General features: G+C 50.2%; 49 protein-coding genes, 4 tRNA genes and 3 pseudogenes. 27 read left to right on the forward strand and 29 right to left on the reverse strand.

Annotation, left to right across the window (positions count from 1 at the left end; genetic code table 11):
- Nucleotides 1-186 precede the first annotated feature (186 nt).
- Nucleotides 187-330: pseudogene (locus OGX91_RS24185) on the forward strand (DinI-like family protein); the annotation flags it as partial.
- 34 nt (nt 331-364) lie between these two features.
- Here the strand turns inward: OGX91_RS24185 and OGX91_RS07210 are convergent.
- Entirely contained in the window at nt 365-919 is a 555-nt protein-coding gene (locus OGX91_RS07210; protein WP_040232470.1) for a recombinase family protein, read from the reverse strand.
- A gap of 197 nt (nt 920-1,116) precedes the next feature.
- Between OGX91_RS07210 and OGX91_RS07215 the strand changes: the two genes are divergently transcribed.
- Together OGX91_RS07215 and OGX91_RS07220 are read left to right on the forward strand one after the other, a co-directional pair.
- Nucleotides 1,117-2,676 (forward strand): EAL domain-containing protein, encoded by a 1,560-nt coding sequence (locus OGX91_RS07215; RefSeq protein WP_286625829.1) that lies wholly within the window; start codon nt 1,117-1,119, stop codon nt 2,674-2,676.
- 301 nt (nt 2,677-2,977) lie between these two features.
- Nucleotides 2,978-3,105: transfer RNA gene (locus OGX91_RS07220), tRNA-OTHER, on the forward strand.
- 170 nt (nt 3,106-3,275) lie between these two features.
- Here the strand turns inward: OGX91_RS07220 and ompC are convergent.
- Entirely contained in the window at nt 3,276-4,457 is a 1,182-nt protein-coding gene (gene ompC / locus OGX91_RS07225) for a porin OmpC (protein WP_005127778.1), read from the reverse strand.
- Between the two features lie 439 nt (nt 4,458-4,896).
- Between ompC and OGX91_RS07230 the strand changes: the two genes are divergently transcribed.
- The 3 genes from OGX91_RS07230 to OGX91_RS07240 all read left to right on the forward strand — a co-directional run bounded on the left by OGX91_RS07230 (nt 4,897) and on the right by OGX91_RS07240 (nt 7,544).
- Nucleotides 4,897-5,592: a phosphohydrolase gene (locus OGX91_RS07230; protein WP_155021274.1), complete on the forward strand. Its 696-nt coding sequence runs from the start codon at nt 4,897-4,899 to the stop codon at nt 5,590-5,592.
- A gap of 73 nt (nt 5,593-5,665) precedes the next feature.
- On the forward strand, nt 5,666-7,096 hold the full coding sequence (locus OGX91_RS07235; RefSeq protein ID WP_417027105.1) for a DNA cytosine methyltransferase: 1,431 nt from the start codon (nt 5,666-5,668) through the stop codon (nt 7,094-7,096).
- Nucleotides 7,077-7,544: a very short patch repair endonuclease gene (locus OGX91_RS07240; protein WP_040232462.1), complete on the forward strand. Its 468-nt coding sequence runs from the start codon at nt 7,077-7,079 to the stop codon at nt 7,542-7,544. Before OGX91_RS07235 ends, OGX91_RS07240 begins: the two co-directional genes overlap by 20 nt.
- Here OGX91_RS07240 and yedA read toward each other — a convergent pair.
- Nucleotides 7,536-8,456 carry a drug/metabolite exporter YedA gene (gene yedA, locus OGX91_RS07245; protein ID WP_040232460.1) on the reverse strand — a complete coding sequence of 307 codons (921 nt, stop codon included), beginning with the start codon at nt 8,454-8,456 and terminating at the stop codon, nt 7,536-7,538. The two genes, OGX91_RS07240 and yedA, sit on opposite strands and share 9 nt — an antisense overlap.
- A 175-nt stretch (nt 8,457-8,631) precedes the next feature.
- Here yedA and OGX91_RS07250 point away from each other — a divergent pair, with 175 nt between their 5' ends.
- Nucleotides 8,632-9,546 carry a DUF808 domain-containing protein gene (locus OGX91_RS07250; protein WP_182291132.1) on the forward strand — a complete coding sequence of 305 codons (915 nt, stop codon included), beginning with the start codon at nt 8,632-8,634 and terminating at the stop codon, nt 9,544-9,546.
- A 77-nt stretch (nt 9,547-9,623) separates the two neighbouring features.
- A complete protein-coding gene (locus OGX91_RS07255) occupies nt 9,624-9,824 on the forward strand; it encodes a YodC family protein (RefSeq protein ID WP_286625834.1) in 201 nt (66 codons plus the stop codon).
- A gap of 187 nt (nt 9,825-10,011) precedes the next feature.
- On the opposite strand, the gene yodD is transcribed toward OGX91_RS07255, so the two are convergent.
- The gene (gene yodD / locus OGX91_RS07260) at nt 10,012-10,239 is read right to left on the reverse strand and encodes a YodD family peroxide/acid resistance protein (protein ID WP_005127769.1); all 228 of its coding nucleotides are present in this window, start codon (nt 10,237-10,239) and stop codon (nt 10,012-10,014) included.
- 162 nt (nt 10,240-10,401) lie between these two features.
- On the opposite strand from yodD, the gene dsrB reads away from it, so the two are divergent.
- The gene (gene dsrB, locus OGX91_RS07265) at nt 10,402-10,590 is read left to right on the forward strand and encodes a protein DsrB (protein WP_005127768.1); all 189 of its coding nucleotides are present in this window, start codon (nt 10,402-10,404) and stop codon (nt 10,588-10,590) included.
- 47 nt (nt 10,591-10,637) lie between these two features.
- Here the strand turns inward: dsrB and rcsA are convergent, their stop codons facing one another.
- The 14 genes and pseudogenes from rcsA to fliF all read right to left on the reverse strand — a co-directional run bounded on the left by rcsA (nt 10,638) and on the right by fliF (nt 22,143).
- Complete coding sequence (rcsA, locus tag OGX91_RS07270; protein ID WP_040232455.1) at nt 10,638-11,261, reverse strand: transcriptional regulator RcsA; 624 nt, start codon at nt 11,259-11,261, stop codon at nt 10,638-10,640.
- 280 nt (nt 11,262-11,541) lie between these two features.
- Nucleotides 11,542-12,334 (reverse strand): annotated as a pseudogene (gene fliR / locus OGX91_RS07275) (flagellar biosynthetic protein FliR); the annotation flags it as partial.
- An 8-nt stretch (nt 12,335-12,342) separates the two neighbouring features.
- Entirely contained in the window at nt 12,343-12,612 is a 270-nt protein-coding gene (gene fliQ / locus OGX91_RS07280) for a flagellar biosynthesis protein FliQ (protein ID WP_003030425.1), read from the reverse strand.
- Between the two features lie 9 nt (nt 12,613-12,621).
- On the reverse strand, nt 12,622-13,359 hold the full coding sequence (gene fliP, locus OGX91_RS07285) for a flagellar type III secretion system pore protein FliP (protein ID WP_005127763.1): 738 nt from the start codon (nt 13,357-13,359) through the stop codon (nt 12,622-12,624).
- A complete protein-coding gene (gene fliO / locus OGX91_RS07290; protein ID WP_040232452.1) occupies nt 13,359-13,733 on the reverse strand; it encodes a flagellar biosynthetic protein FliO in 375 nt (124 codons plus the stop codon). The genes fliP and fliO overlap by 1 nt, the downstream gene beginning before the upstream one ends.
- Nucleotides 13,734-13,735: 2 nt before the next feature.
- Nucleotides 13,736-14,149: a flagellar motor switch protein FliN gene (gene fliN / locus OGX91_RS07295; RefSeq protein WP_005127761.1), complete on the reverse strand. Its 414-nt coding sequence runs from the start codon at nt 14,147-14,149 to the stop codon at nt 13,736-13,738.
- On the reverse strand, nt 14,146-15,150 hold the full coding sequence (gene fliM / locus OGX91_RS07300) for a flagellar motor switch protein FliM (RefSeq protein ID WP_005127760.1): 1,005 nt from the start codon (nt 15,148-15,150) through the stop codon (nt 14,146-14,148). The genes fliN and fliM overlap by 4 nt, the downstream gene beginning before the upstream one ends.
- Nucleotides 15,151-15,154: 4 nt before the next feature.
- Nucleotides 15,155-15,622 (reverse strand): flagellar basal body-associated protein FliL, encoded by a 468-nt coding sequence (gene fliL, locus OGX91_RS07305; protein WP_005127759.1) that lies wholly within the window; start codon nt 15,620-15,622, stop codon nt 15,155-15,157.
- 104 nt (nt 15,623-15,726) lie between these two features.
- Nucleotides 15,727-16,944, reverse strand: coding sequence for a flagellar hook length control protein FliK (gene fliK / locus OGX91_RS07310; RefSeq protein ID WP_286625839.1), 1,218 nt, complete (start codon nt 16,942-16,944; stop codon nt 15,727-15,729).
- Nucleotides 16,941-17,384, reverse strand: a complete 444-nt coding sequence (gene fliJ / locus OGX91_RS07315) for a flagellar export protein FliJ (protein ID WP_005127756.1) — start codon at nt 17,382-17,384, stop codon at nt 16,941-16,943. Before fliJ ends, fliK begins: the two co-directional genes overlap by 4 nt.
- Nucleotides 17,385-17,405: 21 nt before the next feature.
- Nucleotides 17,406-18,776, reverse strand: coding sequence for a flagellar protein export ATPase FliI (fliI, locus tag OGX91_RS07320; RefSeq protein ID WP_005127755.1), 1,371 nt, complete (start codon nt 18,774-18,776; stop codon nt 17,406-17,408).
- Nucleotides 18,776-19,483 carry a flagellar assembly protein FliH gene (gene fliH, locus OGX91_RS07325; protein WP_005127753.1) on the reverse strand — a complete coding sequence of 236 codons (708 nt, stop codon included), beginning with the start codon at nt 19,481-19,483 and terminating at the stop codon, nt 18,776-18,778. Before fliH ends, fliI begins: the two co-directional genes overlap by 1 nt.
- The gene (gene fliG / locus OGX91_RS07330) at nt 19,476-20,471 is read right to left on the reverse strand and encodes a flagellar motor switch protein FliG (RefSeq protein WP_005127752.1); all 996 of its coding nucleotides are present in this window, start codon (nt 20,469-20,471) and stop codon (nt 19,476-19,478) included. The genes fliH and fliG overlap by 8 nt, the downstream gene beginning before the upstream one ends.
- Nucleotides 20,464-22,143, reverse strand: coding sequence for a flagellar basal-body MS-ring/collar protein FliF (gene fliF, locus OGX91_RS07335; RefSeq protein WP_149691532.1), 1,680 nt, complete (start codon nt 22,141-22,143; stop codon nt 20,464-20,466). The genes fliG and fliF overlap by 8 nt, the downstream gene beginning before the upstream one ends.
- A 216-nt stretch (nt 22,144-22,359) precedes the next feature.
- Between fliF and fliE the strand changes: the two genes are divergently transcribed.
- Complete coding sequence (gene fliE, locus OGX91_RS07340) at nt 22,360-22,674, forward strand: flagellar hook-basal body complex protein FliE (RefSeq protein ID WP_005127749.1); 315 nt, start codon at nt 22,360-22,362, stop codon at nt 22,672-22,674.
- 57 nt (nt 22,675-22,731) lie between these two features.
- Here fliE and yedF read toward each other — a convergent pair whose 3' ends face one another.
- Together yedF and yedE are read right to left on the reverse strand one after the other, a co-directional pair.
- The gene (gene yedF / locus OGX91_RS07345; protein WP_000790504.1) at nt 22,732-22,965 is read right to left on the reverse strand and encodes a sulfurtransferase-like selenium metabolism protein YedF; all 234 of its coding nucleotides are present in this window, start codon (nt 22,963-22,965) and stop codon (nt 22,732-22,734) included.
- Nucleotides 22,962-24,167, reverse strand: a complete 1,206-nt coding sequence (gene yedE / locus OGX91_RS07350) for a selenium metabolism membrane protein YedE/FdhT (protein ID WP_005127748.1) — start codon at nt 24,165-24,167, stop codon at nt 22,962-22,964. Before yedE ends, yedF begins: the two co-directional genes overlap by 4 nt.
- Before the next feature lie 185 nt (nt 24,168-24,352).
- Between yedE and yedD the strand changes: the two genes are divergently transcribed.
- Nucleotides 24,353-24,766 carry a lipoprotein YedD gene (yedD, locus tag OGX91_RS07355; protein ID WP_005127747.1) on the forward strand — a complete coding sequence of 138 codons (414 nt, stop codon included), beginning with the start codon at nt 24,353-24,355 and terminating at the stop codon, nt 24,764-24,766.
- Nucleotides 24,767-24,806: 40 nt separating this feature from the next.
- Here yedD and amyA read toward each other — a convergent pair whose 3' ends face one another.
- The 4 genes from amyA to fliD all read right to left on the reverse strand — a co-directional run bounded on the left by amyA (nt 24,807) and on the right by fliD (nt 28,560).
- Nucleotides 24,807-26,294, reverse strand: coding sequence for an alpha-amylase (gene amyA / locus OGX91_RS07360; protein WP_005127746.1), 1,488 nt, complete (start codon nt 26,292-26,294; stop codon nt 24,807-24,809).
- Nucleotides 26,295-26,362: 68 nt separating this feature from the next.
- Entirely contained in the window at nt 26,363-26,734 is a 372-nt protein-coding gene (fliT, locus tag OGX91_RS07365; protein WP_005127745.1) for a flagella biosynthesis regulatory protein FliT, read from the reverse strand.
- Entirely contained in the window at nt 26,734-27,141 is a 408-nt protein-coding gene (fliS, locus tag OGX91_RS07370; RefSeq protein WP_005127744.1) for a flagellar export chaperone FliS, read from the reverse strand. The genes fliT and fliS overlap by 1 nt, the downstream gene beginning before the upstream one ends.
- 15 nt (nt 27,142-27,156) lie before the next feature.
- On the reverse strand, nt 27,157-28,560 hold the full coding sequence (gene fliD, locus OGX91_RS07375; RefSeq protein WP_040232447.1) for a flagellar filament capping protein FliD: 1,404 nt from the start codon (nt 28,558-28,560) through the stop codon (nt 27,157-27,159).
- Between the two features lie 255 nt (nt 28,561-28,815).
- On the opposite strand from fliD, the gene OGX91_RS07380 reads away from it, so the two are divergent.
- The 8 genes from OGX91_RS07380 (at nt 28,816) to sdiA (ending at nt 36,350) form a co-directional block, all read left to right on the forward strand.
- Nucleotides 28,816-30,309, forward strand: coding sequence for a FliC/FljB family flagellin (locus tag OGX91_RS07380; RefSeq protein WP_286625843.1), 1,494 nt, complete (start codon nt 28,816-28,818; stop codon nt 30,307-30,309).
- A 162-nt stretch (nt 30,310-30,471) separates the two neighbouring features.
- On the forward strand, nt 30,472-31,191 hold the full coding sequence (gene fliA, locus OGX91_RS07385) for an RNA polymerase sigma factor FliA (RefSeq protein ID WP_005127740.1): 720 nt from the start codon (nt 30,472-30,474) through the stop codon (nt 31,189-31,191).
- A gap of 57 nt (nt 31,192-31,248) precedes the next feature.
- Nucleotides 31,249-31,800 carry a flagella biosynthesis regulatory protein FliZ gene (fliZ, locus tag OGX91_RS07390; RefSeq protein ID WP_005127739.1) on the forward strand — a complete coding sequence of 184 codons (552 nt, stop codon included), beginning with the start codon at nt 31,249-31,251 and terminating at the stop codon, nt 31,798-31,800.
- Nucleotides 31,801-32,014: 214 nt separating this feature from the next.
- On the forward strand, nt 32,015-32,815 hold the full coding sequence (tcyJ, locus tag OGX91_RS07395) for a cystine ABC transporter substrate-binding protein (RefSeq protein WP_005127738.1): 801 nt from the start codon (nt 32,015-32,017) through the stop codon (nt 32,813-32,815).
- Between the two features lie 155 nt (nt 32,816-32,970).
- Nucleotides 32,971-33,957, forward strand: coding sequence for a D-cysteine desulfhydrase (gene dcyD / locus OGX91_RS07400; protein ID WP_115643231.1), 987 nt, complete (start codon nt 32,971-32,973; stop codon nt 33,955-33,957).
- 21 nt (nt 33,958-33,978) lie between these two features.
- On the forward strand, nt 33,979-34,647 hold the full coding sequence (tcyL, locus tag OGX91_RS07405) for a cystine ABC transporter permease (protein WP_005127736.1): 669 nt from the start codon (nt 33,979-33,981) through the stop codon (nt 34,645-34,647).
- Nucleotides 34,644-35,396 (forward strand): L-cystine ABC transporter ATP-binding protein TcyN, encoded by a 753-nt coding sequence (tcyN, locus tag OGX91_RS07410; RefSeq protein ID WP_149691535.1) that lies wholly within the window; start codon nt 34,644-34,646, stop codon nt 35,394-35,396. Before tcyL ends, tcyN begins: the two co-directional genes overlap by 4 nt.
- 231 nt (nt 35,397-35,627) lie before the next feature.
- Nucleotides 35,628-36,350 (forward strand): quorum-sensing transcriptional regulator SdiA, encoded by a 723-nt coding sequence (sdiA, locus tag OGX91_RS07415; RefSeq protein WP_149691536.1) that lies wholly within the window; start codon nt 35,628-35,630, stop codon nt 36,348-36,350.
- Nucleotides 36,351-36,416: 66 nt separating this feature from the next.
- Here the strand turns inward: sdiA and OGX91_RS07420 are convergent, their stop codons facing one another.
- The 3 genes and pseudogenes from OGX91_RS07420 to OGX91_RS24190 all read right to left on the reverse strand — a co-directional run.
- Nucleotides 36,417-36,641, reverse strand: a complete 225-nt coding sequence (locus OGX91_RS07420) for a DUF2594 family protein (RefSeq protein WP_005127733.1) — start codon at nt 36,639-36,641, stop codon at nt 36,417-36,419.
- Complete coding sequence (locus OGX91_RS07425; protein ID WP_286625845.1) at nt 36,638-36,751, reverse strand: hypothetical protein; 114 nt, start codon at nt 36,749-36,751, stop codon at nt 36,638-36,640. The genes OGX91_RS07420 and OGX91_RS07425 overlap by 4 nt, the downstream gene beginning before the upstream one ends.
- Nucleotides 36,718-36,804 (reverse strand): annotated as a pseudogene (locus tag OGX91_RS24190) (hypothetical protein); the annotation flags it as partial. The pseudogene OGX91_RS24190 and the gene OGX91_RS07425, both read right to left, overlap by 34 nt.
- A 297-nt stretch (nt 36,805-37,101) precedes the next feature.
- Here OGX91_RS24190 and uvrY point away from each other — a divergent pair.
- The 6 genes from uvrY (at nt 37,102) to OGX91_RS07455 (ending at nt 40,643) form a co-directional block, all read left to right on the forward strand.
- Nucleotides 37,102-37,758: a UvrY/SirA/GacA family response regulator transcription factor gene (gene uvrY, locus OGX91_RS07430; RefSeq protein ID WP_040232437.1), complete on the forward strand. Its 657-nt coding sequence runs from the start codon at nt 37,102-37,104 to the stop codon at nt 37,756-37,758.
- Nucleotides 37,755-39,587, forward strand: a complete 1,833-nt coding sequence (gene uvrC, locus OGX91_RS07435; RefSeq protein WP_040232435.1) for an excinuclease ABC subunit UvrC — start codon at nt 37,755-37,757, stop codon at nt 39,585-39,587. Before uvrY ends, uvrC begins: the two co-directional genes overlap by 4 nt.
- Nucleotides 39,588-39,642: 55 nt before the next feature.
- Nucleotides 39,643-40,191 (forward strand): CDP-diacylglycerol--glycerol-3-phosphate 3-phosphatidyltransferase, encoded by a 549-nt coding sequence (gene pgsA, locus OGX91_RS07440; RefSeq protein ID WP_003030490.1) that lies wholly within the window; start codon nt 39,643-39,645, stop codon nt 40,189-40,191.
- Between the two features lie 151 nt (nt 40,192-40,342).
- A tRNA-Gly gene (locus OGX91_RS07445) sits at nt 40,343-40,418 on the forward strand.
- 52 nt (nt 40,419-40,470) lie between these two features.
- Nucleotides 40,471-40,544 (forward strand) — tRNA-Cys (locus OGX91_RS07450).
- Nucleotides 40,545-40,556: 12 nt separating this feature from the next.
- Nucleotides 40,557-40,643: transfer RNA gene (locus tag OGX91_RS07455), tRNA-Leu, on the forward strand.
- Nucleotides 40,644-40,811: 168 nt separating this feature from the next.
- On the opposite strand, the gene OGX91_RS07460 is transcribed toward OGX91_RS07455, so the two are convergent.
- Nucleotides 40,812-41,150 (reverse strand): hypothetical protein, encoded by a 339-nt coding sequence (locus OGX91_RS07460; protein WP_155021225.1) that lies wholly within the window; start codon nt 41,148-41,150, stop codon nt 40,812-40,814.
- A gap of 217 nt (nt 41,151-41,367) precedes the next feature.
- On the opposite strand from OGX91_RS07460, the gene OGX91_RS07465 reads away from it, so the two are divergent.
- Entirely contained in the window at nt 41,368-41,838 is a 471-nt protein-coding gene (locus tag OGX91_RS07465) for an SRPBCC family protein (protein ID WP_040232433.1), read from the forward strand.
- A gap of 120 nt (nt 41,839-41,958) precedes the next feature.
- Here the strand turns inward: OGX91_RS07465 and OGX91_RS07470 are convergent, their stop codons facing one another.
- Nucleotides 41,959-42,918 carry a patatin-like phospholipase family protein gene (locus OGX91_RS07470; RefSeq protein ID WP_286625848.1) on the reverse strand — a complete coding sequence of 320 codons (960 nt, stop codon included), beginning with the start codon at nt 42,916-42,918 and terminating at the stop codon, nt 41,959-41,961.
- Nucleotides 42,919-42,967: 49 nt separating this feature from the next.
- Here OGX91_RS07470 and OGX91_RS07475 point away from each other — a divergent pair.
- A protein-coding gene (locus OGX91_RS07475; protein WP_103215986.1) for an IS1-like element IS1A family transposase occupies nt 42,968-43,665 on the forward strand; the annotation gives its coding sequence in 2 pieces (ribosomal slippage) (nt 42,968-43,217 and nt 43,217-43,665; 699 coding nt in all).
- Nucleotides 43,666-43,680 lie beyond the last annotated feature (15 nt).

Genomic DNA, 43,680 nt, shown 5'->3' on the forward strand with positions numbered 1-43,680 from the left:
ATTTTTGCACTGCGGCAGCTGCACGATTTATCGTTTCTACCAAACCAACGTTATAAAATAACGCAAAACCACATCCAAGTTAGATTTGTGTTTGCATTTTAGCCAAATAAGTGGCACTTCATCTTGCATTCATAGGTCTAATGTAAAGGATGTAATTCTAAGGGAAATAAGTGTGAAACCGCGCCTTTTCCCGATACTGGTACTTGGGTAAAACCGATGATGACGCTGCCGGCTATCAACACTGACGCCAGCAAGCATGAGAAAGAACAGATAAGCCGGACTGTTCAGGAAATGTTTGAAGAGGCTGAGTTCTGGTTAGTCAGTGAATAAGATTCTGCCCGCTACAGCACTAGCTGTAGCGGGGTCATGAACCACCTACAGGGAATTTCTTATACAGCGTTGAAACACCAACATCGTATATGATCGCTACCTGCTTTCTGTCCATGCCACTTTTTATCAATCTCCCCATCTGGGCCCACTCATCATCACTAAACTTTGGCCTCCTTCCACCTATCCTCCCTTCTGTGCGTGCGGCTGCTAAACCAGCTCGGGTGCGTTCGACAATAAGCTCCCTTTCCATTTCGGCCAGTGCACCCATAACATGAAAGAAGAATCTCCCCATAGGCGTACTCGTATCGATGCTATCGGTCAGGCTCCGGAAGTTAACTCCTTTCTCCCGCAATTCCTCCACCAACCCAACAAGATGTCGCATGCTTCGCCCGAGCCGATCCAGCTTCCATACTACCAGCGTATCGCCCTCAGATAGCGTCCGTAGCACCTTTTTTAATCCAGGTCTGTCGGACACCTTACCGCTGATCTTGTCTTCGAAAATCAGCTCACATCCTGCACTTTCGAGCGCGTTTCGCTGGAGTGCTGTGTTCTGGTCATTTGTTGATACTCTCACGTAACCAATAAGCATGTATTTCCTTCCTACAAAAGGCCGGAATCATGCCACCTGAGCGATAATTGATCATTATTAAAAATGTTCTTTTCTAATAAAAAACATAAAGAAATATTTGTTTTAGCCGATAATCTGTTTTAACTGTATGTATTTGATTCACGACAGATAGTAGAATGTATGTTGTTACATAGGGTCAGGCATATAAAGAGGTCGGTGTGAAGAATAACCACAATTTAAAACGAATTAAGCCTTATGTGATATCAATCACGTTTTCATTTTTTATTTTTTTCTCATTGTCTGAGATTTCAATGTATTATATATACAAGGAGAGGATTGCATCATATACAGAACGAGTTTTGAATAGAAGCGTTAGTCTCATTCAACAGATTGATAAAATAAATAATAGTTATGAAATATTTAATGCTTATAGTCCTTGTAGTGAACTACAACTTCATGCTCTAAGAGTGGCCTTATGGCCCTATGCTCTTATAAAAGATATATCATTTATTTCAAATGGTGCAGTCATATGTAGTGCTTTATGGGGGGTGTTGCCAGCACCATTGCTTCTCAATATCTATGATAGAAAAGTTGAAAAGGACAATGTAACTTGGTTTTTTGGTGTGTTACTGGAAAATAATGTAAAAGCTGATTTGCTAAGCAATCAAAAATTAGCCATAACGATTTCACCATTTGCATTTAATAGATTTGTTACAGACCATGAAGAGAAGGGGTTTTCTGCAATTGTAGGTGACAGAGATCATTCGCTTCATTTGTTCAAACTTGGTGAGCAGGTCGATCTTCTTGAAGAGGCTCAGCATGATAAATCCTACCAACTAGGACTTATTACCACGCAAAGCTGTAATAAAAATAATAATGTCTGTGTCATGGGGGGAGTTAAATTTCCGTGGATGAGTTTCGATAGTTGGTTAACGATGTTGTTGATTTCCTTTACATCTATTGTAACCGGTGTTCTTCTGGGTGGTTTTTATAATCAAAGAGTTGCACGTAAGCAATCATTAGTTTCAAGATTAAAAAATGCGATAAGAAGCGAATCATTATATCTTGTGTATCAACCTATTTATAAAATAAAAACCGGAAAAATTATTGGTGTGGAAGCACTAATTAGATGGGATGATCATGATATTGGTAGCATTCCTCCTGATATTTTTATCCCTATCGCAGAGAAGCATGGTTTAATCCAGGGAATAAGTGATTTTGTATTTCGAATGGCAGTAAAGCAAACCATGTCTCTTTCTGAGGAATTTGATATTTTTATAAGCATTAATGTTAGTTCTCAAGACCTTCTGTCGGAATCATTTCAAGAAAAAGTGTTTCAGATGATTGATGAATCAAATATAAAACCTGGTATGATAATGATGGAGCTAACAGAAAGGCAGAGCGCGGAAATAAATTCCCTCCAAAAGGTTATTTCTTTATTTAATAATAAAGGTATATCAATAGCTATTGATGATTTCGGGACTGGTCATTCAAATTTAAACTGGCTATCAAATTTACAAATAGATGAAATTAAAATTGATAAGTCAATTACAGATTCTATTGGTAAACCCTCTGTAAATAATAATATCGTATCAGGATTGGTGGAGATATTTAAAGATATAACTAACAAAGTCGTTTTCGAAGGTGTCGAGACATCAACTCAGGTGAAATATTTAACTGAAATGTTCCCTGAGTGCGGTGTCCAAGGATGGTATTACTCACAGCCACTATCTATAGATAAATTGACAAAGTTAGTAAATAATATTAATGGGGTTTAATATGTATTGCATTGTTTTTATTGTTTAATTTTATATAAGATACGTGTAACCGTGTACCATATAAATTTAACAGCTGAACTTTAATATCTCGTGCCGAATATAGTTGACTAGTTGGTTCGAGATTGAGTGAAATGTCGCGTACAGCTTCTTCAGATTGCAGGCGAGATAGTCTTCACGCGTCATTGACTGGGAAAATTTTCCACACATTTTCACCTGCAGGTTGTACTTTGAAGTATAGGTTTTAGCTCAGAAAGTGTTGGTATATTAACTATGGATAAACGCGTATATAGTTGAATTTTATGGAGTGGAAATATTGTTGATATACCAGCATGAAAAGTTAAGTTATTGAAAATATTGCCAATAAAATCGGTCTCGAAAACCGGAGTAGGGGCAACTCTACCGGGGGTTCAAATCCCCCTCTCTCCGCCACTATTCAAACACTTGCACGCCTTGCTTTCAACGACAGCAGTCACGGATGTTTTTTTCTTTGAGTATCCTCACAAGTTTGTCGTTCTATTGCCTTCGCGACATAAAAATCCGCTTCAAAATAAACAAAAGCCCGCTTCATATGAAGCAGGCCTGATACGTATTGTGCAAAATTAGAACTGGTAGACTAAACCAACGGCAACGATGTCGTCAGTCGCGATACCATTGCTTTCATAGAAGCTGTCGTCTTCGTCCAGCAGGTTGATTTTGTAATCAACGTAGGTGGACATGTTTTTGTTGAAGTAGTAAGTCATACCCACATCAACATATTTGACCAGGTCTTTGTCAACGTAACGCCAGTTACCATGGCTCACTTCCTGACCACCTAAATCACTGCCCTTGGACTGCAGGTAAGCGATGGACGGACGCAGACCGTAATCGAACTGGTATTGAGCCACAACTTCAAAGTTTTGCGTTTTGTTTGCGATACCGCCATTGCTTTCGCCATTACCGCCGCCGTAGTAGGTCATGTTGCGGGTTTCCGCATACATCGCTGCCAGATAAATATCATTGGCATCATATTTCGCACCAATGGTCCAGGCATCAGCTTTGTCACCGCCAGCATAGTTGTTACGGCTATTAATGCCATCGTTGTAACCGCGAGCAACCTGGTCATTAGTGCGATCAGAACTGGAGTACGCCGCACCGAGGCTTAAACCGAAGTCAAAGTCATAAGAGGTGGACATACCGAAACCGTCGCCGTTTTCTTTCGCCAGTTTGCGGTTTTCACTATTACCAGAACCTTCCTGACCTACGCTGCTACCTTCATTATTACCCTGATACTGCAGGGCGAAGTTCAGGCCATCAGCCAGACCAAAGAAGCCGTGGTTACGATAAGTAGCAACGCCGTTGGTACGACCCAGCATATACACGTCGGTCTGAGTGTAAGTATCACCACCGAATTCTGGCAGCATATCGGTCCAGGCTTCAACGTCGTACACGACGCCATAGTTACGACCGTAATCGAAGGTGCCGTTTTCAGCAAAGCCCAGGCCTGCGAAAGCCAAACGAGTCCAGGAATCGCCTTTGTCACCTTCGGTGCCGTTAGCCTGAACGTTATATTCCCACTGACCGTAGCCAGTCAGCATATCGTTGATCTGCGTTTCGCCCTTAAAGCCCAGACGCGCATAAGTTTGATCGCCGTCGCTGCCTGCATCGTCAGAGAAATAACGCAGGCCATCGACTTTTCCGTACAGATCCAGTTTATTGCCGTTTTTATTATAAATTTCAGCCGCATTTGCTGCGCCTGCAGTTAATAAAGCTGGGAGAAGCAGTGCCAGTACTTTTCTTTTCATTATGTATTCCCTTTATTTAATAATTAAAATGAATATGTAGTGATGTCCTGAAAACTACATTTCGATACTATCTATGAAGTTCATTTAATTTAAAATATAACATGTAACAATTATATTTTAAATATTTCAAAATGTTTCCATTTGAATATTTTAAATTATTTTTATATGTTTTTGTTGTTTTTATTCAACACGCAAATGTATATTTATCAATTGGTTTATGCTTATGGTTTTAGTATTTGTTATGTGTATTTTATGTGCTTTTATTATTATTGCTCGTGCTTTCTGGGTAATTTTTTATCAATGCTGCATGCAGAAATTATAAATTGATATTCGTTATAAATATTATTTAATAATTGAATTTTGCTATAAAAGAGGGCAGACAGTGGTTCGGAGTAAAAATTATTGCTAAGGTGGTTTTCTTTATGTAAAGGGAGAGAGCATGGAACTCCACGACTGGCAGTCGCGATTTGAAGCCTGGTTACGTGAAAATCATTCAGAGCACGACGCTGCCCACGACATCTTTCACTTTCGCCGCGTGTGGAAGACGGCTCAAAAGCTGAGCACGGATGCGAACGTAGACTGGCTGGTGGTGCTGACGGCGTGCTACTTCCATGATCTCGTCAGTTTGCCGAAGAATCATCCCGATCGCCATCGTTCGTCGGTACTGGCAGCCCAGGAAACCCGTCGCGTTTTGATGCACGATTTCCCTGATTTTCCACAACAAAGAATACCTGCCGTGTGCCATGCCATTGAGGCGCACAGCTTCAGCGCCAAAATCATACCAGAAACCCCGGAAGCCAAAATCGTGCAGGATGCTGACCGGCTTGAGGCGCTGGGGGCTATCGGTCTGGCGCGCGTGTTCGCCGTTTCTGGCTCGCTGGGTGTGGCATTGTTTGATGCGGAGGATCCGTTTGCCCGGCAGCGCAACCTGGATGATAAACAGTACGCGCTTGATCATTTCCAGACCAAACTGCTGACGCTGCCACTGACAATGCAAACTGAACAAGGGCGGCATTTGGCACAGCATAATGCTGACTTTTTATTGACGTATATGGCAAAACTCAGCGCAGAATTAAAAGGAGAATATGAAATGTTGGATCTTGCGGCGATTCAACCCCTTAAAGCATATCAGTAGTCGTCATTGCTGAAACGTCAATTGCACCAATTTATGTTAACCTGTCGACTATCCATTTCGGCCGGTTAAACGTATGCAGGATAATTTTTCAGTAGCAGGCTCCATGAAACCGATGACAGATGATACCGGAGTTACCGTTCAGGTGATTTTGGCTAAGTTGCTTGAAATATACGATGTGAAAACGCTGGTTGCTCATCTTAATGGCGTCGGCGAAAACCACTGGAGTCCGGCCATCTTTAAGCGTGTGGTCGCCAATCAAACATGGCATCGCCTCAGCGATCGTGAGTTTGCTCACCTGTATTCTTTACTCCCGACGCCGCCTGCGCATCATCCACATTATGCTTTTCGCTTTATCGATCTTTTTGCTGGTATTGGCGGGATTCGTCGCGGTTTTGAAGCGATTGGCGGGCAGTGCGTGTTTACCAGCGAGTGGAACAAGCATGCGGTGCGCACCTACAAGGCGAATCACTACTGCGATCCTCTGCAGCACCACTTTAATGAAGATATTCGTGATATCACCCTCAGCCATCATGAGGGGGTGAGTGACGAGCAGGCTGCAGAACATATTTGTCAACATGTTCCCGAGCATGATGTCCTGCTGGCCGGCTTCCCTTGCCAGCCATTTTCTCTGGCGGGTGTATCAAAGAAAAACGCGTTAGGGCGTGCCCACGGTTTTGCCTGTGATACGCAAGGCACGCTTTTTTTTGACGTGGTGCGAATTATCGACGCGCGGCGACCGGCTATATTTGTGCTCGAAAACGTTAAAAATCTGAAGAGTCATGACCAGGGAAAAACCTTTCGCATCATTATGCAAACGCTGGATGAACTGGGCTATGACGTGGCGGATGCAGCAGATAATGGCCCGGATGATCCGAAGATTATCGATGGGCAACATTTTTTACCCCAGCATCGCGAACGTATCGTGCTCGTCGGCTTCCGACGTGATCTGAGCCTGAAGTCAGACTTTACGTTGCGCGATATTGTCAGCCGCTACCCTCAGCGTCGAACGACGCTCGCAGAGCTGCTTGAACCGACCGTTGATGCGAAATATGTGCTGACACCGGTCCTGTGGAAATACCTGTATCGCTATGCGAAAAAACATCAGGCACGGGGCAATGGGTTTGGCTACGGTATGGTCTATCCCGGTAACCCCGATAGCGTAACGCGTACATTATCCGCACGTTACTATAAGGATGGGGCTGAAATTTTGATAGACCGTGGCTGGGATATGGCGCTGGGTGAACAGGATTTCGATGATCCCGCCAATCAGCGACATCGTCCTCGTCGATTAACGCCAAGAGAGTGCGCTCGCCTGATGGGGTTTGAGTCTCCTCAGGGTTACCAGTTTCGCATTCCGGTATCAGATACCCAGGCTTACCGCCAGTTCGGTAATTCGGTGGTCGTTCCGGCATTTGCGGCGGTAGCCAAACTGCTGGAGCCGAAGATCAAACAGGCTGTTGCACTCCGTGAGAAAGAACAGCAGCATGGCAGACGTTCACGATAAGGCGACACGCAGTAAAAATATGCGGGCGATAGGAACCCGCGATACGGCGATCGAAAAACGTCTGGCCGACATCCTGACGGAGCAGGGGGTAACGTTTCGCGTGCAGGATGCGACGTTGCCCGGCCGCCCCGATTTCGTGGTGGATGATTATCGTTGTGTTCTCTTTACCCACGGCTGTTTTTGGCATCAGCACAACTGCTATCTCTTTAAAGTCCCGGCAACCCGCACGGCGTTCTGGCTGGAGAAGATAGGAAAAAACGTGGTACGTGATAAGCGGGACTGCGAAAAATTGCAGTCGTTGGGATGGCGGGTCTTGATTGTCTGGGAGTGCGCCCTGCGTGGGCGTGAGAAACTGGATAACGAGGCGCTGTCTGAACGGGTTATCGAGTGGATCTGCGGCGGCGGTGCCACTGCGCAGATCGACACTCAGGGCATTCATTTACTGTAACGACTTTTCCGATGGGGCTGCGACCGCGTCAGCTTTGACCGGGAATAAGTATTTCCCCAGCGTCACCAATACCACGGCAAAAACAATGACTCCGAGCGCCAGCCACTCGATCAACGCCAGGCTTTCACCTCCCAGTCCCGTACCTAACAGAACCGCCACTACCGGGTTGACATAGGCATAGCTGGTGGCTAACGCCGGGCTTACATTACGGATAAGGAACATATAAGCGTTAATCGCAATAATTGAGCCGAACAGGGCGAGGTATGCCACCGCCATAAAACCGGAGAAGGTTGGCATCGTGGTCAGCTTTTCTCCACTGAGCAGCGATGCGCACATCAGCACAATACCCGCGGCTAACATTTCAATAGCTCCGGCCATCATGCCAACGGGCAAGGTTATGCGTGAGCCGTACACGGAGCCAAACGCCCAGCTCATTGAACCAATCAGGATTAATACCGCCCCCCAGGGATTACCATTCAAGTTACCACCGCTGTTCAGCATGATGATCCCGGCGAGTCCAATTGCGATCCCCATCCATTCCAGTTTGCGCGTTTTGATGCCAAAAAAGTGACTAAAGCACAACGTAAACAGCGGGACGGTGGCAACCACTACGGCGGCTATACCGGAAGGAACATTTTGATGTTCTGCAACGGTAACCAGCCCATTACCCACGGCCAGCAGCAGGATACCAATTAACGCGGCGTTCAGGAGCTGGCGCAGAGGCGGTAGCTTGTGTCCGCGAAGAAGTAAAAAAAATGTTAATAACACTCCAGCAGAGAGAAAACGTACGCCAGCCATCATCAACGGCGGCCAGCTTTCTACGCCAATGCGAATAACGAAGTACGTGGAACCCCAAATGATGTACAGCGCGAATAGCGCACTGAAAAGCGGTAACAATTGCCTGAAACGCATAATCCCTCACGGTGGAAATAAAAAGGTGCAACATAGTAAACGTCAAAACTATCATGCTGGCGAGACTTATAATTGCCTGCCGTTGTTAAATATTTGTTGACCAGAAAGGTCTGTTTCAGCATGGCGTGTTTTACTTCATACTTATGGCTGCAAAAAAATAATATTGAGGGTTAAAATTTTGGCAGGAAGTAGCTTACTCACCTTGCTTGATGACATCGCCACGCTCCTGGACGATATCTCAGTGATGGGAAAACTGGCCGCGAAAAAAACGGCGGGTGTGCTGGGAGACGATTTGTCGCTTAACGCGCAACAGGTGTCGGGCGTGCGGGCGAACCGCGAGCTTCCGGTGGTCTGGAGTGTAGCCAAAGGATCTTTCGTCAACAAAGTTATCCTGGTGCCGCTGGCGCTATTGATCAGCGCCTTCATTCCATGGGCGATCACGCCCTTATTGATGATTGGCGGGGCGTTCCTCTGTTTTGAGGGCGTGGAAAAAGTGCTTCACACCCTGGAAGCGCGAAAACACCAGGAAACACCGGAAGAACGCCAGCAACGTCTGACGTCTCTTGCCGCACAGGACCCGCTGACGTTTGAGAAAGATAAAATCAAAGGGGCGGTACGTACCGACTTTATTTTATCTGCAGAGATAGTGGCCATCACGTTGGGTATTGTGGCGGATGCGCCATTGTTGAATCAGGTCCTGGTTTTGTCGGGTATTGCTTTGGTGGTGACCGTTGGCGTGTATGGTCTGGTCGGTATTATTGTGAAGCTCGATGATATTGGCTACTGGCTGGCAGAAAAGCGCAGCGCACTTGCTCAGGCTCTGGGTAAAGGATTGCTGGTGGTTGCTCCCTGGCTCATGAAATCACTTTCCGTGGTTGGCACGCTGGCGATGTTTTTAGTCGGCGGCGGCATTGTGGTACACGGTATTGCGCCGCTGCATCATGCGATTGAGCAATTTGCCCAACAGCAGAGTTCATTCATTGCTCTGATGCTTCCGACTCTGCTGAACCTGGTGCTCGGCTTTATTATCGGTGGGTTCGTGGTACTGCTGGTAAATATGGTAGCCAGGTTACGCGGAGTTTCGCACTAATTGTCGCGTACCGAATTACGCAAAACGTCTCTTTGTCGTCTAAGGTGAAAAGGTTTCTCTTGATACAGGAGGCGGGTATGGTCTTTTCTGTCAGTGAGGAAGTCACCGCGAAAGAAGGTGGCCCACGCATGATCGTTACCGGGTATGCCTGCGGAATGGTGGAGTGCCGCTGGTATGACGGTTTTGGCGTCAAACGGGAGGCATTTCGTGAAGATGAACTGGTTCCTGGCGAACGCAGTCCACTACGCAGGATGCCTGAATACCGCAGGCTGGCGTAACCTGGTGATCTCTCAACCATTAGTTATATTTATCATTTTGGTGAGAATTATTTACTTGTCAGGCAAAAAAATTGCAGATAAGGTTGGTTTCGCATCAGATTTCCTGGTGTAACGAATTTTCAAGTGCTTCTTGCATAAGCAAGTTTGATCCCGACCCGATAAGGGCCGGGATTTTTTTCGCCCAAAGTCAGCGATTGATCTCCGTCACGCTAAAATCATGGATATCAAGCTCGAACGCGTCGGCCAGTTCATGCCATGTATGATAATCCCGGCCATCAATGCTGACGCGATCGGGGTCATCATGGCTGCGGTGAATTTCGCTCTCGCAGATTTCGTTGATAGCTTTCAATAGCGCGTCCACATCGACGCTGACTTCACGTTTGGCCGTATCGCTGTACTCTTTCGCGGTTTTCATCCTCATACCTCTCAACCGTTAAGGATGCCGGGGCACGTATCAGAATCTCTGATGCGTACAAGTTAAGTATAGACCGTCGAGAAAACCCGCAATCACGCGAGCATGGCGCTGCCAGGAAAAGGAATTTGTTCTACACTGGCACAAAGCCACAGGAGGAAAATGATGAAGGTGAATGATCGGGTTACAGTCAAAACGGACGGCGGGCCGCGTCGGCCAGGCCGGGTACTGGCGATTGAAGAGTTTAGTGAAGGCACCATGTACCTGGTTTCTCTGGAAGACTACCCGCTCGGTATCTGGTTCTTTAATGAGTCAGGCCATCAGGATGGGATCTTTGTGGAAAAAGTGGAGTAATCCAGACGCTGATTCTGACTGGTGGCAAACCCACCAGTCAGAACATCCTAACGCATATTCACAAAGATACCATTGGTGACGTTATCTGTGAGTCGTACAACGTGATAGATAACTTGTTTATTATGTGTCTTGATCTTTCGTTTTATATTCCCCTTATGGGATGAGACTGTCTTCGCCTTGATATTCATTTGATCGGATATCTGTATTGTTCCCTGACCGGCCATCCACATACGTAGCATGCTGGATTCGGTACGGCTTAATGATAGTGTTGGCAGGTTCACATCAATGACAATATCCACTTCCTTTTTCAGAATATCGCCAAGAAGTTCATCCAGTGAATCTGGTTTAATCGACTTAGAACTGATTAATAAATTTTTTCTTACTAAGAGATACTCATCAAAATGGACATTGGCAATCGCCATAAATACAATAAATAAAGTGCTGGGATGTTGATTAATGATTTGCTTAATTCTCTGGCTGTTATCTGGATCGTGAATAAAGCAGTCTTCATTAATAAACACCACAGACGGCTGCAGTGAGACACAGGCGATGCTGAGTTCATCAACGCTTGAAATATCGTTGATTTCCCTTTTCTTCACCCCCCGACTTACCAGATATCCGGTCAACCCTAACCGGGTGTAACTGCATAAATCCATAATAATCGTTGACATGGCATACCCTCACTCAATGCGTAACGATAATTCCCCTTACCTGATTATTTCATCACAACTAAACGGAATAATAACGACCCAATATGACGCTTTCGCTGTTTTCAGGCGAATTTACTATCCCGTAAAGTTGCGTATAATTTGCCAGGAAACATCTTAAAGTAAAGTAAATGTTGCGTTATGTGAGGGAGGCAAAAACAAATAAACAGCGACAGCGTTATCCTGGTGGATGTTGTCTGTATTTGAATTTAGGACAATCCTTAGTAAGACAGGATAAAAAATAAGGGTTATTATTTTGAAGGCATTTCACTGATGATGTCAGCCAGCAAATTAAAAATCTCACTGAATAAGCGCTCACAGAAGGGGGCAATTAATGGCATGAGCGCAGCCATTAATGAAATACCCACGGTCAGGGTGAGAGGGAAACCAATGACAAATATCGATAGCTGCGGCGCCATACGGTTTAACAAACCGAGTGCGAGGTTGAGTGTGAGCAGCAGCGTCATCACCGGCAGAGCCAGCATCAGACCATTGAGGAAGATGAGCCCCCCCGCCCGCGCCAGCGCGAGAAAGGCATTGCTATTAACCGGATGGCCACCGATAGGCAGAGTATGGAAGGTATCCACTAACAGCGAGATAAGCCACAAGTGACCATTAAAGGTGAGGAACAGCAGCATCGCCAGCAAATCTATCAGACGTGCCAGAACGGGCATATTCAGGCGGCTGCCCGGGTCGAAGAAGGTTGCGAAGGAGAGACCCATTTGCAGACCGATGATTTCCCCGGCGGTACGCACCGCGGCAAACGCAAATTGCATGGTGAACCCTAACGCGATGCCGATCAGGATTTGCTGCATCGCCAGCCATATCGCGCCGACAGAAAAGATAGGCACGTTTGCGGGGGGAAGCAGCGGAGCGATAACCATGGTAATCATCAACCCCAGCCCCAGTTTTACCCGTTTGGGGATGGCGCGTTCGCTGAGTATTGGAGCCGTTGAAATGAGCGCCAGTATGCGCAGCAGGGGCCAGAAGTAAAGATTCAGCCAGTGGAGCCACTCAACGCTGGTCACCTGCAACATAGCGTCGTTTACCCGATGATGTAGGGAATATTGCTGAACAGCGTACGCACGTAGTCGAGCAGCAAGTTAAGCATCCACGGACCGGCAACGATGATGGCAATAAAGACCGCGACAATTTTCGGAATGAAGGACAGCGTCATTTCGTTAATCTGGGTTGCCGCCTGCAGGATACTGATGATAAGACCCGTAACGAGGGCAACCAGCAACAAAGGTGCGGCAAGGGCAAGGGCAACTTTCATCGCCTCAGTGCCCATCATCATGACCGATTCAGGAGTCATTTCGCGCCTCTAACTGTAAAAGCTTTGTGCAAGCGAGCCGACAAGCAGCTGCCAGCCGTCAACCAGCACAAACAGCATGAGCTTGAATGGAAGTGCAATGGTGGCAGGAGGCACCATCATCATCCCGAGCGCCATCAGGACGCTGGCGATAACCAGATCGATTATCAGAAATGGAATGAAAATGGTAAAACCTATCTGGAATGCCGTTTTCAACTCACTGGTGACATAAGCCGGCAGCAAAATGCGCATCGGCACTGCTTCAGGCCCCTGTAACGGGCCGCTGTTTGCCAGGCGGGCGAACAGAGCCAGATCGGCTTCGCGGGTCTGACGTAACATAAACTCACGCAACGGCTGTGCGCCTTTCTCCATGGCTTCCTGCATGGAGATCTTCTCTTCGCTGAAGGGTTGATACGCATCAACGTAGATTTTGTCGATCACCGGCGACATGATGAAAAAGGTCAAAAACAGCGCCAGTCCAAGTAAAACCTGGTTCGGTGGTGCTGACGGTGTTCCCAGCGCATTACGTAACAGGCCAAAAACGATGATGATGCGGGTGAAGCTGGTCATCATCAGCAAAATAGCGGGCAGGAACGTCAGCGAGGTGATAAACACCAGCGTTTGGACGGGCAACGTCCAGCTTTGTCCGCCGCCGGGCAGCGGTTGGCTAACCAGACCCGGTAGTTGGGCCAGGGCTGCTGGGCTGAAAAGCCACAAACCCGTCAGCGTGAGGGATAACAAACGGCGCATCAGGATCTCCCAGGACGCTTCAGCAAACTCTTCATCATGGCCTGGAAATCCGCAGGGGAGGCCGCTTTTTCTTCTGCACTGGCAGGTGCCGGGGGGAGGGTATGCAGAACGTTAATCTGCGATGCTGTAACGCCCAACACCAGACGCGCGTCTTCGACCTCAACAATTACCACTCGCTCACGTGGGCCTAATGAGGTACTGGCCGAAACTTTCAGCCCACGCGTACTGACGCTTTTGGGGGCAAATCCCAGGCGCTTAACCAGCCAGGCGGCTCCCAGGATCAACACAATGATCCCCAGCAGCGCGCCGCTGACCTGCACTAACGGTGATCCGGGTACAGCAGCGGGCTGAGCGACGGTGGCCTGGGTATTCATCGTTAACGGCTCAGACGACGCATACGTTCAGATGGGGTAATAATGTCAGTAATACGTACACCGTATTTATCTGCGACTACCACAACTTCACCCTGAGCAATCAAATAACCGTTGATCAGAATATCCAGCGGCTCGCCCGCCAGACCGTCCAGCGCGACGACCGAACCTTGCGTCAGGCGCAGTAGTTCTTTGATGGTCATGCGGGTGCGGCCCAATTCAACGGTCAGCTTGACCGGAATATCCATGATCAGGTCGATATCCTGCAGCGCACCGCTGACGTCGCCGCCACCTAACTGCTGGAATACCGCATCGGCCGCACTTTTGGTGGTCGTTGTTTTTTGCTCGTTTAACGCGTCAGCCCACAGATCGTCCAATGCACCAGTGTTCTCATCGGACGGATTATTCATGTCACTCATTTGGGCTGTTCCTCATTCAGCGAATTCAAAATCGGGTTTATCAAATGTTCTACGCGTAACGCATACTGACCATTTACGGTGCCATATTGGCTGGTCAGCACAGGTACGCCGTCCACATGAGCAATAATGCGGTCGGGTTTTTCAATCGGCAGTACATCGCCGGGTTTCAGCTTCAAAATCTGGGACAGGCGCAGCGGAATGTCAGCAAAGTTTGCTACCAGTTCCAGCTCGGAATGCTGAACCTGACGCACCAGATTATTGCGCCAGTTCTGATCTTCATTACGCGAGTTTTCCAGCGGTGGGTTTACCAGCAGTTCGCGCAACGGTTCAATCATGCTGAATGGCAGACAGATGTTAAATTCACCGGTCAGGTTGCCGATTTCAACGTGGAACGGGGTGTTCACCACGATGTCGTTCGGGGAGGTGGTGATATTTGTAAACTTCACCTGCATCTCGGAACGGACATATTCCACTTCCAGTGGGTTGATAGCCTTCCACGCGTCGCTGTAGCTTTCCAGCGCCAGTTTCAGCATGCGGTTGATTACGCGTTGTTCAGTGTGCGTAAATTCACGGCCTTCGACTTTCGTCGGGAAACGACCATCACCGCCGAACAGGTTATCTACGGCGATAAACACCAGACTCGGTGAGAACACCACCAGACCTGTCCCGCGTAACGGTTTCAGGTGGATTAAGTTCAGGTTGGTCGGAACCGGTAAGTTACGTGCAAACTCGTGGTAGGGCTGGATACGGATCGCGCCCACTGTAATATCCGGGCTGCGGCGTAGCAGGTTAAATAACCCCATACGGAACTGGCGCGCAAAGCGTTCGTTAATGATCTCCAGCGCCTGCAAACGCTCACGAACGACGCGGCGCTGAGTGTTGGGATCATAAGGACGAATATCGCTTTCATTTGCGATACCGGAAATGGGTTCGTCTTTAGTTTCGCTATCGCCGTTAAGCAATGCGTCGATTTCAGCCTGAGAAAGAATACTGTCGCCCATGTCTTTACCGCAGAATAAAAGCTGTATAAAGAACGTCGGTGACAACCTGTTTCGGCTGCCCGACAACGAGCGGAGTCGCGAGCGTCTCTTTGATAGCGGCAATCAGCTGCTGTTTGCCTTCTTCTGTTGCGAGCGTGGCGGCGTTCTGGCGAGAGAACAATAACAGCAGACGGCTGCGCACTTCTGGCAGATATTCGTTAAAACGCGAGCGTGTCGCCTCGTCTTTCATGCGCAGTGTGATACCGATATACAGCACGCGATCTGCATCACCTAAATTGACGGTAAACGTATCCAGTGCAAAGAACACTGGGGCAGGCGGTGGAGCCGGTTCCGCTTTTACGCTGGCGGACGGCTGCTGCTGCATGCGCCAGTAGCTATAGCCCGCAGTAGCGAGGGCGGCGAGCGTAATTAACACCAGCAGAGGGATCCAAATAGCGCGTTTACTCTTTTTGTTAATCGCGGAGTCAGTCATCAGATACGGGCTTCCTGTTTCGGTACAGCTTATAGGCTGATTATCCCGTGTCCTGACCACGACAAAGCGTGGAAAAGACACGGATAATCATGCTACCTCTGGCGTTAGGCGAAGATGTCTACTGCACCATCACCGCGAGCCGCGGCTTGCAGTGCGGCAGGTGTGGCCAGAACAGCATCATCTTCGGGAGCAAAAATATCTTGTCCATGCGCACGCCCAGCCTGTTGTTGCTGCGAAGGCGACTGTTGCTGACCGGCAAAGCTTTCGCTGCTGATACTGCTTTGCCCCAGTTGGATCCCGTTTTCAGCCAGTTGAGTACGCAGCATCGGTAATGCTGCTTCCAGCGCCGCGCGCACGTGGCTATGAGGCGAGACCATTTGTAGTTGCGCCATGTTGTCATCGAGCTTGAGGGAAATCTGCACTTGCCCCAGATCCTGCGGATGTAAGCGCAATTCCGCACTTTGCTGGCCCTGGCGGGTGAACAGCGTGACGTGCTGACTCAGTGATTGCTGCCATTCATGGCTTCCCAGCGGGGCACTCAATACCGGTGCCGCGGCAGTCGGTAATGGCTGCGCATGTGTCTGTGTGCCAGCCAGCGGAGCTATTGTTGCGCCAACGCTGGTTGGTGACGGTGAACTTTCAATCTCCGCGCGCGTAGCTGCCGCTACCGTTAATGGCGTTAAACCAACATTATTGGTCTGATCCGCGCCACTGGTATGCATCGCTGTATCTGCTTTACCTTTTTTCCCTTCACCGGTCAGTAATTCACTGGCGCTATCGGTAGTCGTGTTGGGGGTATTACCACGTAACAGCACCGACAGCGTCGTATCCGCCGGGGCTGGGGTGGCATCAACAGCCGGAGTGGTCACCTGTTGCCCCGGCAGCATAGCGAACAGCGCACTCAGGTTGGCGAGATCGTCATCGCTCAGACGGACTGTTTTTTCATCCTGCTGTGCGGTTTTACCCAGTGTTGTCAGGGCATTAACCTTCAGTGACGGCGTGAGCGCAGACAACAGCTGTTGTGCATCAGTCAGGTCGGTCAGCGACGCCTCGGTTTGGACCTCTTTTTGTGCCAGCAGATCGGCTAATTTTACCGTCTGCGCGGTATCACCATTCTTTTGCAATAACCCTTTTTGCAGTTTGCTGCCTGCGGCCTGTAAATTGGCCAGCGACAGCGGGGCATCTTTACCCTGTGCATCGCCTGCACCTAATGCACCTGCCAGCAACGCTAAAAAATCCTCGGGGGAATCTACCGCTTTGCCTGACTGAAGACCTGCGGCTACGTCGGTGTCGGTGGTAATCAGTTGGGGTAAAGTAATCATTCGGGTTTCCTCATAGCTGCACGCTGAGCAAATTCATCCATTTTTTTCTGATCCAGGCGGTTTTCAGCCAGTAACGCGGCTGTGGTTTGCCTGTCCTGCAGAGTCTGCCATGCCTGCAGTCGCTGCTTTTTATCGCGCCAACTGCTCAGCGCCTGGTCTACTTTCTGCGTCCATTGGTTGAGTTGTTGGCGATGTTGCTCAATCGCTTTTTCCAGCGTCTGAATAAATTGTTGATAGTTAATCCAGCGATTACTGGTGATACCCTGACCCATATCGCTATTAAGATTGTTGCGATATTCATGCTGATAATCGATCAGCATCTTCAACTGCTCTTCCGCCTGCTGACATCCGCGGCGCATCTCGCCTAATAAGATAGCTGCGTCATCGACTTCTTTTTCAGCCAGGTCTTTAAGTGTTGCCAGCGCACCATGTTGTGCCATGACCTATGCTCTCCTGCTTAATCACACACCAGGGAAAATCAGATCCAAAGCCTGCAGGGAGTCTTCCCAGTCGGCTCGTTCAAAGATGCCTTGCTGTAAAAATGCTTCCAGTTGTGGCCATAAGGCAATGGCTTTATCCAACATGGGATCGCTGCCTTTGGCGTAGGCGCCTACGCTGACCAGATCGCGGTTACGCTGGAAACTGGACAGTAGCTGCTTAAAGTTGCGTACCCGCGCATAATGTTTCTCGCTGATCAATGCGGTCATTGCGCGGCTGATTGAGGCTTCAATATCAATGGCCGGATAGTGACCCGCCTCTGCCAGATGACGGGACAGGACAATGTGGCCGTCGAGAATGGCACGGGCGGAATCAGCAATAGGGTCCTGTTGGTCATCGCCTTCGGTCAGTACGGTATAAAATGCGGTCACGGAACCGCCGCCATGAATACCGTTACCAGCCCGTTCAACCAGTGCGGGTAATTTAGCAAACACCGAGGGCGGATAGCCTTTCGTTGCCGGAGGTTCGCCGATCGCCAGTGCGATTTCACGCTGTGCCATTGCATAACGGGTGAGGGAGTCCATAATCAGCAGCACGTGCTGGCCGCGATCGCGAAAATCTTCGGCGATGCGCGTGGCGTAGGCTGCACCCTGCATACGCAACAGCGGGGAAACGTCCGCCGGAGCAGCGATCACCACCGAGCGTGCACGTCCCTCGGCGCCAAGAATATTTTCAATAAAATCTTTAACTTCGCGTCCACGCTCGCCAATCAGACCGACAACAATGACGTCAGCCTGGGTATAGCGTGCCATCATGCCGAGCAGAACACTTTTCCCCACACCTGAACCGGCGAAAAGCCCCATTCGCTGACCGCGCCCGACGGTTAACAGCGCATTGATAGGTCGTACGCCAGTATCCAGCACGTGTTCAATCGGGGTACGTTGCAGGGGGTTAAATGGCGGGGTGATTAGCGCCCCTGTTTCCGTGGTGTCGGGGGCAGGCAGCCCATCAAGCGGCTTCCCACTGCCATCGAGAACACGCCCCAGCAGGGCAGGGCCCAGCGGTAATTGTTTTCCGCTTTGCAGCCCTTCGCCGGCGATGTTTTTCGCGTAAACGCGCGCGCCCGGCAGAACGCCTTCGACCTCTTCGAGCGGCATCAGAAACAGGCGTTGACCATTAAAGCCAACTACTTCGCTTTCGACTTCCTGGGTTTCGTTGCCATCCTGACGCTCAATAACGCAGGTGGCACCCAGCGGTAACTGCAGACCTGTGGCTTCCAGTACCAGTCCGGTGGCGCGGGTCAGACGCCCGTAACGACGCACCGCAGGCAGCAGCGACATTTTCTCTTCGAAGTTGTCCAGCGTGTTGAGCCAGCGAGTCAGGCGAGTGGTCATTACACGACTCCCGGCGCTGCCAGACGGCAGAGCTCTTGCCAGCGGGTTGCAACACTGGCGTCCAGATCGCCTTCGTCAGCAGAGACTTTACAGCCACCGTGATGCAACGTTGGATCGCCACGCAGTCGCCAGCCGTGCAGACTGAGGGTCGCCCCCAGCATCTCTTCTACCCGCTGCAGATCGTCCGGATGGACGCGCAACTGCGGTTTACCGCTAAACAGCGGCTCCTGTTGCAACAGCTGTTGGATTTGCTTAATCAGCGCGGCGTTATCCACGATGGGTGTCTGGCCGATAACCTGGCGCGCGGCTTCCAGTGCCATTTGCATCAGGCGCGATGCAATGACGCTGTCCAGGGCATCCAGTGTATTCTGAAACTCACTGACCAGTTGCTGCATGCGGGCATGAATCGGCGCATGTTGGGCGCGAGCCTGGTTCTGACCTTGTTCCAGCCCCTGGGCCAGTCCGTCCTGATAACCTTGTTCGTGCCCTTTTTGCCGACCTTCAGCCAGGCCGGCGTTATATCCTTGCTCATGGGCCTGGAGCTGCATTTGAGCCAACTGCTGCTCAAGCTGTTGTTCCGCAGATAGCTGTGGCTCTTCTGTCTCGTCGGACGGCTGATCGTCGGTATGATCGGCCAGTACGAACTCCGCCATTGGCGGGGCGAGGTCGTCAGGCGTCCAGACTTTCCATGGCAGATCGTTAGACATAGGTATCCTCGCCGCTGCCGATCACCATCTCGCCGGTCTCGGCCAGACGACGTACGATGAGCAGAATCGCTTTCTGTTCGTTTTCCACCTGCGACAAACGTACCGGACCTCGGTTGGCAAGATCGTCGCGCAGGATATCGGCGGCACGCTGCGACATGTTGCGCAGGAACTTCTCGCGCAATGGTTGCTCGGCACCTTTCAGGGCTATCAGCAGCGATTCGGAATCCACTTCCTGCAACAGACGCTGGATGCTGCGATCGTCGACATCCACCAGATTTTCGAACAGGAACATCTCGTCGATAATTTTCTGCGCCAGCTCGCCGTCGAATTCGCGCACCGCGGTAATAACTGCTTCTTCCTGCTGCGTCTTCATCAGGTTGATAATTTCTGCTGCTGTCCTCACGCCGCCCATTTTGCTGCGTTTGAGGTTCTGGCCATCGAGCAGGCCGTTCAGCACTTCGGTCAGTTCTGCCAGTGCGGCAGGCTGTACGCCGCCGAAAGTCGCGATACGCAGCATGACATCGTGGCGTAAGCGCTCGTCGAACAGCGCCAGAATATCGGCGGCCTGGGCCCGTTTGAGGTGAACCAGAATGGTGGCGATAATCTGCGGGTGCTCGTCGCGAATAAGATCGGCGGCGCTTTGTGGCTCCATAAAGTTGAGCGTTTCAATGCCGCTGGTGGTATCGCGAGTTTCCAGAATGTCTTCCAGCAGGCTGGAGGCACGTTCTTCGCCCAACGCTTTTACCAGCACGGAGCGCAGGTATTCGTTGGCGTTGATGTTCAGTGCGGCAAACTGCTCGGCTTCTTGTTCAAATTCGGCCAGAACTTCCGTCAACTGTTTGTTGGAGATCTGACGCACGTTGGCCATTGCCGTACTGAGGGCCTGTACTTCGCGCGTGGAAAGGTGCTTAAAGACCTCCGCCGCGCGATCTTCGCCAATGGTCATCAATAAGATGACGCTTTTATCGGTGCCGCTAAGATTACTCATGTTCGTTATTTATCCACTGGCGAATGACCAGCGCCACGACGCGCGGATCGTTATCTGACATTTCACGAATACGCTGGCTCATGACTTCAGCACCCAGCCGCTGGTTGTTACGGCGTTGCTGGGTCTGCTCGTCTTTGCTGAGGCGAACTTCAACCGCTTCTTCCGTTTCCTGGCGAATACGTGTTTGTTCTTGTGCGGCTTTGACCTCTTCGCTGCGACGCATCAACTGCGGACGAACCGCTTTACGCCACAGGATCCAGGCCACCAGCAGAACCAGTAACCAACGACCGGCTACCATCAGCTGTTCAATAAAGGACTGCTGTTGCCAGAATGGAAGCTCTCCGCCCGTGTCATCACTCGCGGTGAAGGGGGAATTCACGACATTCAGGGTATCGCCGCGTTTTTCAGAGAAGCCCATGGCCTCGCGGGTCAGGTCCTCAATTTGTTTCATTTGGTCGGCGGTTAATGGCAGCGGTTTGCCATCCGGTAACGTTTTATAGTTGACCACTACCGCCACCGACAGGCGCTGCACATCACCCACATTCATCTTGGTGTGACGAATGGTACGGTCAACTTCATAGTTGCTGGTTTCGTTACGCTGCGTGCTGCGCGGGCCGGCATTGGCGTTATTTGCCGTTTGCGCATTCTGTGCATTCTGCGCATTTTGCTGATTTGCCGGTGGCGTATTAATCGGGGCCGTATTCGCCGGCGCGGGCTGGTTAGACAGTGCGCCCGGTACGCCGCCAGGCGCTCCGCTTCCTATCTGCTCGCTGACGTTAAGCTGGCGTGAGCGCAGAACAGCCTGTGAGTCGTCGCCATTTGGGCTGTACTTCTCTTCGGTTTGCTCTTTGTTGGCAAAATCCAGCTGTGCGGTAACCTGTGCATGTACGTTGCCGTTACCGACAATTGGCGACAGAATTGATTCAATACGACGCTGTACGCGACCTTCAACATCGCTGGCATATTTCAGCTGCGCATCGTTCAGGTCGCGGCTGCTGGTGTTCGACTGCGTTAACAGATGTCCTGCCTGATCGACCAGCGTCACGTTGCCCGGCGGTAAGCCTGCGACAGCGCTGGAGACCAGATGCGTTACCGCGCTAATCTGGCCTTCGTCCAGTGCTCGACCCGGCTCCAGGTTTACCGTGACGGAGGCAGAAGGAGCCTTTTGTTCACGTACGAACAGTGACGGTTTGGGCATCGCAAGATGGACACGGGCGCGTTTTACCGGCCCCAGTGTTTCAATGGTTCTGGCTAATTCGCCTTCCAGAGCTCGCTGGTAATTGACCTGCTCGCTAAACTGGCTGATACCAAACTTTTCCTGGTCCAGTAACTCAAAGCCCACCGCGCCGCCTTTCGGCAGCCCTTGCTGTGCCAGACGTAAACGCAGTTCGTGAACTTTATCAGCAGGGACTTCAATGGCACCGCTTCCCTCAGTGAAACGATAAGGAACGTTCATCTGCGTCAGCTGCGTGACAATCGCGCCACCGTCCTGATCGGATAGGTTGCTGAACAGTGTGCGGTAGTCAGGTGTTTTGGCCCACAGGACCATTGCAACGATGATAGCGACGGCAGCGGCACCCGCCACAATCAGAGGGATTTTGGGATTCGCGCGCAGGCGATTTAACCACTCGAGAGGTTTCAGTTGGGTTGCAGTCGATGCTGTCGCACTCATCTCGCACCTCGTGGCTTATCGTGGACGGCGTTTTTTGCAAAGTGGAACAAGACTCACTCCCGGGTCAGCAAACTCGAAAAATTGACGGTCTCATTATTTGCGGTTTCGAATTTTTCTATGCGTTAAAAACCGAGGTTTTTTATCGTTATTTAGCGCCTTTATCTTATTGACGAACTGGTAATCTCTGCTACGTAAAAAATCATCCAGGGGATCAGAATGTCGGCAATACAGGGGATTGAAGGGGTTATCAGTCAGCTACAGGCCACGGCAATGTCAGCGAAAATGCAGGATGTGCAGCCACAATCGACCGTGAGTTTTGCCGGTCAACTGCACGCGGCATTGGACAGAATCAGTGATGTGCAAACCGCCTCTCGCGTTCAGGCTGAAAAATTTACCCTGGGTGAACCAGGCATTGCGCTGAATGATGTGATGACCGATATGCAGAAAGCGTCGGTTTCGATGCAGATGGGCATTCAGGTGCGTAACAAACTGGTATCAGCCTACCAGGAAGTGATGTCGATGCAGGTGTAGGTGCAACAAGCTGAGAATGTAGGCCGGATACGCACAGCGCTATCCGGCAAACACTTATTATTTTTGAATCAGATAGCGAATCGTTGGCCCATCCTGCTGAATATCCAGCACCGTATACCCATGGTTACGCGCATCCAGCGGAATATTGTTGATTGACTGCGGGCAATCGCTGACCACTTCCAGAATTTCACCTTTCTTCAACTGCGGCATGGCTTCCAGCGTGGCGACCGCCGGGTAAGGACACGGTTCACCGACCATGTCGAGGCGATAATCAGGTACGATATTTTTCATGCGGATTCCTTAGCAGGCGTCAGCCCGGCGCGGCGGAAGAAACGTTTTTCCCAACCGATGATGAGCATCAATGCGATAAACAACAGCAGATAAGTCACCAGTAGCCCGCCGAGCGGCCCAAAGGTGTCAAGCAGATTCACTTTATCCCAGCGAGTGGCAAGGGCAGGGGCAAAGTCATCCCAGTAGTAAGCCAGAATGGTCGAGCCGATAACGTTACCCAGTCCCACCCACCAGTAATGCACCTGGCCCTCAACCGCGCGGTACATCCAGCCGGTCTCACACCCGCCCGCCAGCACGATACCGAAACCAAACAGTAAGCCGCCGATCACCGCATTTGGACCGGCCCACATAATCTTCGGCTCAACGCCCAGCTGCACATAGCTAAAGATACCAATGGCGCTCACCGCCATGCCGAAGATAATGGCTTTTGCCATATGGGTGCGCCCGGAAATCCACAGATCGCGGAAGGCCGAGGTAAAGCAGATTTGCGCCCGTTCAATCAGCAGGCCGAACCCAACGCCAAACAACATGGCCAGACCCAGCTTCGGCTTGTCCATTGCGGTCAGCAGCGCCCAGCCGATCATGCCGATAAATACCAGCATACCGAGGCGGAAACGACGACGCGCTTGTTCAGGTTTTTGCGTCAGCGGCGAGGCGGCGGAAACTTTCTGCATTTTAACCGGAATACGAAACATCGGTAGCAGGGTAAAGCGGGCGCCAAACCATGAACCCATTGCCGTCGCCAGCGCGAAGAACCAGGCATGCAGCGAGAACTGTGGAATACCGGTAAAAAACGCGGCCAGGTTACAGCCCATTGCCAGACGGGCGCCGAAACCGGCGATCATCCCGCCGACCACCGCCTGCAGAATACGGATCCGACTGCGCGGCATGCGTAATTTGACGTTGTTGGCCCACAGCGCGGCGGCAAAACAGCCGCCGAACATACCGAGGATCATCATCCCGTCGATACGGGTCAGGGGCGAGCCTTCGAGGTGGATCAGTTTATAGTATCCCCACTCTTCGGCGTGCACGCCAAACAGTTGCAGGATTTGCCCACCCCAGCGGGTAAATTCGCCGGTAACGGCCCAGAAGGTTCCCGTAATGCCGAAATAGTAAGTGGAGAGAATACCCGCTGCGATAACCGCAGGGGCAGGGGCCCAAAATTTAATTAACCAGGCCTGTTTGAAGTGTTGCCATGACATGCGTTTTGACCCTGAACTCAGAAGGTATATAACAAGAAGCGTGGATATTACACCGATCAGAATTTTTGACTATGAGTAATAAGAGGTAACACCGTCGGGATCAATCTTTCTCCGGGCTGCCGAAAGGCTGGCGACATCAGGGCTTTAATGCCACAATCCCTTTTTCTTCGCATGCAGGATGAATGATGAAAAAATTAGCAATTGTGGGTGTATTGTTGGTGCTTGCCGGCTGCGCCGAAGTACAAAATTATAATGACGTGGTGAAAACACCAGCCCCTGCCGGTCTGGCAGGTTACTGGCAGTCTAAAGGTCCGCAGCGCGCGCTGGTGAGCCCGGAAGCGATTGCCAGTCTGATTGTCACGAAAGAGGGGGATACGCTGGATTGCCGTCAGTGGCAGCGAGTGATTGCCGTCCCCGGGAAATTGACCATGCTTTCCGGTGACCTCACCAACGTGACGGTGAAACGCGAGCTGTATGAGATCGATCGCGATGGCAATACGCTGGATTATGACGGTATGACGCTGCAACGGGTGGATCGCCCGACGCAGGAGTGCGCCGATGCGTTAAATAAAACGCCGTTGCCTACGCCACTGCCATAAGCCGTACGCCCCGGTAGCCAATGGCCACCGGGGTTAAGTTTTAAATTACTTCTTCAATCACCCACACGCTGACGCTCCCGCCGTTGCAATAAAACGTTGCTTCGCCGTTTTCATCGGTGACCACGCTTTCCTCGCGATTTCCCAGATAATCACGCCAGGTTTTATTGCCGTAATTCGCGCCGAGATTGATGGTCTTTTCTCCGTCATCGCCGTTAGACAGAACAACCACGCAGCCGGGATCGTCGTCCGTTCCGCTGCGGCTAAAGGCGATACAGTTAGGATGATCGAAAAAGAGCGTCTGTACCCCGTGCGCGAAGCGCTGACGTGCGAGGATCAATTCATCAAGTTGTTCAATAATCGGCATATCGATGGTGTAGGTTTCGCCATCACCGCCAGTATCTTCATAGTGTGCGCCATAGAGATCGGGGTAGAACACTGATGGCACGCCGTTTTCGCGCAGCAGGATCAGCGCGTAGGCCAGCGGCTTAAACCACGGCTCGACCGGGGCTTCCAGCGCCTGTAACGGCTGGGTGTCATGGTTCGCAACCAGCGTCACCGCATGAAAGGGATCGGCCTCCACCAGCGTATCGGTGAAAATCTGGCTCATGTCATAATCGCGCCCCTGGCGGGACGCTTCGTGAAACTTCATCTGCAAAGGGGCATCAAACAGCATGGTTTTCCCCTCGACCTGGTTAATATAGGTTTGCAGTTTATCGACCTCATGGGACCAGTATTCCGCGACGATAAACAGCGGTTTGGGAGCGACTTCCTGGACGTGCTCGATCCACTCTTTATAGAACCATGCCGGGATGTGTTTGACGGCATCCAGGCGAAAACCATCGCAATGGGTTTGATCCATCACCCACCGTGCCCAGTATTTGAGCTCTTCGGTCACGGCATGATTGCGAAAATCGATATTTTCGCCCATCAGATAGTCAAAGTTGCCCAGTTCGTCATCGACCTGATCGTTCCAGCCTTCGCCGGTATAATCATTAACGATTTTAAAAATGCCGTCCTCGGTGGGATTTTCAATATGATCGATGCCGTTAAAGCATTTGTAGTCCCAAATGAATTGAGAGTACTGACCCGCACGGGCAGGGAAGGTGTACCGCGTCCAGGCCTCGCATTCGACAATCTCGTCATCTATCTGTGTACGGTCATCGGCGTTTACGCGCTGAACCTGAATGTGTTCTTTCTCATCGGCCCCCATTTTGTGGTTGACCACCACATCCAGCAGTACCGCGATATCGTTGTGCTTTAACGCGTCGATTGCCGCCAGTAACTGATTTTTATCGCCGTATTTGGTGGCAATAGTGCCTTTCTGGTCGAATTCGCCTAAATCAAACAGATCGTAGGAGTCATAGCCAACGGAGTATCCGCCGGACGCGCCTTTATAGGCTGGGGGCAGCCATACCATATTGATGCCGATATCGTTAAGTCCACCCGCGCGTGCGGCGAGTTCCGACCAGAGCTGGCCGCCATCAGGGTAATACCAGTGGAAGTACTGCAATAAGGTGGGATTTTTCATCTTCCGTGCTCCAGAAGCCGTTTGGCCGACTTCTGGAGTATGGAGGATTTTTCAGACGTAACGGGAAATTATTGTGGGGCAGTTGGGGCATCAGGAACCAGCAACATACCGGAAAGCCGACCGTAGGCGTTATTTAGCGTCTTCTGGCGGGTTGACTGACCGATCAGCGTACTGAGTTCATCCAGACGCTGCTGCAGTAATGCTTTAAGCAACTGTTCGTTATCCAGCGTCTGTTTAATATACCCGGCAATCAAATCCTGAACGCTTCGCGTAATGCCTGATGGAGTTTGTTCTTCCATGACCACTTCAATACTTTGCAGATAGGTAACTTCCTGTTCCAGTAAAAGGTCCCATTCACCTCGCTGTGCCAGTTCCAGCAGCGAGTGACTGAGCAGCGCAATGCGCTGCCAACGGTTGATAAACTCCACGGCTGAGGTCATTAACGGGACTCCTGGGACGACGCGTTTGGTGAGATCTGTTTCCAGGCATCCGCGATGTTTCCGAGCAACCCTTCGACTTCTTCAATCGCCTGACAATCATTATTTAGATTTGCGTGTAATAAACGGCGAACCATATAGTCGTACAACGAAGAAAGATGGGTGGCGATCTCTCCTCCTTTTTCGTGGTCCAGACCCGCCTTCAAACCATTATCGATGATATTGATTGCCTTGCTTAATGCTTCACCTTTGGCAACGATATCGCCTTGCTGCATAAACAGACGAGCGCGCACCAGGGCGCTATGTGCGCCATCAAACAACATTTCGATCAACTGATGCGGGTTGGCGCTCATCACGGCGCTTTCCACGCTGACCTGTGCATAGGCTTTGGTACCGCTCGCGGTATACATGCTTACCTCGTGTTATCAGGAATTATTCATCGCTGAAAATTGTTGGCCCAGATAGGTACTGGTGCTGTTCAGCTTACTCATCATGGAATCGAGTTGGGTAAACTGTGCTTTATAGCGAGCCACGACTTCATCAATGCTGTTACTCACGGTCAGATACTGCTTTGTCAGCAGTTTCAGGTTGGCGTTAATATTGTCTTGCGCATTGTCGATAATACCGTCATCGGCCAGATAGCTTTTTACTTCGGTGGCAATCTTGGTGGTAATACCGGTTTCTTTGCCGTCACCCACCAACAGTTCACGGGTCGCTGCTGTGTTATCTTTCAGTGCCTTAGCCAGTTTTTCTTCATCAATTTTTAACTTGCCAGTGCCGCCATCCTGAGTAATGCCAATCTCAGACATGGTTTTAAACGGGGACTCGCTGCCGCTGTTAGCAAATGGCGCACGAATACCGTTTTGAATGGTACGGAGAACACTGTCGCCCAGTAACGCGCCGTTATCTGTACTGGCCGCTTCACCCGGTTCAACTTCTTTATATTTAGTCAGCGTACCAAAGGTATCCACCAGTGAGTTATAGGCTTCCACCCAGGCTTTAATTGCCGTTGTGGCCTTTTCATCACTTTTTGTTACCGTGATAGAGGCATCTTTGACTTCTTTGGTCAGTTGCAGCGTGATGCCCTGCGGTGCGTCAGTTACGGTATTGCTTTGACGTTCAATATCAATGCCGTTGACGGTCAGCTGCGCATTTTGCGCACCGACCAGTTGCTTCATTTTGCCGCTGCCCGCTTTGCTGTCATAGGACAGTAAATCGCTCAGTTTCGAATCATTCGAGACGGAGATGGTCATTTCGCTTTCAGTGCCGCTTTCCGCGGTTAACACCAACTGATAATCGTCTTCCTTAACCTTTACCAGACTTGCCGAAATACCGCTGTCCGCATCGTTAATGGCATCACGAATATCCTCCAGAGAGGTTTCGCCTTTGCCTAATTTGATTTCCAGGGGTTCTTTACGACCCGGTTGTGAAATCGTTATGGTGCGTTCATCAACACTGGTATCGCCCAACTGTTCTTTGGTAGAGGTAATTTTGGACGTGGTTGATAGCGACTGTGCTTGTGCCAGTTTGGACACGCTGACGGTATATTTACCGGGAGCAGCACCGGCGGTCGTACTGACCTTTAAGTCTTCTGTGCTGCTGGTTGCCGTGGTGCTTTTAAACAGGTCGGCATTGTTCAGTGCGGTATTCGCCGTTTGAAATTTTTCTAATGCACTTTTCAGCGTACCGTACGCGGTCAGACGCGAGGTGTTAGCGCTCTGCTGCTGGGTAATGGGCGTTAAGCGCTTTTTCTCAGCAGTGGTTAAGTTTGTCAGCAATGTGTCCAGTGGTAAGTTCGAGCCAACGCCCAGTGATGTAAATGAAGGCATGCCTAATTCCTTGTGATTGCAAACAGTAGTTAACCGCTATATCGGCAATCTGCGCGCAAAGTTTAATAATAGTTTTGCAAAAATAATGCGCGGAATAGTGGTAATTAAAGCGGGTATTTCCGGGGCTAAGAAAAAAATGGGCGGAAAGTAAAAATTTTCTAAAGTTCGAATTTAAGGTGCCGATACATGGGTTACGGTCAGAAACCGTGGGCAACAGCCCAATAACATCAAGTTGTAATTGATAAGGAAAAGATCATGGCACAAGTCATCAATACAAACAGCCTGTCGCTGTTGACCCAGAACAACCTGAACAAATCTCAGTCTTCTCTGAGCTCCGCTATTGAGCGTCTGTCTTCCGGTCTGCGTATCAACAGCGCGAAAGACGATGCTGCAGGTCAGGCGATTGCTAACCGTTTCACCTCTAACATCAAAGGTCTGACTCAGGCGTCCCGTAACGCCAACGATGGTATCTCCATCGCACAGACCACTGAAGGTTCTCTGTCTGAAATCAACAACAACCTGCAGCGTGTTCGTGAGCTGGCGGTTCAGTCTTCTACTGGTACCAACTCCCAGTCTGACCTCGACTCCATCCAGGCTGAAATCACTCAGCGTCTGAACGAAATCGACCGCGTATCCGGTCAGACCCAGTTCAACGGCGTGAAAGTACTGGCGAAAGACAACACCCTGACCATCCAGGTCGGTGCGAACGATGGCGAAACCATCGATATCAACCTGCAGGAAATCAACTCCAAAACTCTGGGGCTGGATTCATTGAACGTGCAGAAAAAATATGATGTTTCTGACGTTGCAGCAGATTTGGGGTATAAGGCTACAACTCAGGCGTTTGTTGATACAGGTTTTGCCGCTGCTTCAGAAGCTAAACTTGGTACGGGCATAGACGATGCGACTGTTAGCAATTATAAATTTGATGCTGCTAACAATAAATACTATGCGGATGTGGCATCAGTTAAAGATAGCTCTAAAAATGGTACATATGAAGTTGATGTTACCGGAGCTGGCGTAGTAACTTTGAAAGATGGTGTTAAAGATACGGTTCCTACTGGAGCCCAGGCTGTTACTATGGTGCAAGAAAAAGTAACGCCTGACCTCACTGCGGCAAAAGCGGCTCTGGAAAAAGGAGGGGTTAGCTCTGCTGAAGCAGGTTCTGCAACATTGGTTAAAGTATCGTTTACTGATAAAAATGATAAAGCAATTGATGGTGGATACGCACTGAAAACAGCTAGCGGCAAATATTATGCTGCCACTGTCGATGAATCCTCTAAAGAAGTATCAATTAAAGAAGTAGCATATACTGATAAAGATGGTAAACCTCAGACAGCTGCAGTTCAACTCGGTGGTGTCAACGGCAAAACTGAAATTGCTAACGTCGGTGGTAAGGACTATCTTGCAGAGAAAGTGAAAAATCACAATTTCAAAACTGAACCTAAAGTGAATGAAATTGCGACTGCTACTACTGAAAGCCCGCTGGCTAAAATCGACGCGGCTCTGGCGAAAGTTGCTGACCTGCGTTCCGACCTGGGTGCGGTACAGAACCGTTTCAACTCTACCATCACTAACCTGGGTAACACCGTAAACAACCTGTCTGAAGCCCGTAGCCGTATCGAAGATGCTGATTACGCGACCGAAGTGTCCAACATGTCTCGTGCAAACATTCTGCAACAGGCGGGTACTTCTGTTCTGGCGCAGGCAAACCAGACCACGCAGAACGTCCTGTCTCTGCTGCGTTAATTTACACTTATCGCGCAAACCCCGCTCCGGCGGGGTTTTTTACATTCCGCTTTACCCGTAACCCCCAAATAACCCCCCATTTCACCCACTATTCACCCGATTAAAACCCCTGCAGAAACGGATAATCATGCCGATAACTCATTTAACGCAGGGCTGTTTATCGTGAATTCACTGTATACCGCTGAAGGTGTAATGGATAAACACTCGCTGTGGCAGCGTTATGTACCGTTGGTGCGTCACGAAGCATTGCGCCTTCAGGTGCGCTTGCCGGCGAGCGTGGAACTGGATGACCTGCTACAAGCGGGCGGCATCGGGTTATTGAATGCAGTTGACCGATATGACGCTTTGCAAGGAACGGCATTTACCACTTACGCAGTGCAGCGTATTCGTGGGGCTATGCTGGATGAACTACGCAGCCGGGACTGGGTGCCGCGTAGCGTTCGGCGCAATGCCCGCGAAGTGGCACAGGCGATGGGGCAACTGGAGCAGGAATTAGGGCGTAACGCGACGGAAACTGAAGTGGCGGAGCGTCTGGGGATCCCTGTACAAGAGTATCGTCAGATGTTGCTTGATACCAATAATAGCCAACTCTTCTCCTACGACGAGTGGCGGGAAGAGCATGGCGATAGTATTGAGCTGGTGACAGAAGAACATCAGCAAGAAAACCCGTTACAACAGCTTCTTGAGGGGAACCTCCGTCAGCGCGTGATGGATGCGATTGATGCATTGCCGGAGCGCGAGAAGCTGGTATTGACGCTGTACTATCAGGAAGAGCTGAATCTGAAAGAGATTGGTGCTGTTCTGGAAGTGGGCGAATCACGGGTCAGCCAGTTGCACAGCCAGGCTATCAAACGTCTACGCACCAAGCTGGGTAAGCTATAAGGGGTAATCTTTGCCCCTGAACAATGCCGCATAACGTATTGACTACCAGGAGTTCTCATGACGGTGCAGCAATCAAAAAGACGGCCACTAAGCCGCTACCTCAAAGATTTCAAACACAGCCAGACGCATTGCGCCCATTGCTTTAAGTTGCTTGACAGGATCACGCTGGTTCGTCGCGGGCAGATTGTGAATAAGATAGCCATCTCCCGCCTGGACACGCTGCTTGATGATGCTGAATGGGCGCAAGAGAAAAAAGAGTGGGTGGCGTTATGCCGTTTCTGCGGTGATTTGCATTGCAAAGAGCAAAGCGACTTCTTTGACATCATCGGCTTTAAACAATTTTTGTTTGAGCAAACCGAAATGAGCCACGGTACGGTGCGCGAATATGTTGTTCGCCTGCGTCGTCTCGGCAATCATCTGACTGAACAAAAAATTTCTCATGACCTGCTGCAGGAAGGGTTCCTCGACGAAAACCTCGCCCCGTGGCTGCCAGAAACCAGCACCAATAACTACCGCATTGCGCTACGTAAGTATGAGCAGTTTAAAGCCCATACACATATGGGGCATATGCAGAAATCCTCCTGGACAGCCAGTTCTGATATATATTAAAAACGAATAAGGTGTAACAGAGTGGTGTTTGTGGATCATGACAAACGCTCTACACTACGGTCATATACACGTCATCCTTCAAGCTGTCTCTGCGTTGGCGCCCCAGTCACTTACTTTAGTAAGCTCCTGGGGACTTACTCGCTTGCCGCCTTGATGCAACTCGAATGATTTTGTGGATAAATAGCAGTCACTAATGACAATATTCGGGGTAACTATGAAATTAGCACTTCTGGGACGTCAGGCGCTGATGGGTGTAATGGCTGTTGCACTTGTCGCTGGTATGAGCGCAAAAACATTTGCGGACGAAGGTCTGTTAAATAAAGTGAAAGAGCGCGGCACGCTGCTGGTGGGGCTTGAAGGGACTTACCCCCCGTTTAGTTTCCAGGGTGACGATGGCAAACTGACTGGTTTTGAAGTGGAATTTGCCGAGGAGCTGGCTAAACATCTGGGTGTGAAAGCCTCGCTCAAGCCGACCAAATGGGACGGCATGCTGGCGTCGTTAGATTCCAAACGTATCGATGTGGTGATAAACCAGGTAACCATCTCTGACGAACGTAAGAAGAAATACGATTTCTCTACCCCGTATACGGTTTCTGGTATCCAGGCGTTGGTGAAAAAAGGTAACGAAGGCGTTATTAAAACCGCGGCGGACCTGAAAGGTAAAAAAGTCGGTGTTGGGCTTGGAACCAACTACGAAGAGTGGCTGCGTCAGAACGTGCAGGGCGTAGATATTCGTACCTATGATGATGACCCGACCAAATATCAGGATCTGCGCGTAGGCCGTATCGATGCCATTCTGGTTGACCGTCTGGCAGCGCTGGATCTGGTGAAGAAAACCAAAGACACACTGGCCGTGACCGGTGAAGCTTTCTCCCGCCAGGAATCTGGTGTGGCGCTGCGTAAAGGCAATGAAGATCTGCTGAAAGCCGTGGATGCAGCCATTGCCGATATGCAAAAAGACGGCACGCTGAAAGCCCTGTCCGAAAAATGGTTTGGAGCGGATGTGACGAAATAATCATCATCCGGATAAAAAAGGCGCCTTTAACAGCGCCTTTTTTTATTCCATTGCGCATGAATGTGCATAATAAAAAGAACATCACAACAACTTCTACTCTCAGGCTTTTGGGCTGCTTGTCGCCCACAAGATGATGAGTAAACACCGGAGGCTCTATGCCACTGCATAACTTAACGCGCTTTCCCCGTCTGGAATTTATTGGCGCGCCCACGCCGCTCGAATATCTTCCGCGTTTCTCTGATTATCTCGGCCGCGATATTTTTATTAAACGCGATGACGTCACGCCGATGGCGATGGGCGGCAATAAACTGCGCAAACTGGAATTCCTGGCCGCAGACGCGCTGCGTGAAGGCGCAGACACATTGATCACCGCAGGGGCTATCCAGTCGAACCACGTGCGTCAGACGGCGGCGGTCGCGGCGAAGCTGGGGCTTCACTGTGTGGCGCTGTTAGAGAACCCAATAGGTACGACTGCGGAAAATTATCTCAGTAACGGTAACCGCCTGCTGCTGGACCTGTTCAATACTCAGATTGAAATGTGTGATGCGCTGACCGATCCGAATGCGCAGCTTCAGGAACTGGCGACGCGGATTGAAGCGCAGGGGTTCCGCCCGTATGTGATCCCGGTTGGCGGTTCTAACGCATTGGGCGCATTGGGTTATGTCGAAAGCGCACTGGAAATAGCTCAGCAGTGTGAAGGGGCCGTAGAACTTTCATCCGTCGTGGTGGCGTCGGGCAGTGCAGGAACGCACGCCGGGTTGGCGGTAGGGCTGGAACAATTGATGCCGAACGTTGAGCTTATCGGTGTCACCGTTTCGCGCAGCGTTGCTGACCAAAAACCAAAAGTCGTTGCGTTGCAGCAGGCCATTGCCAGTGAGCTGGAGCTGACTGCGGCGGCAGATATTTTACTGTGGGATGATTACTTTGCGCCGGGTTACGGTACGCCAAATGAAGAAGGCATGGAGGCGGTAAAACTGTTGGCTCGTCTGGAGGGCATTTTGTTGGATCCGGTGTATACCGGTAAAGCGATGGCAGGCCTGATTGACGGTATCAGCCAGAAACGCTTTAAAGACGAAGGGCCAATCCTCTTTATTCATACCGGTGGGGCACCTGCGTTGTTTGCCTACCATCCACATGTATGACAACCAGGTAGAAAAATACTCATGCAAGAAAGTATCCAACTGGTCATTGATTCGCTGCCGTATCTGCTGAAAGGGGCGGTATTTACGCTCCAACTGAGCATCGGCGGGATGTTTTTTGGCCTGGTGCTGGGGTTCATCCTGGCGCTAATGCGTTTGTCGTCACTGTTACCTGTGCGCTGGCTGGCGCGCTTTTATATCTCTATCTTTCGCGGCACACCGTTAATTGCCCAGCTGTTTATGATCTACTACGGTCTGCCGCAGTTTGGTATTGAGCTGGATCCGATTCCCGCAGCAATGATCGGTCTGTCGCTGAATACCGCGGCTTACGCGGCAGAAACGCTGCGTGCGGCCATCTCCTCCATTGATAAAGGTCAATGGGAAGCCGGGGCGAGTATCGGTATGACGCCATGGCAGACGATGCGCAGGGCGATTCTACCGCAGGCTGCACGCGTGGCATTGCCGCCGCTGAGCAACAGTTTTATCAGTCTGGTGAAAGACACATCACTGGCCGCGACCATCCAGGTCCCGGAACTGTTCCGCCAGGCGCAGCTGATTACTTCACGCACGCTGGAGGTGTTTACCATGTATCTGGCGGCCTCGCTGATTTACTGGATCATGGCGACGGTGCTTTCTGCGCTGCAGAACTATTTTGAAGAACAGCTCAACCGCCAGGAGAGAGATCCGAAATGAGTACTATTGAAGTCAGAAACCTGGTGAAAAAATTTCACGGGCAAACGGTACTGCACGGCATTGATCTGGACGTTAAGCCTGGTGAAGTCGTGGCGATTATCGGGCCGAGCGGTTCAGGTAAAACCACGCTGCTGCGCAGTATAAATTTACTGGAACAACCGGAGGCGGGCACCATCAAGGTTGGAGATATTACCATTGATACCGCGCGTTCCTTAAGCCAGCAGAAAGGACAGATTCGCCAGTTGCGCCAGCATGTGGGGTTTGTGTTCCAGAACTTTAATTTATTTCCACATCGCACAGTACTGGAAAACATTATTGAAGGTCCGGTAATTGTGAAGGGCGAACCGAAGCCGGAAGCGACAGCGCGCGCGCGTGAACTTCTGGCAAAGGTTGGGCTTGCGGGTAAAGAGAGCAGCTATCCACGGCGGTTATCCGGCGGTCAGCAGCAGCGCGTCGCTATTGCCCGGGCGCTGGCTATGCGTCCGGAAGTTATTCTTTTTGATGAACCGACCTCCGCGCTTGACCCGGAACTGGTTGGCGAAGTACTTAATACTATTCGTCAGCTGGCGCAGGAAAAACGCACCATGGTCATTGTGACGCACGAAATGAGTTTTGCGCGTGACGTTGCTGACCGGGCGATATTTATGGATCAGGGCAAGATAGTGGAGCAGGGGCCTGCAAAATCATTATTCACGCATCCGCAGCAACCGCGAACCCGTCAGTTTCTTGAAAAGTTCCTGATGCAATAAAAGGTCAGAGAGCACTCATCGAAATATTTTTTTTGGTGAGTGCTTGTTGCATAACTATTTATAATTGCTGCTTTATTATTATTGCTTCATCCTGCCAGCATTGTGGGCTGTTACGTTACACTCAAGTAATTTCTTATTTGTCCGATAATTTGCATATATAAAATACATTTATGTGTTAGCTTGTTTCATACATTTGGATGATTATCAATCTCAGGGGCATTACCACTTAGTATGCAGGATCATGATTTCTTCACCTGGCGACGGAGCATGCTGTTACGCTTTCAGGAAATGGCGGCGGCAGAGGATGTCTATGACGAATTACAACATCAGACGCAGCACTTAGAGTTCGACTTTTATGCGCTCTGCGTCCGGCATCCCGTACCCTTTACCCGACCTAAAACGGTACTTCATACGACGTATCCCAAAGCATGGGTCGCACATTACCAATCCGAAAATTATTTCGCTATCGATCCGGTACTGAAACCCGAAAACTTCAGTCAGGGCCACTTACCGTGGGATGACGCCTTGTTCCGTGACGCACAACCGCTGTGGGACGCCGCGCGTAATCACGGTCTGCGCAAGGGGATGACGCAATGCCTAATGTTGCCAAATCGGGCGCTAGGCTTTTTGTCCGTGTCACGCGCAAGCGTGCGTAATGGCCGCTATGCGCAGGATGAAGTCGAGCTCAGGATGCAACTGCTGGTACGAGAAAGTCTGTCAGTACTTATGCGGCTGGAAGATGACATGGTCATGGCGCCGGAGATGCGTTTTAGCAAGCGCGAAAAAGAGATTCTGAAATGGACCGCTGAGGGGAAAACCTCTTCCGAGATAGCAATGATTCTGTCGATCTCTGAAAATACCGTTAACTTTCATCAGAAGAATATGCAGAAGAAGTTTAACGCGCCAAACAAAACACAGATTGCTTGTTATGCTGCCGCAACGGGGCTTATCTGAATAAAATGTCGTTCTGAGTGTCAGACGCAAAACCGGCTGAGAGCATCGCTGTCAGCCGGTTTCTTATCACTGACGATAGGCCTGTTTAATTTGTTTAACAGTGCTGGTAAATACCGCGGCCTGTGTTTCGTCCTCAATCAGCGCGATCTGTTTTTCCATTTTAAGAATCACGCGTCCTGCATCGGCTTGTCCCATAGCCTGCAGCATCAGCGTTAACATGGCCTTCAGGCAGGTGACTTCATTAGCCAGTTCTTGATTATTCTCAGCAGTGGAAAAATCAGGCGTACTCATTTATTTTCCTCGTTATGTTTCAATGAAAAAGTGCGATGGCAAACGTCAAGGCGGCGGAGTATACCATAAGCTCGGCTAAAAATATCTGAGGTTTTTTTTTGCGCAAACAAAACCCAATGAGATTAAAATAAACAAGATGTTGCAGTGCATATATTTTCTCCATTCATTGTTTATTCCGAGTATTTCACTCGTTAATTATTGTTACAAGCTTACCTTCCTATTTAGCATTCGACGTAAGAATATGAATTTTTTGTCACTATTCTGAAACAGCTATGCAGATATAAGCACGGGCAAACGCCCTTCAACCGTGAAAGTTTCCACGGTTCGTACAATCTAATTTCCAAAAACGAGAGCAAAATCGAAAGTCGGGTGTTTTTTAGATTTCAAAGTTGAGATAAAACCCGTTAACATAGGACAGATTAACTATCGGTAGCGTTATCCCTATTCTGGAGATATTCCTTTGATCAACGTTTTTCTTGTTGATGACCACGAACTGGTGCGCGCAGGGATACGACGCATTCTGGAAGATATAAAAGGCATTAAAGTTGTCGGCGAGGCGTGCTGCGGCGAAGATGCGGTCAAATGGTGCCGCGTTAACGCCGTCGACGTTGTGCTGATGGACATGAATATGCCCGGTATTGGCGGTCTGGAGGCAACCCGCAAAATTGCGCGTTCCTCGGCTGACATTAAAGTGATCATGTTGACTGTTCATACCGAAAACCCATTGCCGGCAAAAGTTATGCAGGCGGGAGCCGCGGGCTATCTCAGCAAGGGGGCCGCCCCTCAGGAAGTCGTGAGCGCGATTCGTTCGGTCTTTTCCGGGCAGCGCTACATTGCTTCCGATATTGCTCAACAAATGGCGCTTAGCCAGATTGAGCCAGAGAAAACGGAAACCCCGTTTGCCAGTTTGTCTGAACGCGAGTTGCAGATTATGCTGATGATCACCAAAGGCCAGAAGGTCAATGAGATCTCAGAACAACTGAATCTTAGTCCCAAAACAGTGAACAGCTACCGCTATCGAATGTTCAGTAAATTAAACATTCATGGCGATGTGGAGCTGACTCACCTGGCAATTCGCCATGGCCTGTGTAATGCGGAGACATTAACAAGCCTGTGACCGAACAGTTCGATGCTAAAGCGTTTCTGAAAACCGTGACCAGCCAGCCTGGCGTCTATCGTATGTACGATACCGCCGGGACGGTTATCTATGTCGGTAAAGCGAAAGACCTGAAAAAACGGCTCTCCAGCTATTTCCGTAGCAACCTTGCATCGCGTAAAACCGAAGCGCTGGTGGCACAAATTCAGCAGATTGATGTCACGGTGACGCACACCGAAACTGAAGCATTATTGCTAGAGCACAATTACATCAAGTTGTACCAACCGCGCTATAACGTATTGCTGCGCGATGATAAATCCTATCCCTTTATTTTCCTCAGTGGCGATACCCATCCGCGTCTGGCGACGCATCGCGGCGCGAAGCATGCTAAAGGTGAATACTTTGGACCGTTTCCTAACGGTTATGCCGTCCGCGAGACACTGGCACTATTGCAGAAAATTTTCCCAATACGTCAGTGCGAAAATAGCGTTTATCGCAACCGTTCACGCCCGTGTTTGCAATATCAGATTGGCCGCTGCCTTGGGCCTTGCGTCGCCGGTCTGGTGAGTGAAGAAGAGTACGCGCAGCAGGTCGACTACGTACGGCTGTTTTTATCCGGCAAAGACGATCAGGTGTTAACGCAACTGATAACCCGGATGGAGAAGGCCAGTCAGAACCTTGAGTTTGAAGAGGCCGCGCGTATCCGCGACCAAATTCAGGCGGTTCGCCGTGTCACTGAAAAACAGTTTGTTTCCAATACTGGCGACGATCTGGATGTTATCGGCGTGGCATTTGATGCCGGAATGGCCTGCGTACACGTCTTGTTCATTCGTCAGGGCAAAGTGTTAGGCAGTCGCAGCTATTTTCCTAAAGTACCTGGGGGAACGGAACTGGGCGAGGTGGTTGAAACCTTCGTTGGGCAGTTCTATTTACAGGGTAGCCAGGTGCGTACCTTGCCTGGTGAGATCCTGCTTGATTTCAATCTTAGCGATAAGACGCTGTTGGCTGACTCTTTGTCTGAACTGGCCGGGCGGAAGATTAACGTCCAGACGAAGCCGCGAGGCGATCGTGCCCGATATCTGAAGCTGGCGCGTACCAATGCGGCTACGGCGTTAACCACCAGGCTTTCCCAGCAGTCCACTATTACCCAACGTCTGACGGCGCTGGCATCCGTGCTGAAACTGCCTGCGGTGAAACGCATGGAGTGTTTTGACATTAGCCACACAATGGGCGAGCAGACCGTTGCCTCCTGCGTGGTTTTTGATGCTAACGGGCCGCTGCGTGCGGAGTATCGTCGCTATAACATTACGGGTATTACACCGGGTGATGATTACGCGGCGATGAACCAGGTACTGCGTCGGCGTTATGGTAAGGCAATAGAAGAAAGTAAGATCCCGGATGTTATTTTGATCGACGGCGGTAAAGGCCAGCTAGGGCAGGCGAAAGCTGTTTTTGCTGAACTGGACGTGCCCTGGGATAAACAGCACCCTCTGTTACTGGGTGTGGCAAAAGGGGCAGATCGCAAAGCCGGCCTGGAAACCTTGTTCTTTGAACCGGAAGGCGAGGGGTTTAGCCTGCCGCCGGACTCCCCTGCGTTGCACGTTATTCAGCATATCCGCGATGAGTCTCACGATCACGCCATTAGCGGACACCGTAAAAAACGGGCGAAGGTGAAAAGCACCAGCACGCTGGAAACCATCGAAGGCGTTGGCCCTAAGCGCCGACAAATGTTGCTGAAGTATATGGGGGGTTTGCAAGGGCTTCGTAACGCCAGTGTCGAAGAAATTGCAAAAGTGCCGGGTATTTCGCAAGCTCTGGCAGAAAAGATCTTCTACTCGTTGAAACATTAGGCCCTCTGTAGCAACATAGGGGTAATTTCACTGACAACAGATAGTTATCCGTCATATGCAATTTAATATCCCTACATTGCTCACGCTGTTTCGCGTCATTCTGATCCCATTCTTTGTATTGGCGTTTTATCTGCCATTCACCTGGGCTCCCTTCGTTTGTGCGCTGATTTTCTGTATTGCAGCCGTTACCGACTGGTTTGACGGTTTTCTGGCGCGCCGCTGGAACCAAAGTACACGTTTCGGGGCGTTCCTCGATCCGGTGGCAGATAAGGTTCTGGTGGCTATCGCGATGGTGCTGGTGACGGAGCACTACCATAGCTGGTGGGTGACATTGCCAGCCGCCACGATGATCGCGCGTGAAATTATCATTTCAGCGCTGCGTGAATGGATGGCAGAACTTGGCAAGCGTAGCAGTGTGGCGGTGTCGTGGATCGGTAAAGTCAAAACAACATCGCAAATGGCGGCGCTGGCATGGCTGCTGTGGCGTCCAAATATCTGGGTAGAGTATGCCGGGATTGCACTTTTCTTTGTCGCCGCGATTCTGACTTTGTGGTCAATGTTCCAGTATTTGAGCGCCGCACGGGGAGATTTGCTTGATCAGTGATCGTTTCGCCGCAAATTTCAGCAAACGATCGTCAGTGGTGAAAAATATCGTTGACTCATTGCGTCAGGTAAGTAGAATGCAACGCATCGAACGGCAGCACTGATTGCCAGACGATAACAAAATCAAGTGATTAACAAAGTTACTTGGTGATGCGGGAATAGCTCAGTTGGTAGAGCACGACCTTGCCAAGGTCGGGGTCGCGAGTTCGAGTCTCGTTTCCCGCTCCAAATTTAAAACATCGGCATTTGCGGATGTTTGGCTGTAAAGCCAGAAGATTTCGGCGCGTTAGCAAAGCGGTTATGTAGCGGATTGCAAATCCGTCTAGTCCGGTTCGACTCCGGAACGCGCCTCCAATTTCTTCCCGAGCCCGGATGGTGGAATCGGTAGACACAAGGGATTTAAAATCCCTCGGCGTTCGCGCTGTGTGGGTTCAAGTCCCACTCCGGGTACCATGGGAAAGAACAGAATAATCAAAGCAATAAGCAGTGTCGTGAAACCACCTACGGGTGGTTTTTTTGTGCCTGAAACTGACTGACAGCTAATAGCTTGCGTCGCAATACCCACCAATAAAGCAAAACCGCCAAAACGCCCAATTCACTAACATGATTTAGCCCATTCGTTTATCGGTGAATAGGCGCGCTCAGCATAAACCCTCCGCGGGCAGGGTTGTTCATGAACCCATCACGGGCGGGGTTACGGTTCTGAAAACCGCTCATTATGAGGGGATCGTTAATGCCATCCTCAATCGCAAAGGATCTGTGGATCCGGTTACGGGCTCTGAGCGTAAACGCAAAATCATCTGCTCCGCCAATCACAATAACGCCATTGCCGACAGCTAACGCAGCACTCAACTCTTGCTCTCGTTGAGCCTGACGTTGCAATGCGCCGGCTGCAACAGATGAAGATGCCAACAGCAGTAGTGCAAGGACGGCGCATGAAAATACCCGTGGTAGTTTCATGATAAATACTCATAAATAATGTGGCTATTAAAGTATAGCGTTTGATGACGCTCTTATCCGGGCGGTAAATAACCATTTTCTGGCAGCTGAGGCGGTGATTTTGGGGGGACTGGCCGTGTAATTAAACACTATAATAAAAACAGCTCACAGGTGATTATGCCTGTTCGTAGCACAGGCAGGTGCCGCAGATTTTTCACCCCATAGGGGAGAGAAGGCGATGGCTGACTATCAGTTTTCCACGGTCTGGCAGGTTGAGGCTTCACTGCAGGATGTCTGGGATGTTTTCTCCCACCCGGATCAGTGGCCAGAATGGTGGAGCAGCCTTGAGCGTGTTGTTGAGATCAAGAAAGGCGATATACAGGGGGTCGGAGCGTTGCATCGTTACACCTGGAAGGGGGTACTTCCGTATCGTTTAACCTTTGATATCAATGTATTAACTATTTTGCAGTACGCTCTTCTTGAAGGTGCTGCCAGCGGCGAGGTTGAAGGGCGCGGGGTATGGTCTTTTATTGATACCGGTAGGGAGACTATTGTCAGGTACGACTGGAATGTACGAACCACGATTCGCTGGATGAATATACTTGCCCCGCTGGCGGCACCGGTATTTCGCTGGAACCACGATACGGTAATGCGCGAGGGGGCGAAGGGATTAGCCCGTAAACTTGGCACCCATGTGTATATATTTTGATTCAGAGCCTATCCCATTAGGGCTATTTACTTGCCATTTCACCGCTGGGCGGTGCTCAAACTGTTTGCGTCAATAACACTTGCTGGACAGGTTCTTCGTCCTCTGTTCTCAGGGGCAGTTTTAGCCCTGAAAGTTAAAAATCCCGCCGTTGCTAACTAGCAATGTGGCAATTTCATTTAACGTGTTGTCGAATGCTGCTGCATTTTGCAGTCCTGCGTTATGCAGCCGTTCTAAATTCTCTCGTGATGCGTTATCCAGCGTTGGATCGGCATCATATAATTCGGGTTGAAGCCTGTAATATTTCGCATTTTTTACCGTTGAGGCGATTTGTTGTAAATAGTAGGCAGTCATCTGCGGACCACCTTCGAGCGCGATATCGATAGCGGGTTTCGCCCAGCCAAAGGGGCCCCAGTCTTTAACCTCTGAATATGAATAGCCCTGCAGTTTTTTACCGGTACCCAGAGAGACAATGATCATGTCTTTGATGCCAGCGACGTTTGAAAACTTAATCGCCTCGGAATAGGCACACAGTGCTGGATCGTTCGCCACGACACCACCATCGACCAGGACATACTTTTGCGGCAATGGGGGAAGCGAGTAAATCCGCGCTGCTTCGAAGTACGTCGGTGCTGCGGAGGTAGCACGTAAAACATCTCTGACCAGAAAATCCCGTTTTTTGGCTACGGCAGAGTGTTGTTTGAAGATCACCGGAAGACGACTGCTGACATCATAAGCAACAAAGCAGGTTGGTTTTAATAATTCACTCAGTTTTGTATCACCGAAGGCTGTTTTTAATACTCGCTCCAGTTCCGTTGCCGGATATTTTTCATCACTTACACCGCCTAATGAACTGATGGTTTTCCAAATGCCGACGTCAAAAATCTCATCGCCGTCCTGAAGATAGAAGTTGACGGCTTCCTGAGCGGAAAATTTGGGGGTTCCTGTCGCGTCGGGACACACATAAGCAGAACAGAGGATGGCGCCAGTACTGGTGCCTGCGACTAAATCGAAATAATCAGCGATTCTTGCTGTTGGTTTTTTTTCTTTATCTTGTAACTTCTTCTCCAGTGCGACGGTGATGCTGCCAACTTACTGATTTAGTGTATGATGGTGTTTTTGAGGTGCTCCAGTGGCTTCTGTTTCTATCAGCTGTCCCTCCTGTTCAGCTACTGACGGGGTGGTGCGTAACGGCAAAAGCACTGCCGGACATCAGCGCTATCTCTGCTCTCACTGCCGTAAAACATGGCAACTGCAGTTCACTTACACCGCTTCTCAACCCGGTACGCACCAGAAAATCATTGATATGGCCATGAATGGTGTTGGATGCCGGGCAACCGCCCGCATTATGGGCGTTGGCCTCAACACGATTTTACGTCACTTAAAAAACTCAGGCCGCAGTCGGTAACCTCGCGCATACAGCCGGGCAGTGACGTCATCGTCTGCGCGGAAATGGACGAACAGTGGGGCTATGTCGGGGCTAAATCGCGCCAGCGCTGGCTGTTTTACGCGTATGACAGGCTCCGGAAGACGGTTGTTGCGCACGTATTCGGTGAACGCACTATGGCGACGCTGGGGCGTCTTATGAGCCTGCTGTCACCCTTTGACGTGGTGATATGGATGACGGATGGCTGGCCGCTGTATGAATCCCGCCTGAAGGGAAAGCTGCACGTAATCAGCAAGCGATATACGCAGCGAATTGAGCGGCATAACCTGAATCTGAGGCAGCACCTGGCACGGCTGGGACGGAAGTCGCTGTCGTTCTCAAAATCGGTGGAGCTGCATGACAAAGTCATCGGGCATTATCTGAACATAAAACACTATCAATAAGTTGGAGTCATTACC

The sequence above is a fragment of the Citrobacter sp. Cpa228 genome, assembly GCF_030333085.1.
GTDB lineage: Bacteria > Pseudomonadota > Gammaproteobacteria > Enterobacterales > Enterobacteriaceae > Citrobacter > Citrobacter pasteurii.

Coding starts and splice junctions, on each gene's coding strand:
- fliK (WP_286625839.1), bottom strand. CDS start 16,944: ATGATTACTTTACCCCAACTGATTACCACCGACACCGACGTAGCCGCA.
- fliH (WP_005127753.1), bottom strand. CDS start 19,483: ATGTCTAACGATCTGCCATGGAAAGTCTGGACGCCTGACGACCTCGCC.
- OGX91_RS07240 (WP_040232462.1), top strand. CDS start 7,077: ATGGCAGACGTTCACGATAAGGCGACACGCAGTAAAAATATGCGGGCG.
- fliN (WP_005127761.1), bottom strand. CDS start 14,149: ATGAGTGACATGAATAATCCGTCCGATGAGAACACTGGTGCATTGGAC.
- fliM (WP_005127760.1), bottom strand. CDS start 15,150: ATGGGCGACAGTATTCTTTCTCAGGCTGAAATCGACGCATTGCTTAAC.
- yodD (WP_005127769.1), bottom strand. CDS start 10,239: ATGAAAACCGCGAAAGAGTACAGCGATACGGCCAAACGTGAAGTCAGC.
- fliS (WP_005127744.1), bottom strand. CDS start 27,141: ATGTATACCGCGAGCGGTACCAAAGCCTATGCACAGGTCAGCGTGGAA.
- fliJ (WP_005127756.1), bottom strand. CDS start 17,384: ATGGCACAACATGGTGCGCTGGCAACACTTAAAGACCTGGCTGAAAAA.
- yedE (WP_005127748.1), bottom strand. CDS start 24,167: ATGTCATGGCAACACTTCAAACAGGCCTGGTTAATTAAATTTTGGGCC.
- yedA (WP_040232460.1), bottom strand. CDS start 8,456: ATGCGTTTCAGGCAATTGTTACCGCTTTTCAGTGCGCTATTCGCGCTG.
- OGX91_RS07210 (WP_040232470.1), bottom strand. CDS start 919: ATGCTTATTGGTTACGTGAGAGTATCAACAAATGACCAGAACACAGCA.
- fliQ (WP_003030425.1), bottom strand. CDS start 12,612: ATGACTCCTGAATCGGTCATGATGATGGGCACTGAGGCGATGAAAGTT.
- ompC (WP_005127778.1), bottom strand. CDS start 4,457: ATGAAAAGAAAAGTACTGGCACTGCTTCTCCCAGCTTTATTAACTGCA.
- OGX91_RS07460 (WP_155021225.1), bottom strand. CDS start 41,150: ATGAAACTACCACGGGTATTTTCATGCGCCGTCCTTGCACTACTGCTG.
- pgsA (WP_003030490.1), top strand. CDS start 39,643: ATGCAATTTAATATCCCTACATTGCTCACGCTGTTTCGCGTCATTCTG.
- OGX91_RS07230 (WP_155021274.1), top strand. CDS start 4,897: ATGGAACTCCACGACTGGCAGTCGCGATTTGAAGCCTGGTTACGTGAA.
- OGX91_RS07465 (WP_040232433.1), top strand. CDS start 41,368: ATGGCTGACTATCAGTTTTCCACGGTCTGGCAGGTTGAGGCTTCACTG.
- OGX91_RS07380 (WP_286625843.1), top strand. CDS start 28,816: ATGGCACAAGTCATCAATACAAACAGCCTGTCGCTGTTGACCCAGAAC.
- OGX91_RS07420 (WP_005127733.1), bottom strand. CDS start 36,641: ATGAGTACGCCTGATTTTTCCACTGCTGAGAATAATCAAGAACTGGCT.
- yedD (WP_005127747.1), top strand. CDS start 24,353: ATGAAAAAATTAGCAATTGTGGGTGTATTGTTGGTGCTTGCCGGCTGC.
- fliT (WP_005127745.1), bottom strand. CDS start 26,734: ATGACCTCAGCCGTGGAGTTTATCAACCGTTGGCAGCGCATTGCGCTG.
- fliD (WP_040232447.1), bottom strand. CDS start 28,560: ATGCCTTCATTTACATCACTGGGCGTTGGCTCGAACTTACCACTGGAC.
- fliI (WP_005127755.1), bottom strand. CDS start 18,776: ATGACCACTCGCCTGACTCGCTGGCTCAACACGCTGGACAACTTCGAA.
- amyA (WP_005127746.1), bottom strand. CDS start 26,294: ATGAAAAATCCCACCTTATTGCAGTACTTCCACTGGTATTACCCTGAT.
- OGX91_RS07235 (WP_417027105.1), top strand. CDS start 5,666: ATGCAGGATAATTTTTCAGTAGCAGGCTCCATGAAACCGATGACAGAT.
- fliE (WP_005127749.1), top strand. CDS start 22,360: ATGTCGGCAATACAGGGGATTGAAGGGGTTATCAGTCAGCTACAGGCC.
- fliO (WP_040232452.1), bottom strand. CDS start 13,733: ATGAATACCCAGGCCACCGTCGCTCAGCCCGCTGCTGTACCCGGATCA.
- tcyN (WP_149691535.1), top strand. CDS start 34,644: ATGAGTACTATTGAAGTCAGAAACCTGGTGAAAAAATTTCACGGGCAA.
- fliL (WP_005127759.1), bottom strand. CDS start 15,622: ATGACTGACTCCGCGATTAACAAAAAGAGTAAACGCGCTATTTGGATC.
- OGX91_RS07255 (WP_286625834.1), top strand. CDS start 9,624: ATGGTCTTTTCTGTCAGTGAGGAAGTCACCGCGAAAGAAGGTGGCCCA.
- fliG (WP_005127752.1), bottom strand. CDS start 20,471: ATGAGTAATCTTAGCGGCACCGATAAAAGCGTCATCTTATTGATGACC.
- sdiA (WP_149691536.1), top strand. CDS start 35,628: ATGCAGGATCATGATTTCTTCACCTGGCGACGGAGCATGCTGTTACGC.
- fliZ (WP_005127739.1), top strand. CDS start 31,249: ATGACGGTGCAGCAATCAAAAAGACGGCCACTAAGCCGCTACCTCAAA.
- dsrB (WP_005127768.1), top strand. CDS start 10,402: ATGAAGGTGAATGATCGGGTTACAGTCAAAACGGACGGCGGGCCGCGT.
- fliF (WP_149691532.1), bottom strand. CDS start 22,143: ATGAGTGCGACAGCATCGACTGCAACCCAACTGAAACCTCTCGAGTGG.
- rcsA (WP_040232455.1), bottom strand. CDS start 11,261: ATGTCAACGATTATTATGGATTTATGCAGTTACACCCGGTTAGGGTTG.
- fliP (WP_005127763.1), bottom strand. CDS start 13,359: ATGCGCCGTTTGTTATCCCTCACGCTGACGGGTTTGTGGCTTTTCAGC.
- tcyJ (WP_005127738.1), top strand. CDS start 32,015: ATGAAATTAGCACTTCTGGGACGTCAGGCGCTGATGGGTGTAATGGCT.
- dcyD (WP_115643231.1), top strand. CDS start 32,971: ATGCCACTGCATAACTTAACGCGCTTTCCCCGTCTGGAATTTATTGGC.
- yedF (WP_000790504.1), bottom strand. CDS start 22,965: ATGAAAAATATCGTACCTGATTATCGCCTCGACATGGTCGGTGAACCG.
- tcyL (WP_005127736.1), top strand. CDS start 33,979: ATGCAAGAAAGTATCCAACTGGTCATTGATTCGCTGCCGTATCTGCTG.